This is a genomic window from Nostocoides veronense (assembly GCF_039531185.1).
Classification (GTDB): Bacteria; Actinomycetota; Actinomycetes; order Actinomycetales; family Dermatophilaceae; genus Nostocoides_A; species Nostocoides_A veronense.
On record NZ_BAAAPO010000032.1, the window covers coordinates 53,404 to 111,074 of the forward strand.

Annotated in this window: 47 protein-coding genes and 1 pseudogene; 30 read left to right on the forward strand and 18 right to left on the reverse strand. The window is 68.3% G+C overall.

Translation table 11 applies throughout. The features are described from left to right. Positions 1–61 precede the first annotated feature (61 nt). On the reverse strand, positions 62–1,615 hold the full coding sequence (locus ABD225_RS09875; protein ID WP_344084300.1) for a DEAD/DEAH box helicase: 1,554 nt from the start codon (positions 1,613–1,615) through the stop codon (positions 62–64). Between the two features lie 242 nt (positions 1,616–1,857). On the opposite strand from ABD225_RS09875, the gene ABD225_RS09880 reads away from it, so the two are divergent. Continuing rightward, the gene (locus tag ABD225_RS09880) at positions 1,858–2,538 is read left to right on the forward strand and encodes a ferritin-like fold-containing protein (RefSeq protein ID WP_344084303.1); all 681 of its coding nucleotides are present in this window, start codon (positions 1,858–1,860) and stop codon (positions 2,536–2,538) included. 186 nt (positions 2,539–2,724) lie between these two features. Here the strand turns inward: ABD225_RS09880 and ABD225_RS09885 are convergent, their stop codons facing one another. The 3 genes from ABD225_RS09885 to ABD225_RS09895 form a co-directional block, all read right to left on the reverse strand. Continuing rightward, positions 2,725–2,997, reverse strand: a complete 273-nt coding sequence (locus tag ABD225_RS09885; protein WP_344084306.1) for a GlsB/YeaQ/YmgE family stress response membrane protein — start codon at positions 2,995–2,997, stop codon at positions 2,725–2,727. A 164-nt stretch (positions 2,998–3,161) separates the two neighbouring features. Next, the gene (locus ABD225_RS09890; protein WP_344084309.1) at positions 3,162–3,383 is read right to left on the reverse strand and encodes a DUF3107 domain-containing protein; all 222 of its coding nucleotides are present in this window, start codon (positions 3,381–3,383) and stop codon (positions 3,162–3,164) included. A gap of 116 nt (positions 3,384–3,499) precedes the next feature. Further along, positions 3,500–4,138 (reverse strand): TetR/AcrR family transcriptional regulator, encoded by a 639-nt coding sequence (locus tag ABD225_RS09895; protein WP_344084312.1) that lies wholly within the window; start codon positions 4,136–4,138, stop codon positions 3,500–3,502. A 26-nt stretch (positions 4,139–4,164) separates the two neighbouring features. Between ABD225_RS09895 and moeB the strand changes: the two genes are divergently transcribed. The 5 genes from moeB to ABD225_RS09920 all read left to right on the forward strand — a co-directional run bounded on the left by moeB (position 4,165) and on the right by ABD225_RS09920 (position 15,513). Next, positions 4,165–5,358 carry a molybdopterin-synthase adenylyltransferase MoeB gene (moeB, locus tag ABD225_RS09900; RefSeq protein WP_425564384.1) on the forward strand — a complete coding sequence of 398 codons (1,194 nt, stop codon included), beginning with the start codon at positions 4,165–4,167 and terminating at the stop codon, positions 5,356–5,358. Between the two features lie 74 nt (positions 5,359–5,432). Then, positions 5,433–8,657, forward strand: coding sequence for an ATP-dependent helicase (locus ABD225_RS09905; protein WP_344084317.1), 3,225 nt, complete (start codon positions 5,433–5,435; stop codon positions 8,655–8,657). Continuing rightward, positions 8,654–11,947, forward strand: coding sequence for an ATP-dependent helicase (locus ABD225_RS09910; RefSeq protein ID WP_344084320.1), 3,294 nt, complete (start codon positions 8,654–8,656; stop codon positions 11,945–11,947). Before ABD225_RS09905 ends, ABD225_RS09910 begins: the two co-directional genes overlap by 4 nt. A 50-nt stretch (positions 11,948–11,997) precedes the next feature. Continuing rightward, a complete protein-coding gene (locus ABD225_RS09915) occupies positions 11,998–13,047 on the forward strand; it encodes a phosphotransferase (protein WP_344084322.1) in 1,050 nt (349 codons plus the stop codon). A gap of 9 nt (positions 13,048–13,056) precedes the next feature. Beyond that, positions 13,057–15,513 (forward strand): GcvT family protein, encoded by a 2,457-nt coding sequence (locus ABD225_RS09920; RefSeq protein ID WP_344084324.1) that lies wholly within the window; start codon positions 13,057–13,059, stop codon positions 15,511–15,513. Between the two features lie 241 nt (positions 15,514–15,754). On the opposite strand, the gene aqpZ is transcribed toward ABD225_RS09920, so the two are convergent. The 3 genes from aqpZ to ccrA form a co-directional block, all read right to left on the reverse strand. Continuing rightward, positions 15,755–16,435 (reverse strand): aquaporin Z, encoded by a 681-nt coding sequence (aqpZ, locus tag ABD225_RS09925; RefSeq protein WP_344084472.1) that lies wholly within the window; start codon positions 16,433–16,435, stop codon positions 15,755–15,757. Continuing rightward, positions 16,432–17,649 carry an AI-2E family transporter gene (locus tag ABD225_RS09930; RefSeq protein ID WP_344084326.1) on the reverse strand — a complete coding sequence of 406 codons (1,218 nt, stop codon included), beginning with the start codon at positions 17,647–17,649 and terminating at the stop codon, positions 16,432–16,434. The genes aqpZ and ABD225_RS09930 overlap by 4 nt, the downstream gene beginning before the upstream one ends. Before the next feature lie 91 nt (positions 17,650–17,740). Then, positions 17,741–19,081: a crotonyl-CoA carboxylase/reductase gene (gene ccrA, locus ABD225_RS09935; protein ID WP_344084475.1), complete on the reverse strand. Its 1,341-nt coding sequence runs from the start codon at positions 19,079–19,081 to the stop codon at positions 17,741–17,743. 181 nt (positions 19,082–19,262) lie between these two features. Between ccrA and ABD225_RS09940 the strand changes: the two genes are divergently transcribed. Further along, the gene (locus ABD225_RS09940) at positions 19,263–19,529 is read left to right on the forward strand and encodes a hypothetical protein (RefSeq protein WP_344084328.1); all 267 of its coding nucleotides are present in this window, start codon (positions 19,263–19,265) and stop codon (positions 19,527–19,529) included. A gap of 50 nt (positions 19,530–19,579) precedes the next feature. Here the strand turns inward: ABD225_RS09940 and ABD225_RS09945 are convergent, their stop codons facing one another. Both ABD225_RS09945 and mce read right to left on the reverse strand, forming a co-directional pair. Next, a complete protein-coding gene (locus tag ABD225_RS09945) occupies positions 19,580–21,430 on the reverse strand; it encodes an HNH endonuclease (protein WP_344084330.1) in 1,851 nt (616 codons plus the stop codon). A 159-nt stretch (positions 21,431–21,589) separates the two neighbouring features. Further along, positions 21,590–22,039: a methylmalonyl-CoA epimerase gene (gene mce, locus ABD225_RS09950; protein WP_344084333.1), complete on the reverse strand. Its 450-nt coding sequence runs from the start codon at positions 22,037–22,039 to the stop codon at positions 21,590–21,592. A 149-nt stretch (positions 22,040–22,188) separates the two neighbouring features. On the opposite strand from mce, the gene ABD225_RS09955 reads away from it, so the two are divergent. The 9 genes from ABD225_RS09955 to ABD225_RS09995 all read left to right on the forward strand — a co-directional run bounded on the left by ABD225_RS09955 (position 22,189) and on the right by ABD225_RS09995 (position 29,988). Continuing rightward, positions 22,189–22,626, forward strand: coding sequence for a hypothetical protein (locus ABD225_RS09955; protein ID WP_344084336.1), 438 nt, complete (start codon positions 22,189–22,191; stop codon positions 22,624–22,626). Positions 22,627–22,630: 4 nt separating this feature from the next. After that, positions 22,631–22,825, forward strand: a complete 195-nt coding sequence (locus ABD225_RS09960) for a helix-turn-helix transcriptional regulator (protein ID WP_344084339.1) — start codon at positions 22,631–22,633, stop codon at positions 22,823–22,825. A 110-nt stretch (positions 22,826–22,935) separates the two neighbouring features. Further along, the gene (locus tag ABD225_RS09965; protein ID WP_344084342.1) at positions 22,936–24,135 is read left to right on the forward strand and encodes an acetyl-CoA C-acetyltransferase; all 1,200 of its coding nucleotides are present in this window, start codon (positions 22,936–22,938) and stop codon (positions 24,133–24,135) included. Positions 24,136–24,176: 41 nt separating this feature from the next. Further along, complete coding sequence (gene meaB, locus ABD225_RS09970; RefSeq protein ID WP_344084344.1) at positions 24,177–25,112, forward strand: methylmalonyl Co-A mutase-associated GTPase MeaB; 936 nt, start codon at positions 24,177–24,179, stop codon at positions 25,110–25,112. 131 nt (positions 25,113–25,243) lie between these two features. Next, positions 25,244–25,894, forward strand: coding sequence for a hypothetical protein (locus ABD225_RS09975; protein WP_344084348.1), 651 nt, complete (start codon positions 25,244–25,246; stop codon positions 25,892–25,894). Beyond that, entirely contained in the window at positions 25,891–26,898 is a 1,008-nt protein-coding gene (locus ABD225_RS09980) for a DUF8094 domain-containing protein (RefSeq protein WP_344084351.1), read from the forward strand. Before ABD225_RS09975 ends, ABD225_RS09980 begins: the two co-directional genes overlap by 4 nt. 42 nt (positions 26,899–26,940) lie before the next feature. Further along, entirely contained in the window at positions 26,941–27,852 is a 912-nt protein-coding gene (locus tag ABD225_RS09985; protein ID WP_344084354.1) for a tetratricopeptide repeat protein, read from the forward strand. 108 nt (positions 27,853–27,960) lie between these two features. Continuing rightward, on the forward strand, positions 27,961–28,707 hold the full coding sequence (locus ABD225_RS09990; RefSeq protein WP_344084357.1) for an esterase family protein: 747 nt from the start codon (positions 27,961–27,963) through the stop codon (positions 28,705–28,707). Between the two features lie 33 nt (positions 28,708–28,740). Further along, entirely contained in the window at positions 28,741–29,988 is a 1,248-nt protein-coding gene (locus tag ABD225_RS09995) for an ATP-grasp domain-containing protein (RefSeq protein ID WP_344084360.1), read from the forward strand. 25 nt (positions 29,989–30,013) lie between these two features. Here ABD225_RS09995 and ABD225_RS10000 read toward each other — a convergent pair whose 3' ends face one another. After that, a complete protein-coding gene (locus ABD225_RS10000; RefSeq protein WP_344084363.1) occupies positions 30,014–31,186 on the reverse strand; it encodes a trans-sulfuration enzyme family protein in 1,173 nt (390 codons plus the stop codon). A 110-nt stretch (positions 31,187–31,296) separates the two neighbouring features. Between ABD225_RS10000 and ABD225_RS10005 the strand changes: the two genes are divergently transcribed. Continuing rightward, positions 31,297–31,782 carry an Lrp/AsnC family transcriptional regulator gene (locus tag ABD225_RS10005; RefSeq protein ID WP_344084366.1) on the forward strand — a complete coding sequence of 162 codons (486 nt, stop codon included), beginning with the start codon at positions 31,297–31,299 and terminating at the stop codon, positions 31,780–31,782. 139 nt (positions 31,783–31,921) lie between these two features. On the opposite strand, the gene pgm is transcribed toward ABD225_RS10005, so the two are convergent. The 5 genes from pgm to glgX are packed head-to-tail and all read right to left on the reverse strand — an operon-like array spanning position 31,922 to position 41,390. Beyond that, positions 31,922–33,583, reverse strand: coding sequence for a phosphoglucomutase (alpha-D-glucose-1,6-bisphosphate-dependent) (gene pgm, locus ABD225_RS10010; protein ID WP_344084369.1), 1,662 nt, complete (start codon positions 33,581–33,583; stop codon positions 31,922–31,924). Between the two features lies 1 nt (position 33,584). Continuing rightward, positions 33,585–35,798: a 1,4-alpha-glucan branching protein GlgB gene (gene glgB / locus ABD225_RS10015; protein WP_344084372.1), complete on the reverse strand. Its 2,214-nt coding sequence runs from the start codon at positions 35,796–35,798 to the stop codon at positions 33,585–33,587. A gap of 2 nt (positions 35,799–35,800) precedes the next feature. Further along, entirely contained in the window at positions 35,801–37,231 is a 1,431-nt protein-coding gene (locus tag ABD225_RS10020) for a maltokinase N-terminal cap-like domain-containing protein (RefSeq protein WP_344084375.1), read from the reverse strand. 7 nt (positions 37,232–37,238) lie between these two features. After that, positions 37,239–39,305, reverse strand: coding sequence for an alpha-1,4-glucan--maltose-1-phosphate maltosyltransferase (locus tag ABD225_RS10025; protein WP_344084377.1), 2,067 nt, complete (start codon positions 39,303–39,305; stop codon positions 37,239–37,241). 60 nt (positions 39,306–39,365) lie between these two features. After that, complete coding sequence (gene glgX / locus ABD225_RS10030) at positions 39,366–41,390, reverse strand: glycogen debranching protein GlgX (protein ID WP_344084380.1); 2,025 nt, start codon at positions 41,388–41,390, stop codon at positions 39,366–39,368. 34 nt (positions 41,391–41,424) lie between these two features. Between glgX and ABD225_RS10035 the strand changes: the two genes are divergently transcribed. The 7 genes from ABD225_RS10035 (at position 41,425) to ABD225_RS10065 (ending at position 48,457) form a co-directional block, all read left to right on the forward strand. After that, positions 41,425–41,979 (forward strand): T3SS (YopN, CesT) and YbjN peptide-binding chaperone 1, encoded by a 555-nt coding sequence (locus ABD225_RS10035; protein ID WP_344084383.1) that lies wholly within the window; start codon positions 41,425–41,427, stop codon positions 41,977–41,979. A gap of 1 nt (position 41,980) precedes the next feature. Beyond that, the gene (locus ABD225_RS10040; RefSeq protein WP_344084386.1) at positions 41,981–42,760 is read left to right on the forward strand and encodes an enoyl-CoA hydratase/isomerase family protein; all 780 of its coding nucleotides are present in this window, start codon (positions 41,981–41,983) and stop codon (positions 42,758–42,760) included. Between the two features lie 150 nt (positions 42,761–42,910). Further along, positions 42,911–43,693 carry an electron transfer flavoprotein subunit beta/FixA family protein gene (locus ABD225_RS10045; RefSeq protein WP_344084390.1) on the forward strand — a complete coding sequence of 261 codons (783 nt, stop codon included), beginning with the start codon at positions 42,911–42,913 and terminating at the stop codon, positions 43,691–43,693. A 35-nt stretch (positions 43,694–43,728) separates the two neighbouring features. Then, a complete protein-coding gene (locus ABD225_RS10050) occupies positions 43,729–44,685 on the forward strand; it encodes an electron transfer flavoprotein subunit alpha/FixB family protein (RefSeq protein WP_344084393.1) in 957 nt (318 codons plus the stop codon). Positions 44,686–44,853: 168 nt separating this feature from the next. Further along, positions 44,854–46,038: a cysteine desulfurase family protein gene (locus ABD225_RS10055; RefSeq protein ID WP_344084396.1), complete on the forward strand. Its 1,185-nt coding sequence runs from the start codon at positions 44,854–44,856 to the stop codon at positions 46,036–46,038. Continuing rightward, positions 46,038–47,135, forward strand: a complete 1,098-nt coding sequence (gene mnmA, locus ABD225_RS10060) for a tRNA 2-thiouridine(34) synthase MnmA (protein ID WP_344084399.1) — start codon at positions 46,038–46,040, stop codon at positions 47,133–47,135. The genes ABD225_RS10055 and mnmA overlap by 1 nt, the downstream gene beginning before the upstream one ends. Beyond that, positions 47,132–48,457 carry an MFS transporter gene (locus ABD225_RS10065; protein WP_344084402.1) on the forward strand — a complete coding sequence of 442 codons (1,326 nt, stop codon included), beginning with the start codon at positions 47,132–47,134 and terminating at the stop codon, positions 48,455–48,457. The genes mnmA and ABD225_RS10065 overlap by 4 nt, the downstream gene beginning before the upstream one ends. A gap of 12 nt (positions 48,458–48,469) precedes the next feature. Here ABD225_RS10065 and ABD225_RS10070 read toward each other — a convergent pair. Next, positions 48,470–48,652, reverse strand: a pseudogene (locus tag ABD225_RS10070) (RidA family protein); the annotation flags it as partial. Here ABD225_RS10070 and ABD225_RS10075 point away from each other — a divergent pair. The 4 genes from ABD225_RS10075 to ABD225_RS10090 all read left to right on the forward strand — a co-directional run bounded on the left by ABD225_RS10075 (position 48,633) and on the right by ABD225_RS10090 (position 52,092). Then, entirely contained in the window at positions 48,633–49,379 is a 747-nt protein-coding gene (locus ABD225_RS10075; RefSeq protein WP_344084404.1) for a helix-turn-helix transcriptional regulator, read from the forward strand. The pseudogene ABD225_RS10070 and the gene ABD225_RS10075 sit on opposite strands and share 20 nt — an antisense overlap. Positions 49,380–49,452: 73 nt before the next feature. Further along, complete coding sequence (locus tag ABD225_RS10080; protein ID WP_344084407.1) at positions 49,453–50,115, forward strand: pyridoxamine 5'-phosphate oxidase family protein; 663 nt, start codon at positions 49,453–49,455, stop codon at positions 50,113–50,115. Positions 50,116–50,155: 40 nt separating this feature from the next. Next, entirely contained in the window at positions 50,156–51,145 is a 990-nt protein-coding gene (locus tag ABD225_RS10085; RefSeq protein ID WP_344084410.1) for a uroporphyrinogen decarboxylase/cobalamine-independent methonine synthase family protein, read from the forward strand. After that, complete coding sequence (locus ABD225_RS10090) at positions 51,142–52,092, forward strand: DMT family transporter (RefSeq protein WP_344084413.1); 951 nt, start codon at positions 51,142–51,144, stop codon at positions 52,090–52,092. The genes ABD225_RS10085 and ABD225_RS10090 overlap by 4 nt, the downstream gene beginning before the upstream one ends. 110 nt (positions 52,093–52,202) lie before the next feature. Here the strand turns inward: ABD225_RS10090 and ABD225_RS10095 are convergent, their stop codons facing one another. After that, a complete protein-coding gene (locus ABD225_RS10095) occupies positions 52,203–53,699 on the reverse strand; it encodes a long-chain-fatty-acid--CoA ligase (RefSeq protein WP_344084416.1) in 1,497 nt (498 codons plus the stop codon). Between the two features lie 92 nt (positions 53,700–53,791). Here ABD225_RS10095 and ABD225_RS10100 point away from each other — a divergent pair, with 92 nt between their 5' ends. Then, positions 53,792–54,826, forward strand: a complete 1,035-nt coding sequence (locus tag ABD225_RS10100) for a GNAT family N-acetyltransferase (RefSeq protein ID WP_344084419.1) — start codon at positions 53,792–53,794, stop codon at positions 54,824–54,826. On the opposite strand, the gene ABD225_RS10105 is transcribed toward ABD225_RS10100, so the two are convergent. Further along, entirely contained in the window at positions 54,801–55,379 is a 579-nt protein-coding gene (locus ABD225_RS10105) for a DJ-1/PfpI family protein (RefSeq protein WP_344084422.1), read from the reverse strand. The two genes, ABD225_RS10100 and ABD225_RS10105, sit on opposite strands and share 26 nt — an antisense overlap. Positions 55,380–55,411: 32 nt before the next feature. Here ABD225_RS10105 and ligA point away from each other — a divergent pair, with 32 nt between their 5' ends. Continuing rightward, a complete protein-coding gene (ligA, locus tag ABD225_RS10110) occupies positions 55,412–57,535 on the forward strand; it encodes an NAD-dependent DNA ligase LigA (protein ID WP_344084425.1) in 2,124 nt (707 codons plus the stop codon). Positions 57,536–57,671 lie beyond the last annotated feature (136 nt).

Consider the following 57,671-nt stretch of genomic DNA (forward strand, 5'->3'; position numbering starts at 1 on the left):
CGACGAAACGGACGAGTTGTGTCCGAATGTGGGAGTCAGAGGAGCGGGGGAGTCAGACGACCTACTCGGCGGCGGCCTGACCTGAGCGGGTGCGGCGGCGATTGCGGTTGCGGCGCGGCCGGTTGGCTCCGGCTTCGGACGACTCCCCGCCGCCCGCCGGGCCGGCACCCTCGCGGCCGGAGTCGTTGCCCTCGCCACGCGAGCGAGCGCCCCGACCGTCACGGCTGCGGCCATCCCCGCCACGACCCTCGCCGCCGCGTCCACCCTGGCCCCGTCCAGCGCTGCGGCCCTCGCCGGAGCGGCCGCCGCGACCACGGCTGCCGGACTTGGCCGGGCCTTCGATGTCCTCGATCTCCTCGGCCGCGAGGCCGGCGCGCGTCTGCTGCGCCTTGGGCAGCTTGCCCTTCGCGTCGCGGGGGATGTCGAGATCGGCATACAGGTGATCGGAGGAGGAGTAGGTCTCCACCGGCTCGGGGATGCCCAGGTCGAGTGTCTTGTTGATCAGGCCCCAGCGAGGGATGTCGTCCCAGTCGACGAAGGTCACCGCGACGCCGGTGTTGCCGGCGCGGCCGGTGCGGCCGATGCGGTGCAGATAGGTCTTCTCGTCCTCGGGGCACTGGAAGTTCACGACATGCGTGACATTGTCGACGTCGATGCCGCGGGCGGCGACATCGGTGGCGACGAGGATGTCGACCTTGCCGGTGCGGAAGGCCCGCAGCGCCTGCTCGCGCGCTCCCTGCCCGAGGTCACCGTGGATGGAGGCTGCTGCGAAACCGCGCTCGGTCAATTCCTCGGCCACCTTGGCCGCCGTGCGCTTGGTGCGGCTGAAGATCATCGTCAAGCCGCGCCCGCGCGCCTGCAGGATCCGCGACAGCATCTCGGTCTTGTCGAGGGCGTGCGCGCGGTAGACGAACTGCTCGATCGCCTTGACCGTGTGCTGGTTCTCGCCCTCTTCGCTCATCGCGCGAATGTGGGTCGGCTGCGTCATATAGCGGCGAGCCAGCGCGACAACGGCACCCGGCATCGTCGCGGAAAAGAGCATCGTTTGCCGGCCCGCGGGCGTCAGCGCCAACAGCTTTTCGACATCGGGCAGGAAGCCGAGGTCGAGCATCTCGTCGGCCTCGTCGAGCACGACGATGCGCGCGTGCCCGAGGTTGAGGTGCCCCTGCCCCGCAAGGTCGAGGAGGCGGCCAGGGGTGCCGACGACGACATCGACACCCTTGCGCAGCGCCTCGACCTGCGGCTCGTAGGCGCGACCGCCATAGACCGTCAGGACGCGCACCCCGCGCTGGGCACCCGCGCGCTCGAGGTCCTTGGCCACCTGGACCGCGAGTTCGCGGGTCGGGGCCACCGCGAGGGCCTGCGGCTTGCCGGGGGCGGGGAGAGCGTCATACGCGGCGCCGTCCTTGGGGGTGACGACCCGCTGCAGCATGGGGATGCCGAATCCCAGGGTCTTGCCCGTGCCCGTCTTGGCCTGGCCGATGATGTCGTGCCCGCTCAGGGCGACCGGGAGGGTCATGGCCTGGATCGGGAAGGGGGTGATGATCTCGTGCGCGGCGAGGGCCGCGACGATGTCGTCGTGAACGCCGAAGTCGGCGAAAGTCTGCTCGGACATGGATATGTCGTCTCTCGATCGGGACCGCCGCCGGGAGGGGCGGTCGGAGGAGGAGCCGATCGGAGGTCTTCGTCGCGAGGAGTTCGCGGTGGGGGCCGGCCCGTGCCGGCGCAGTGATTCGTGCCGACCGGGCACCAACTGCTGTTGTGCTGAGCAGTTTAGCCGTATGCCGTCCGCTCCCGGACGATTCGTTCGCGGCGCGCGCCAGCCCGGCTTTCGGCTGGCGTGGCTAGAGTGCGCCCGTGCCGGATTCCGTGGAGACCTCGCCCGCCTATGCCGCCGCGGTCGCCGACCTGCTGGGGATGCTCGCGTATGCCGAGCTGGCCGCCTGCGCGCGGCTCGCCGCGGACTCGGATTTGGCACCCACCGTTTCGGCGCGGGTGGCCCTGGCCCGGATGGCGGGCGCTGAACTGGCGCACCACGACCTGCTCGCCGCCCGGATCGTCGAGCTGGGGGCTGATCCCGAGGAGGTGATGGCGCCCTATGCCGAGGCCTTCGCCGCCTTCCATGACCGCACTCGGCCAAGCACCTGGCTCGAAGCCGTGGTCAAGGCGTATGTCGGCGATGGCATCGCCGAGGACTTCGGCCGCGAGATTGCCGCCTTTGCGGATCCGCGCAGCCGGGAGGTCATTGAGGGATCGTTGAGTGATGAGGCGCGCAATGCCGTGCTCGTCGAACTTGCGCGCGCCGGGATGACGGCCGACCCGCAGGCGGTCGGGCGGCTCGCACTGTGGGGGCGACGCCTGCACGGTGAGGCCATTTCCTCGGCGCAGGCCGCGGCGGCCGAGCGCGACGGGCTCACGGCGCTCTTGACCGGACAGTTTGGTGGTGATGGGCTTGATCTCGCGCGCCTCGGCGAGCTCTTCGCGCGACTGGCGACGCGGCATACGGACCGGATGGCTGCCCTCGGCCTGGACGCCTGAGCCAACCCAGTTTGACCGCGCGGCCCTCCCGTCGAGTTCGGGAGACACGCCGAGCGGCGGCCCGGTTCGTCGGCGTGCTTCCCGAACGCGACCGCCGGCACAACCCTCCGGGTCAGGACGATCGACCAAATGACAGCGGGCCCGACGACCACTTGGTCGTCGGGCCCGCTGGCGCTATGGCGAGATTCAGCGAATCTGCTTGCGGCCCGCCATATTTCCGTAGAGCACGATCAGGCCCGCGGCAACCGCGATGCCCGCGAGGAACGGGATGAACTGGAAGCCACCGTTCTCGTTGCTGTAGCCCAGCTGGTAGACGATGAAGGACGCGATCAGGGACCCGAGGATGCCGATGATGATGGTCAGCGGCAGGGAGATGCCCTGCTTGCCCGGGAGGGCGAGGCGGGCGAGCCCGCCGATGATGGCGCCACCAATGATGGCCCCGATGATGGTTCCGATCACGGAACCGCTCCTTTCCGAAGAGCCCAGGATCGGGCCGAGGGTGCCCGGGGGTGTCCGAGCCGTTCACACCAATGCTTGCACGCTCAAATACCTTCCCGGGGGATTGGCGTCCCATGAGTTGGGGAGCGTTATTTCCTTGTGATGACAGGCAATCTGCCGAGCGGTCAGGCGCCGAAACCGACGCGACCCTTGTGCGACTCGCCGATATCGACATACCCAATGGCCGCGGCCGGAACGATGACCACGCGGCCCTTCTCATCTTCGAGGCGCAAGGGCGTGCCATCGGCGACGGCGGTGCGCACGAGTTCTTCGACCCTCAGGGCCGTCTCTTCGGGCTCGATGCTGACCTCGCGGGCGATATTCGCGATTCCGATCTTGACTTCCACGATCCACTCCTTGAAAACAGGGGATGACGATGTTGTTGTGGGGGAGTCAAACACACGGCGCCGACAGACCCTTCCCCGCCCCTCTGGACCCCTGCTGTGGCAGAGCCCGCGAAGCCTTAGCCCTCGCTCGCGGCGGGGCGGGCCGGCTGGCCCCCGACGCCTCGCCACGCCAGCCGACCAATCACCGTGACGGCGACGTCCAGGGGCAATGTCTGGTCGCGTAGCCAGGCGCGGGCCGAGACCTGGGACATCCCGACGAGACCCTGCGCGACGAGCCGGGCGATCGGCTGCGGCAGCTCGGTGTCCAGCATGATCCGGCGCGAGATCGCCTCGACGCACTGATCCGTCGACCAGCTGATGCGCTCGCGGACGGCGGCCACTTCGTTCAGGTCAGATTCGAAGACGATCCGGTAGGCGCTGTCGTCGCGGGCGACGAAATCGAAGAAGGCCCGGATGCTCGCGTGCGTGCGGTCCTTGTGGTTTTCGGTGCTCTGGAGCGCGCTTTCCACCAGTTCGACCAGGCTCGCGGTGTGCTTGTCGACGAGCGCGAGATAAAGCTCCAACTTGCCTGGAAAGTGTTGGTAGAGAACGGGCTTCGACACACCCGCTCGCTCGGCGATATCTTCCATGCCCGCCGCGTGGTAGCCCTTTTCGACGAAGACCGCCTGGGCGGCTTCCAACAATTGGGCTCGCCGCTGCATACGCGGGAGCCGCTGCCCGCGAACCGCGTCAGGGGCGGTGCCTTCGAGTGCCATTCCGGCACCCCCTTTACGCCAACACAATGAGTCGCGGTCATCCTAATGAGTACGCTCGCGAGGTGCAGGAACCTTTGACAGAGCGGGTCGGGCTCGATGCGGCCGCCCGGCGCAGGTATGCCCGCCACCTCCTGCTCCCCGAGGTCGGGGTTGCCGGCCAGGAGCGACTGATGGCCGCCCGGGTCTTGATCGTTGGTGCCGGTGGCCTCGGAGCCGTCACCGCGACCTACCTTGCCGCCGCCGGGGTTGGGGTGATCGGGATTGTCGACGACGATCTCGTGGATGAGTCGAACCTGCAGCGGCAAGTCATTCACGACACCGCATCGGTGGGTATGCCGAAGGTCGCCTCCGCGGCCGCCCGCCTCGCCGCGATCAACCCCTTGGTGCAGGTGGAGACTCATCAGGTCCGGCTGACGGCCGACAACGCGATGGACCTCTTCAGCGGATACGACATCGTCGTCGACGGCGCCGACAACTTCGCGACGAGGTATGTCGTCGCGGACGCGTGCGCCCTGCTCGGCCGCCCGCATGTCTGGGGATCCATCCTGCGCTTCGACGGGCAGGTCAGCGTCTGGGCACCCCCGGTCGGCCCGTGCTATCGCTGCGTTTTTCCGGCGCCGCCGGCGCCCGGCAGCGTGGCCTCCTGCTCGGAGGCGGGGGTGCTCGGGTCGCTGTGTGCATCCGTGGGGTCGGTGCAGTCGACCGAGGCCATCAAGCTCATCACCGGGATCGGCCGGCCGTTGATCGGGCGCCTCATGGTTCATGACGCGCTCGCCGGCACCTGGGGCGAGATTGCTGTTCGCGCCAATCCCGCCTGCCGGCTGTGCGGGCCGAACGCGCAGATCACTGCCCCACAGGACCCCGAGGAGGTATGCCGGGTGCCCGGCACCCCCCCGGACGTGCCCGCGGGTGGCGGCGAGCGGCATACGGCCGAATCCCTCGCGCAGGCGCTCGCCGAGGACGATTCCTTGGTGCTCGTCGATGTCCGTGAGCCCGGGGAGTGGGCGAGCGGGGTGATCCCTGGGGCGCTCTTGCATTCGGTGGGACGTATGGAGGAATTGGCCGTCCCGACGACGGCTCGGGTCGTGCTCTATTGCGCGGCGGGTGGGCGGTCAGCAGCGGGCGCCGCGCGCTTGCGGGCCGCCGGCTTCACGGATGTGTCCGATCTCGAGGGGGGAATCACGGCCTGGCCGGGTCCGCTCGACGTGCCCCGCTCCTGAGGTCGCTGGACGACACGCCGGGGCCGAACGCCCAGGTGAGCGGGGTTGTCAGTGCCGGGTGATGACATAGGTCCATGACGTCGACCGCGCTGCACCGAGACACCGTGGAGGTGGGCCTCGATCCCGCCTGGGCAGCCGCACTCGCCTTCCGCGGACCGCTGCTGCGGGTCCTCGGCGGCCCGGGGACGGGCAAGACGCACCTGGCCGTCGAGATCATCGCGGAGCGAGTCCGGGCCGGCGAGACCGAGGCGCAGAACTGCCTGCTCATTGCTCCCACCCGCCGGGCCGCGGCCAGCGTGCGTGACCAGGTCACCCGAGCCGTCGGCGCGACGACGCGCGAGCCACTGGCCCGCACGATGGCCTCTTTTGCCTTCGGCATTGTGCGGATGGCGGCCATTCGCGAGGACCTTCCGACACCCTTCCTGCTCAGCGGCGCCGAGCAAGACGCGGTCTTGCGCGAGCTGTTGGACGGGCATGCCGCGGATCAAAGCTCCGGGCCGTTCTGGCCGGAGCATCTGCAGGAAGCCCTCACCACTCGCGGCTTCCGCGCCGAGCTGCGTGACCTGCTCATGCGCGCCGTCGAGCACGGACTCGATGCCGAGACTCTGACCCGACTCGGCCGCGAGACCGGACGCGAGGAATGGGTTGCCGCCGGGGCGATCCTGGATGAATATGACCAAGTCACGGCCCTCTCGCGCCCTGGTGCCTATGACCCGGCCTGGCTTGTGACCGGCGCTTGCGACGCCTTGGAGCTGGATCCGGATCTACTCGGAGAGCTGCGCGCCATGGTGCGCCTGATCGTGGTCGATGATGCGCAGGAACTCGGCGCTCCCGGTGCCCGGCTGCTGCGCGGGCTGGCCCAAGCCGGCATCGAGGTGGTGCTCATCGGCGACCCCGACGCGGCCGTGCAGACTTTCCGCGGGGCTGACCCGCGCTTGTTCGTCGACGATGCCTCGATCCGTCCCGCGACGGCGAGCGTGGTGCTGACCCGCGGATTCCGGCTGAACTCGTCCGTCGCCGCGGCCGATGCCCGCATCACGGCGCTGATCGGGGCCATCGGCGGCGGGCGCCAGCGGGCTGCTGCCGCCTCATTGGTGGCCGATGACGGCGACCAGGCTGCTGATTCTGTGCAGGTCCACGTCTTTCGGTCGGCCGCACAAGAGGCGACGCATATCGCCGATTCCCTGCGTCGTGCCCACCTCCTGGATGGCATTCCCTGGCGAGATCTGGCAGTCATCGTGCGCGGTCAGGGCCGAGCTGATGTCGTGCGGCGGGTGCTGGCGGCGGCGCACGTCCCCGTCGCGGAAGCCGATAGCGATCTGCCGCTCGCGGATGAGGATGCCGTTCGCCCCCTCTTGGCCCTGATGCGCGCCGCGGCCGATCGGGTGGCCCACTGCCTGGCCGCCAGCGCCGATGCGCTCGCCGAGGACCCCGACGCTGGCTGGTTCCTGGCGCCCGAGGTTGCCCTCGACCTGCTCACCTCGCCCTATGCCAGCGCGGACGCCGTCACCTTGCGCCGCCTGCGCCGGGGCTTGCGTCGGCCCGCGCTCGCCGAGGGGTCGGCGGCACCGGCGGATCTGCTCCTCGCCCGGGCCCTGGCCCGGCCCGCCGACCTGACCGAACTCGGTCCGGAGGCGGCGGGCGCGCGGCGCATCGCCCGGATGCTGGCCGCCGCGACCGAGGCGCTGTCCGGCGGGGCGTCCGGCGCAGGCGGAGTGCCTGGCTCGGGTGGATCGGCACGCCGGGCCGTCGCCGCCGAAGACGTCCTGTGGGCTACCTGGGAGGCCGCTGGCGTCGCCGATCGCTGGCGGGCTGAAGCGCTGGCCGGCGGACGCGCCGGCGCGCGAGCCGATCGCGACCTCGACGCGGTGATCGCGCTGCTGGCCGCCGCCGGGGACTTCGCGGACCGGCTTCCGGGGATCGGCCCGGTCGCCTTCGCCGATCACCTCGCTGGACAGGATGTCGCGGCAGACACCATCGTCGTGCGCGGCGCCGACCACGATCGAGTTGAGGTGCTGACGCCGCACGCGGCCGCGGGTCGGTCCTGGCGCCGGGTGCACATTGCAGGCGTCCAGGAGGGTTCCTGGCCCGATGTCCGGGTGCGTGGCTCGTTGCTCGGCTCCTCGGACCTCGTCGATGTGCTGGCCGGTCGCGAACGCTCGATGCGCGCCGCCCAGACGGCTATCCGGCACGACGAGGCGCGCCTGTTCCATGTGGCGCTGACCCGGGCAGCCGAACGGGTCCAGATCAGCGCAGTGCGGGATGCGGACGACCAGCCCTCGCCCTATCTCGACATCCTCGACCCAGGCCTGGCCGACCGCGGCTTCACGGTCCCCGACGCACCCCTAACCCTCGTCGGTATGGTGTCCGCCCTGCGCCGCACAGTCGCAACACCCGCGCCCTCGCCGAGCGCCCGAGCCGCACGCGCGCTGGCGGCTGCCACCTTGGCTCGCCTGGCCGAAGCCGGGGTGCGGGGCGCCGATCCGCGCAGCTGGTGGGCGCTGCGAGAGGTCTCGGACCAACGACCGCGGGTCGATCCGGACGAGGTGGTGCCAGTGTCGCCATCGGCCTTGCAGACTTTCGAACAATGCCGGCTGCGCTGGTTGCTGACGTCTGCCGGCGGCGAGGGACCTTCGGTCGGCTCGGCAGCCCTCGGCACTCTGGTGCACGACGTCCTCGCCGAGAGCGGTGACGTGGATGCCGCAACGCTCGCGGCGCGCGTCGAGCAGTGGTGGCCTCGCCTTGGCCTGCCCGCGGGCTGGACCGAACGTGCCGAGCGAGCCAAGGCGCAGGCCATGGTCGAGCGTGCCGCCGAGTATTTCGACCTCTCCGCCGCGCAGGGCTGGCACCGACTCGGTGCTGAGGTCCAGTTCACCGCGAGCTTCGGGCGCGCCCAACTCGGCGGTGTCGTCGACCGGATAGAACAGCACGACGACGGCCGGGTCCGCGTCACCGACTACAAAACCGGATCAGCCAAAGTGCCCGTCGCCGATCTCGCCCGCCATCCGCAACTCGGGGCCTATCAAGCGGCCGTCGAGGCTGGCGCTTTCGAGGGGGCAGACACCAGCGCTGGCGCGGCCCTCGTGCAAATCGGCAAAGGCGGGATGACCGGAAAGTGGGTGCAGGAGCAAAGCGCGCTCGCGGCCGACCCCGAGCCCGGCTGGGCCCGAGACCTGATCGAGAGTTCAGCCGAGGGCATGGCCGGAGCCGATTTCCCCGCGACCCGCAACACCGGATGCGACCGGTGCCCGGTCCGCACGTCCTGCCCCGCCCGCGCCGAAGGCTCGGGGGTCGTATGACGAGTCCAGGCCTCAGCGCCCTCGACATCGCCCGCGCACTCGGGCAACCCCGCCCGACATCCCAACAGCAGCAGATCATCGAGCATCCGCCGACCCCCCTTCTCGTGGTGGCTGGGGCCGGCTCCGGCAAAACCGAGACGATGTCGGCCCGGGTCGTGTGGCTCGTCGCCAACGGCCACGCCCAACCCGAGGAAGTCCTCGGCTTGACCTTCACCCGCAAGGCCGCCGCCGAACTCGCCGGGCGGGTCACGGCGCGCTTGCGCAGCCTCGCCGACGCCGGGCTCTGGCGACCCGATGAGGCCACCGACCTGCTCAGTGCCCCGCCGACGGTCTCGACCTATCACGCCTATGCCGCCCGGCTGGTCCGCGATCACGCGCTCCGGCTCGGGCGGGAGCCGGACGCGCGCCTGCTCTCGGAGGCCGCCGCCTGGCAACTCGCGCAGGAGGTCGTCACCCAGTTCGACGGGCCTTTAGAAGACCTCGGAAAGGCCGAGAGCACGATGACGGCGGCCGTGGTCGACCTGGCAGGGGAGATGTCGGAACACCTGGTCACCGCCGAGCAGCTGGAGGCCTGGCTCGTGGGCATCCGGGCGCATCTCGAGGGTTTAGCCGCTGGCGCCGGGCTGCAAGCCGCCGGGAAGGCACTGCACGAGGCCATGGCGGGCAAACTCGCGCTGCTGCCCGTCGTCCGACGCTATGCCGAGACCAAACGCGACCGCGGTGCTATGGATTTCTCCGACCAGATGGCGCTCGCCGCAACGCTGGCGGGCCGTTTCCCGGAGGTCGGCCGACTCGAACGCGAGCGTTACCGCGCGGTCCTGCTCGATGAGTTCCAAGACACCTCGCACGCCCAACTCGAATTGCTGTCCGCCCTGTTCGCCACCGGCGATGGGCCCCACTGCGTCACCGCCGTCGGCGATCCGAATCAATCGATCTACGCCTGGCGCGGTGCCAGTGCCGCAACACTCGCGCTCTTCCCGAAAGCTTTTGGGCGGAAGGGCTCGCCTGATCCCGGGAGCTTCGACCTACCACCGGTTCCCGTTCTGCCGTTATCCGTCACCTGGCGCAACGCCCAGAACATCCTCGACCTCGCCAATGCGGTGGCCGAGCCGCTGCGGCGTCATGCCGCGGTGCCCGTCGAGCCTCTTGCCGCTGCTCCAGATGCGCCGCAGGGGAGAATCGACATCGCGCGCGTGCCGACAACGGCGGATGAAGCCACGCTTGTCGCGCGGTGGATCGCGCAGCGCCGCGCCGAGGGGGCACAGTCCGCCGCCGTCCTGGCCCGGAAGCGTTCCCAATTCGATGTCATCGTCGCCGCGCTGGAAGCCGAGGGGCTGCCGGTCGAAGTCGTCGGCCTTGGTGGATTGCTCGTCACCCCCGAAGTCGGAGATGTCGTCGCGCTCCTGAGCGTCGCGCACGATGCCGCCCGCGGCGATCGGCTGATGCGCTTGCTCACCGGTCCCGTATGCCGACTCGGAGCGGCGGATCTGACCGCCCTCCATGCCTGGGCCCGCCGACTCCAACATCCGGCGAGCCGCAGAGGGCCGGGATCGCGCGGCAGCGATCTCTCGGATGCCGCGGCCGATCGCGTCTCGCTCGTGGAGGCCGTGACCGACCTGCCACGCCTGAACGCCAGTGAACGCCTTACGACCGGGATCAGCCCCACGGGGCTGGACCGGCTCGGGTCCCTGGCCGTAGCCCTGTCTACCCTGCGCAGCGTGTCCGGTGGCGGCTTGGTGGATATCGTCGCCGAAGCGGAGCGGGCTCTCGGCCTCGATATCGAGGTCCTCTCGCGGACGGGCTATCCGCCGGGGGTCGCCCGGGCCCACCTGGACGCCTTCGAAGACGTCGCGGCGCAGTTCGCCCTGTCGGGGGACCGCCCGACGCTCGGGGGCTTCCTGGCGTGGCTCGACGCGGCCCTGCAGGAGGAGCGCGGCCTCGACAAGGGCATCCTCGATATCGCGCCGGGGGCGGTGCACGTCCTGACCGTGCACGCGGCCAAGGGACTCGAATGGGATGCCGTCGCCATCCCCGGATTGATCGAGTCCACCTTCCCCGCGCATTCCGGATCGGTCTCGAGCCTGGACAAAGACACCGGTCGGTGGAAGGTCAACGAGCCGAACGACTCGGCGTGGACGGTGGGGCTCGGCACACTGCCATACGACTTGCGCGGCGACCGCGCCTCCCTGACCGCCCTGGCCTGGCGCTCGGCCACCGATGGCAAGGATCTGGAGAAGCGACTGAGGGAGTTCAAGGCCGCGGCCGGCCAGGCGGGCATCGCCGAGGAACGCCGCCTGGCCTATGTTGCCTTCACTCGCGCCCGGCATTCAATGCTCCTGACCGCTCCCGTGTGGGGCAGCGCCAAGACGCCCCGCGTGCCCTCGCGCTTCCTGCGCGAAGTCCGCGAGGTCCGTCCCGACCTGCTGACGGTGCTGCAATGGGAGGATGATCCTGCGGTCGACGCCCCTAATCCGCTGCTGGCCGAGCCCGTCACGGCGCCATGGCCCCTGCCGTCCGTGGGCGATCCCGGAGTGCGCGTGGGGGCGGCCTTCGTCGACGACGCCCTCGCGGCACCCGAACGCCAGGATGCCCTCGACCCGGCCGTCGAAGTGCTGCTCGCGGAGCGCGCCGCTCGGGCGTCCGGCGCCGAGACCTTCGCGGCGCGATCGGGCTCGGCGGGTAGTTGGCGGGTGCTCGACGCGCTCGGAGGCCACGTGAGCACCTCTCAGTTGGTGGCGCTGGCGCAGGATCCGGAGGTCTTCGCCGAGAACATTCGCCGCCCGATGCCGACCCGGCCATCACCCGCGACCCGACGCGGCACCGCCTTCCACGCCTGGATCGAGCGGCATTACCGCCGGGCCTCGCTGCTGGAGCCGGACGACTTGCCGGGTAGCGCCGATGATCCCCTCGACGCGGGCGGTGACCTCGCCGAGCTCACGGCGCGCTTCCTCGCCTCCGAGTGGGCCTCGCAGGAGCCGGTCGAGGTCGAGGTCATGGTGGAGACGGTGATTGCGGGCGCTGCCGTGCGCGGCCGGATCGACGCAGTCTTCCCCACGCCGGAGGGCGTCGTGATCGTGGACTGGAAGTCCGGACACCCGCCATCGGGCGAGGCCGCGCACGCGGCGGCCGTCCAGTTGGCGGCCTACCGCATCGCCTACGCCCGGCTCCGAGGCCTGGATGTGCGAAATGTCGACGCCGTCTTTTATTACGCCGCTACCGGCCAGACTCGCAAGCCAGCGCTGCGGGACGAGGCAGAATTGAGCGCGCTCGTCGCGACACTTCAGCCGTGAGCGCGCGAGCCGACGGGGTGCGGGGACGTCATACGGCATAGCGTGGACCCGTGACGCGTACCCCCTTCCAGTTGGCTGCCCTGGCGAGCGCGGCCGTCCCCGGCCTCGATCCGGTGGCCGCCGGGCCGTTTCCGCTCGACCCCGGCCATGCGATCGATGTCGCGAGTGTCGAGGACGGACAAGGCCGGTCCTGGATCGTGCGCTGCTCGGCTTCGCCGGCCGCTGCCGTCGCGCTCGATGCGGGGGCCGCCGCGGCCGCACTGGTCGCGCGGCGCCTCGGGGTGTCGGTCCCGCTCTCCCGCGGCACCTTGACCCTCCCGGAAGGCGGACGCGTCCACGTGCACGTCGCCATTCCCGGGCAAGGACTGCGGCTGTCAGCCCTGGAGCCACAGTTCGCGATCGCGTCAGCCCTGGGCAAACTCATCGCCGGCCTGCACAATCTCGAACCCGAGGTCTTCGAGGACGCCGGATTGGAGACCTACACCAGCGATGAATACCGCCAGCGACGATTGACCGATCTGGACCGGGCTGCCTCGACGGGGCGCGTGCCAGCGGCGCTCCTGACCCGCTGGGAGGAGGCGCTGGAAAATGTCGCGATTTGGCAGTTTGTGCCGGTCCCGATCCACGGCGCCCTGGCGGGCCGCCATGTGCTCGTCAGCCTGGGCGACGACGGCGAGGCCGTGATCCGCGGCGTCGTCGGGTGGCGGCGGGCCAAGGTCGCCGATCCGGCCGATGACTTCGCGGCCCTCGTGCGGGAGGCCGACCCGCCCGCCGTGATCGAGGTGGCACGCACCTATGCCCGCTCGCGGACCACCCGCCCAGACCGGCATCTGTTGACCCGCGCCAAACTCGTGAGCGAACTTGCCTTTGTGACAGACCTTTTCGACGCTCTCGCGGCGGGCTATCCCGAGGCAGTCGACTATGCAACACACACCTTGCAGCAGCTCGCGGACCAGGTCGAGGGAACCGACCTGATCCCGGCCCCGCCGACCCGGCCGGTGCCGGTCGCGGAGCCCTCCGAGCCAGCGCCGGAAACTGAGGAGCAGAGCACCCAGCCGGTCCCGACGACCGAGGCCGAGGACGCCGAACCCACTCGGTAGGCTCGGCCGGTGCCGATCGACCTGCCCGCCCGCGCCCGCGTCGTCATCATCGGAGGCGGGGTGATCGGGTCCTCGATCGCCTATCACCTCGCGCACGCCGGGTGGACCGATGTCGTGGTCCTGGAGCGCGACCGCCTGACCAGCGGAACGACCTGGCACGCCGCCGGGCTGATGACCACCTTCGGCAGCACGAGCGAGACCTCGACCGACATTCGGCTCTACGGCCGCGATCTCTACGCCCGCCTCGAGGCCGAGACCGGGGTCGCGACCGGCTTCAAAGCGGTGGGGCTCATTGAGGCCGCGGCCGACGCCGATCGGCTCGAGGAGTACCGCCGCGTCGCGGCCTTCCAGCGCCGCCTGGATCTAGAGATCCACGAGATCGGGCCGCGCGAGATGAGCGAGCTCTTCCCGCTCGCGAAGACCGACGACCTGCTCGCCGGCTTCTATGTCCCGGGCGACGGCCGGGTCAATCCCGTCGACCTGACGATGTCGCTGGCGCGGGGGGCCCGGAATCTGGGCGTGCGCATCATCGAAGGGGTCAGCGCCGAGAAGGTGCTCACCCGTCCTGGGGTGGGTGGTCAGCAGGTCGTCGGCGTCGCCACGAGCGCGGGGGACATTGAGGCGGAGTATGTCGTCAACTGCGCCGGCATGTGGGCGCGCGAGGTGGCGGCGCGCAATGGGGTCATCGTCCCCAACCAGGCCGCGGAGCACTACTACCTGATCACCGAGCCGATCGCCGGCATGAGCCCCGACGCGCCGGTCTTCGAAGATCCAGCCGCCTATGGCTACTACCGCGAGGAGGGCGGCGGCATGATGGTCGGCCTCTTCGAGCCGCGGGCAGCCGCGTGGGCGGTGGACGGCATACCCCGCGACTTCTCCTTCGGCACCCTCCCGCCGGACTGGGAGCGGATGGGGCCCTTCGTCGAGCGGGCGATGGCCCGCGTCCCGGCCACGCTCGATGTCGGCATTCGCACCTTCTTCTGCGGACCGGAGTCCTTCACCCCGGATCTCCTTCCGGCGGTGGGGGAGGCGCCCGGGGTGCGCGGCTATTTCGTCTGTGCCGGAATGAATTCCGTCGGCATCCTGTCCTCCGGCGGTTGGGGCAAGGTGATGGCGCACTGGATCACGACCGGTGCTCCCGATGTCGACATCACGGCCGTTAATGTCGATCGCTTCCGCGACTATCAACTCGATCCCGCCTACCGCGAGCAGCGCACCGCCGAGATCCTGGGCACGGTGTATGCCGCCCACACCCCCGGCATTCAACTCACCACCGGGCGAGGCATTAACCGGTCCCCGGTCCACGACCGGCTCGTGGCGGCCGGTGCCTACTTGCGCGATGTCAGTGGTTGGGAGAGCGCGGATTGGTATGCCGGACAGGGTCTTTCGCCGTCAGCCGAGCCAGGATGGGGGCACCAGCCGTGGTTCGCGCAGTGGCGAGCGGAGCATACGGCGGTTCGCGAGCGGGTCGGCCTGATCGATATGTCGTTCATGGCCAAGTGGCGCGTGACCGGGCCCGACGCCAGCGCCGTTCTCGACTGGCTGAGCGCCGGAGCGGTCGCCGAACGCGACGGCCGCATCACCTACACCCAGTGGCTCGACGATGACGCCCGGCTGCAGGCTGACCTCACGGTCACGCGCCTGAGTGAGCAGGACTTTCTCGTCGTCGCCTCTGACACGGCCTATGGGCACGTGGAGAACCTGCTCCACCAGGCGGCAGCTGGCCGGGACGTGGCGCTTGAGGATGTCACGACAACCCTGGCTCAGTTCGCGCTGCAGGGCCCGAACTCGCGCGCTACGCTCGCCGGCCTCACCGAAGCCGATCTGAGCAATGACATCTTCCCGTTCCGCACCGCAGCCCGCCTCACGTTGGCTGGTCGAGACGTGATCCTCGCGCGCATCACATATGCGGGGGAGCTCGGCTACGAAATCTACGTGCCGAACGCCGAGGCCCTCGCCGTGTGGGACGCGATCATGGAAGCCGGTGCACCCCACGGTCTTTCGCTCTACGGACTGAAGGCGCTCGCCAGTTTGCGGATGGAAAAGGGCTACCGCGACTATGGCCATGACATCGACAACACCGATGGTGTGTATGAAGCGGGCCTGGGTTTCGCCGTCGCCCTCGACAAGGGTGACTTCCGGGGCCGGGAGGTGGCGGCGCAGGCGCGGACCGCACCTGCGCGCCGGCGCATCGTCTCGGTGCTCTTGCGCGACCCCGCATCGCTGCTCTTCCACGCCGAACCCGTGCTGCGCGATGGGGAGTTCGTCGGCTATCTCCGCGCCGCGTCATACGGCTGGACACTCGGCGGTGCGGTGGGTTTGGCGATGGTCGAGGCGCCGGAGGCAGTCACTACCGACTGGCTCGACACCGGCACCTGGGAGGTCGACGTGGCAGGCCGCTGCGTGCCCGCGATGGTGTCGTTGCGCCCGCTTTACGACGCGCGAAGCGAGCGAATCCGGAGCTGACGTGAATGTGACCCAGGTCACATTTATCGGACGCAACCTCTTTGCCGCATGCGGCGTCTTTTAACTGTGACGGCACCGCTGGGGGGCGGGCCGTTTCGGCGGTGGGTCTCGTGGGGACGCGAGACCCACCGCCCATGTCTTCGGGAAACTGTGCCGAAGCAGGGAGCGGCGAAGGCCCTCGGTGAGAACACTCACCGAGGGCCTTCGTCGTATGCCAGCCACGTCAGACCGGCGTGCTGGTTCAGCGGGCTGCCGCGACCTTCTCGCGCACCTCGCCGGAGATGTCCGGCTCGTTGGCGCCGGTGATGACCGCATAGGTCGCGCCGACGATCAGGGCACCGAGGATCGGGGCCACCCAGAAGAGCCACACCTGCGCGGGCGCGCCATCGCCATTGAAGAAGGCGACGGCCGTCGAGCGGGCCGGGTTGACCGAGGTGTTGCTGATCGGGATGGAGATCAGGTGGATCAGGGTCAGCGCGAAGCCGATCGCGATCGGCGCGAAGCCGACCGGGGCGCGGCCGTCGGTCGCGCCGAGGATGACGTAGAGGAAGATCGCGGTCAGCAGGGCCTCAGCAACGAAAACCGCCGTCAACGTGTAGCCGCCGGGGGAGTGGGCTCCATATCCATTCGCCGCCATGGACCCGATGCGGTCGAAGCCATCCTTGCCGGAAGCGATGACGAAGAGCGCGGTGCCAGCGACCAGGCCGGCGACGACCTGCGTCACGACATAGGCCGGGACATCGCGCCACTCGAAGCGCTTCGCGGTGGCGAGGCCGATGGTGACGGCCGGGTTGAAGTGGCCACCGGAAACGTGCCCGACGGCATACGCCATCGTCAGCACGGTCAGTCCGAAGGCGAGAGCGACACCGGCGAAGCCGATGCCCATCTGAACCGGCGTCGTCGCCGGCGCGGCGACGATCAGGCGCGCTGCTGGCGCGGGACGAGCACCTCTTCATACAGCAGCAGCAGACCGGCGGCGACGGGGATCGCGAGCAGCGCCCCGATCACACCGAGCAGAGTCCCCCCAGCGAGCGCGGCGACGACCGTGACGGCGCCGGGGACCGAGACCGTGCGCGCCATGATCTTCGGCGCGATGACGTAATTCTCCAACTGCTGATAGATCAGGTAGTAGACGCCGACGATGATCGCGCTGCGCGGGGAATCGAAGAACGCGACGAGGCACACGAGCACCGCACCGACCGTCGCGCCAACCATCGGGATCAGCCCGAGGAAGCCGACGAGCACGGCCAGCACCGCGGCATACGGCACCCCAACGATCCGCATCATGATGTAGGAGCAGATGGCGTTGATCGTCGCGACCGTCACCTGCCCGATCGCATAGGCGCCCGTGCGGCGCATGATCTCCTCCGACAGGGGCTCGACGCGCGGGCGACGGGTCGCCGGGACCATCGCGTAGGCCGCCCGCTTGACCGTGGGAAGAGAGGCGAGGAAGTACAGCGTGAGGATCAGGATGGTGAAGACCTGGAAGAAGCCATTGGCGAGCGCCTTGCCGGCACCCAGCACGCCGCCGAAGACGCGGGAGAGGAAATCGCTATCCGTGAGCCGGGAGTTGATCTCGCTCTGGAGCTTGTCGACGATGTCGTAGTTCTCATCGAGCCGCCGCACCCAGGCCGAGTTGAGGATCGCATCGACATAATCCGGGGCGTTGGTGAGCAGTTGGCTGCCCTCCGAGATGACCGGGGGTATGACGAGGCCCCCGAGCAGCCCGAAGACGACGAGCACGCCGGCGAAGACGACCGCGACGGCGCGGGAGCGCTTCAGGTTCTTTCCCTGCAGCCACTCCACGAGCGGGTTCAGCGCAAGGGTGAGGAAGAAGGCGACCAACAGGATGGTCAGGGTCGACGTCAGCCGTCCGAGGGCATGCCACAGGCCGATCGCCAGCAGGGCCCCGATGGCGCCGACGAAACCGATGTAGAGGGGTGAGTACCTATTGATCGGCTGCCCGGCCGGGCCGAATCGGCTTGCGCCGGAGGGTGTTTCCCCGCCGGGATGCAGGCCGTCTTCAGTCGCTGCCGGGGTATCGCCGGCCTGCGCGTGGCGATGTTGGGAGTCGCGCAGGGCGGCGCGCTGGCGTCGCTGGAACTCTCGATAGCGTTCGAGCCGGATGTCCTTCACGAACGCTTTCCTCCCCTGACGACATCGGACCGTCGGTGGCCCGAGAGCCAACCGACGGTCCGAGAGTAGTCGCGAGCCCGGCTCGGAAGCGTCAGGCGTCGCGGAAGCGGTTGATCCCGTCCTCAAAGCGGGCCCGCTTGTCGGGGTCCGTCACGCCCAGGCTCGCCTCCGGCGCCAAGGTGAGAACGCCGACCTTGCCCTGGTGGGCATTGCGGTGCACATCGAGCGCGGCCTGCCCGACCTCATCGAGCGCATAGGTCTTGGACAGGGTCGGGTGGATCAGCCCGCGGTTGATCAACTCGTTGGCCTCCCACGCCTCGCGGTAGTTCGCGAAGTGGCTGGAGATGATCCGCTTGAGGTTCATCCACAGGTAGCGGTTGTCGTATTCGTGCATATATCCCGAGGTCGAGGCACAGGTCGTGATCGTCCCGCCCTTGCGGGTGACATAGACCGACGCGCCGAAGGTCTCGCGGCCCGGGTGCTCGAAGACGATATCGACGTCATACCCTCCGGTGAGCTCGCGGATCTTCTTGCCGAATCGCTGCCACTCCTTGGGATCCTGCGCGGTGCCTTCGTCATTCCAGAAGCGGTAGCCCTCGGCGCTGCGATCGATGATCAGCTCGGCCCCCATGCGGCGGCAGATCTCGGCCTTTTCCGGCGAGGACACCACGCAGATCGGGGTCGCCCCACCGGCGAGCGCCATCTGCGTCGCATAGGACCCGAGTCCGCCGGAGGCACCCCAGATCAGGACCCGGTCGCCGAGCTTCATCCCCGCGCCATTCTTGGAGATGAGCTGGCGGTATGCCGTGGAGTTGACCAGCCCGGGGGAGGCCGCCTCCTCCCAGCTCAGGTGGGTCGGCTTGGGCATCAGCTGGTTGGCCTTGACGATGGCGAGCTCGGCGAGCCCGCCGAAGTTGGTCTCGAAACCCCAGATCCGCTGCTGCGGGTCCATCATCGTGTCGTTGTGGCCGTCGGCGTCCTCCAACTCCACCGAGAGGCAGTGCGCGACGACCTCGTTGCCCGGCTGCCATTTGGTCACGCCCGGCCCGACGCGCAGGATGACGCCCGCGAGGTCTGATCCGACCACGTGATAGGGCAAGTCGTGGCGCTTGGCGAACTCGCTCGTGCGGCCATACCGCTCCAGGAAGCCGAAGGTCGGCACCGGCTCGAAGATGCTCGTCCACACGGTGTTGTAGTTGATCGCGCTCGCCATCACGGCGACGAGGGCCTCGCCCGGCGCCAACTCCGGCACCGCTACCTGCTCGACGTGCAGGCTCTTGCGCGGGTCCTTCTCCTTGGTCGACATTCCCTCGAACATGCCGACCTCGTCCTTGTGGACGGTCGCGGCGCGGTAGCTCTCCGGGACGGCGAGGGCGGCATAGGCCGCGCTGCTCCGCTCGCCGGAAGTGATCGCGTCGAGGATCGATTGAATGCTCACGGGGGTCTGGCTCCTTGGCATCGTGGGCCCGAACGGGCTGGTCGTGACCGAACCTAGGTGAGCGCGGGGTACCGATGGTGCTAATGAGATTGCGGTCACCCGTGAACTGGGTCACGCGCGGCGTCGGCGCGAAATCGCTGCGGCGCAAGGGCGACGCTGTGCCATCCTGGTCGGCGTGAGCTACATCGCAGGGCACCCGCCGAAGGTTGAGCGGTCGTACTGGCCGCCTGCCCTGCAGTTTGCCTTGGCGGTTGGTTTGCTGGGGCTGGGCCGGTGGGCGGATCTGCATGCGCCGCACGCGCGCGCCACGGATCAGTGGGCCTTCAACAGCCTGGCCCTGTGCTGTTATCTCCTCGGTCTGCTCTTCTTGCCGTTCGCCCTCGCGGCGCTGGTGAAGGTGATCCGCAACCGCCGCAAGGACTTCGAGATCGTCCGCCGCTGAGGCGTCGGTAGACGTCGGCAGAACCGTCGCGCGATGCCCTGGGGCGAGCGTCAGTCGAGTAGTGGGGGCGCGACGGAAAGGTACCTGTGGCCAGTTGGCGTGGTCACCTCGGTCACATGCGTATGCGGGCCGGCTCCGTGCTCTTGCTGCGGCTCAAGCATCCGGGTGGTGAAGCCGGGGAGTTCTTTTGTGTAGTTGCAGCGGGCGCAGAGTCCTTGCCCGTTGTGCATGGACGTGGGTCCGCCGTCGGCGGCTGGCTGGATGTGGTCGGCGTGGCGGATGGTGGCGTCGCAGTATGGCGTGCGGCACCTGTCGTCGCGCAAGATCAGCGCGGCGCGGAGCCGGGGCGGGAACAGCCGCGCGGTGGCGTCGAGCGCAAGGAGGTCGCGGCCGTCGGGGCTGGTGTAGACCCGGGTGAGGTAGAGCTGCGCCGGTTCGGCGATTGGGGTGCCAGGCGTGTTCGCTGCCCTTGGCGGCGAATCGTGTTGGGGTGGCGCGGTTTCCGCGGCGCCTGGTGGTTCGCAGCCGTGGAGCAGCAGGCGTCGGGCGAGTGCGGCCGGGAGTATGCCGTGGCCCGGGATTCGGGCGGGTGTCTCGGCGCTCCGCGGCCCGCCCTGGGTGCCATGTGTTGGCGTTCGGTGGAGTTTCTCACGGTCTGCCGGGTGGGTCAGGGCTCGCGTGCCGCTCGTGCTCTGGTCGGCGCTGGTCTCGTCGGGATGGCTTGCGGTGAAGGCGTTAGCGGTCGCCCCCGAGTTACTGCGCGCTGGCTCAGTGCCGGTCGCGTCCGTGGCGAAGAGGCTTTCGGCGGGCATGACGAGGTTGAGGGCGACGGGGCAGGCCTGGCCGGGTGTGAGACCGGCGAGCCAGCGCAGCGCGGCGTCGGCCATGACCTGGGCGTGGGTCCGCTCAGCGAGCGGGTCGGCTGGGGTGTCATCGTTGTCGGTTTCGTGGTGGCCGGCGACGACGGCGGTGGCGTGTCGGTGCAGGGAGGCGTAGGCGCTGACGATTCCGGTCAATGGCCCGAAGATCGACAGGTAGGCCATCCCGTCGGGTGCGGGGCGGGTCCACACACCCCGTTCGGAGAGGGCTCTTTCGTGTTTCGCGACGACGGCGGCGGGGTCGAGTTCCGCGGCGTACCGGGCGGCAGCACCAGCGAGTTGTTTCACACTCGAGGTCGCCAGCCGTGGAGCGAGCAGTTCATCGACCCTGCCGCGTTGTTCAGGGTTGAGGACGTTGGTTTCGCGGACGATCGCGGCGGCGGACCGTTCGTCGATGACTCCGGCGGTCAATGCGGCCTGCGTGTGCGGCATCCCGGGTAGCGCGCGGGCGAGTCCGAGGTGCCGGTCCGCGGTGGCGGGTGAGCAGCGGCGGGCGAGCGCGATCTGCGGTGCGATGGAGGATCGCGCTTTGGGGAGCGAGGTCCTGTTCGCGAGCGCCTCCCGCACCGTCGCGCGTCCGAACTGCGCGGTCGCGCGGGCCTGGGTCGCGGCGATCGCGCCTTTGATGTGTTCGAGCCCGGCGATGAGGTCGATTAACTCCGCGAGGCTGGGTTGGTCGGCGGGTGTCTCGATGGCATCGGCTGCATGATTCGGCACGAGCCCAGCGAGCCAACCGATCAGGTCCCGGACCTCCGCGACGGGTGAGGCATGGCCGGCCGGCTGGTCGCACCAGCGGGGTTCAGTCGCGGCGAGCGCCCACGAGTCCCGCTCGTCGGCCTCGTCCACGTCATCCCAGCCGAGCTCGTCCTGCCACGCCTCGAAATCGGCGACCAACTCTTCGACATCCAGTGGCGGCCACCACGCGTCATCGAGCGGAGTCAACCCCTCACGCCCACCCGCGGGGCGCAACCCGCCAACGGGCCCGTGGGGCCCGTCTGTGGGGTGTTGCGCCATCGCCGTCATCCTCAAATGGTACACCAGTTCGATAATGAGTGCAATAGCTGGATCAATGAAATTTATTGCTGGACAAGCGAATTGACTGATGCCGGCCCCCGCCCCTGCCCCATCTGCCGAGGTCGTCAGTTTCGGTCGAGGTCGTCACATGAGACTGACGAGTGCGGCTCAGTGGCCGCCGTCGGCGGCGGGCTCGACGAGCTCGACCAGGATCCCGCCCGCATCCTTGGGGTGGATGAAGTTGACCCGGCTGTTGCTCGTGCCGCGCTTGGGGACGTCATACAGCAGGCGCAGCCCGCGCTCGCGCAGGGTCGCCCCCACCGCATCGATGTCCGCGACCCGATAGGCCATCTGCTGAATCCCGGGCCCGCTCCGGTCGAGGAACTTGGCGATCGTGCTCTCAGGGGAGAGCGGGGCGAGCAGCTGGATGCACGAGCCGGAATCGCCGACCGCCATCATCGCCTCGCGAACGCCCTGCTCCTCATTGGTCTCCTCGTGCAGCATCCGCATGCCGTACTTCTCCGAATAGAACGCGATCGCCGCGTCGAGGTCGGGCACGGCGACGCCGACGTGGTCGATCATCGTGAACAGGTCCGTGGGCAGGCTCGTCGCACTCATGATCTGAGCGTATGCCGCAGGCCCGCCCCCGCGCCCCGCGCGTGGCCCGACTCACGTAGTCAAGTGCACTGACAACCCGGTCCGCGGGATGTAAAGCTCCCTTTACGTAAAGCAAGCTTGACTCTCACTTAAGGGCAGGGGACATCGACATGACACTCACGACCTCCACCATCATGACCGCGCTGCGCAAGTGGCTTCCGGCGATCGCGTGCAGCCTCCCGCTCGCGCTCGCCATGGGGGCCCTCTTCGCATGGCGCAACCCCGAGCACCCGACCAGCGTGGCCGTTGCCGCTATGGCCGTGTGCTCCTGGCCGATCATCGCCACGGCGCTGCAGGTGTTGTGGTTCGATCGCAACGCCACGAATGCCGCGCTCGAATCCGGCCGCGGCGATGTCGAGACCGCCTGGTTCCAAGAGGCAGCGGCCACAGCTTTCTGGGCCACGATGGGCGGCCTGCTCTTTCTGGACGGCATCGGTTCCGCCCTCCACCTTGACTGGCTAGCGCCAATCGGGCTAGCGCACGCGCTGGTCTTGGGGGTCGGCTCCTTCGCGCTGAGCTACCTGTGGCTGCGCCGTCGGGACCGGTGACGGGGTGGAGAACCGACTCGCCGAATTGCGCTCGGCGCACGGGCTGTCCCAGGCGGCCCTGGCCGAGGCGCTCGGCACTTCCCGCCAGACGATCATTTCCATCGAGCGCGGTCGATTCGATCCGTCCCTACCCCTTGCCTTCAAGATCGCCTACTACTTCGACACCACCATCGAGCAGATCTTCACCCCAGACACCTAACCCCGCGGTCGCGCGGGTGGTGAGGGTCACCGTCTCGGGGAGGTGGGCCTGTCGGATGCGCTCGCTAGAGTCGACGGCATACGCCATCGCAAGAACGAAGAGGTTTGGCCATGTCGAACGACCCCACCGTCATCGTCGCCGGAGCCCGGACGCCCATGGGGCGGATGAGCGGCTCGCTGAAAGGCTTCAGCGGCTCCGACCTCGGCGGCTTCGCCATCAAGGGCGCCCTGGAGAAGTCTGGGGTCAAGCCGGAAGACGTGGACTACGTCATCATGGGGCAGGTGCTGTATGCCGGGGAGGGCCAGATCCCGGCCCGCCAGGCCGCCGTCAAGGCCGGCATCCCCATGTCCGTGCCCGCCCTCTCCCTCAACAAGGTCTGCCTCTCGGGCATTGACGCCATCGCCCTTGCCGACCAGCTGATCCGCGCCGGTGAGTTCGAGATCGTCGTCGCCGGTGGTCAGGAGTCCATGACCAACGCCCCGCACCTGCTGGAGAAGAGCCGCGACGGCTTTAAGTACGGCAATGTCACCCTGCGCGACCACATGGACTTCGACGCGCTCTCCGATGTCTTCACCATGCAGGGCATGGGTGGCCTGACCGAGTCCGCCAACACGGGGGAGCGGGCCGTCACCCGCGAAGATCAGGACGCCTTCGCCGCGCGCAGCCACCAGAACGCCGCCAAGGCGTGGAAGGACGGCTTCTTCGACGACGAGGTCGTGGCCGTGCAGATTCCGCAGCGCAAGGGCGAACCGATCGAATTCAAGACCGACGAGGGCATCCGCGCCGATACGACGACGGAGTCGCTCTCCGGCTTGCGCCCGGCCTTCGCCAAGGACGGCACGATCACGGCTGGCTCGGCGTCGCAGATTTCCGATGGCGCGTGCGCCGTCGTCGTGATGAAGAAGTCGAAGGCGGACGAGCTGGGCCTGACCTACCTGGCGGAGATCGGCGCCCATGGCGTCGTCGCCGGCCCTGACTCGACCCTGCAGAGCCAGCCGGCCGAGGCCATCAAGGCCGCCTGCGCCAAGGAGGGCATCACTCCGGCCGATCTCGACCTCGTCGAGATCAACGAGGCCTTTGCCGCCGTCGGCCTGGTCTCGGCCCGCGAACTCGGCCTGGAGGAGGACAAGGTCAACCCGAATGGCGGAGCCATCGCGATGGGCCACCCGCTGGGTATGTCGGGTGCTCGCATCACCTTGACCCTCGCCCAGGAGTTGAAGCGGCGCGGCGGCGGTGTCGGTGCCGCGGCCCTGTGCGGTGGCGGTGGCCAGGGTGACGCGCTGATCATCCGGGTCCCTGCGGCGGGCTGACCGGCGTCACCCGACACCATCCACACACGGATCCGGCGCTCGTGCCCCGATCCCTCGACATCGACGCCCTGGCCGCCGGGGTGGCGCAGCGCGCCCCCCGGCCGCTAGCGCGCGCCATCTCGCTCACCGAGTCCGGCCACCCCGATGCGCGTGCCGTGCTCGCGGCCCTGCCGGCTGGGCGCGAGGCGCATATCGTCGGACTGACCGGCCCGCCCGGGGTGGGCAAGTCCACGACGACGAGCGCGCTCGTCACGACGCTGCGCGCGGCGGGCCGTACGGTCGCGGTCCTCGCGGTCGATCCGTCCTCACCCTTCACCGGCGGCGCCCTTCTCGGTGACCGGGTGCGCATGGGTGAGCACGCCACCGACTCCGGCGTCTTCATCCGCTCAATGGCGGCTAGGGGCCATCTCGGCGGGCTGGCCGCAGCCGTCCCACAGGCCGTCCGCCTCCTCGAAGCGGCTGGCTTTGACCTCGTCCTCATCGAAACTGTAGGCGTCGGCCAGTCCGAGGTCGAGATCGCCCGGCGTGCCGACACCTGCGTTGTCCTGCTGGCCCCGGGACTCGGAGACGGCATCCAAGCGGCCAAGGCCGGCATTCTCGAGATCGCCGACATCTTCGGGGTCAACAAGGCCGACCGCGAGGGCTCGGAGCACACCGTCTCCGACCTGCGGACGGGCATCCGGCTTACGGCTCGCCCGACCGGCGCCTGGCGCCCCACGGTGATCTCCCTCTCAGCACAGACGGGCCAGGGAATCGCAGAGTTGCTTGCCGCGATCGAGGAGCACCGCGCCCACGCCCAGCGCACCGGCACCTGGCAGCGGCGCCGCGCCGAGCGGGCGGCAGCCGAGGTGGAGGCGCTCGTTCTTGCCGCGATCACCGGCAAGGTTCACCATCAGGTCGCCGCCCGCCTGGCGACGGGCGACGGAGCGGCGAGCGATCCGCATACTCTCGCGGAGCAGATCCTCACCCACTGGTGAGCGGCGCTCACCACCGCCTTGCGTGCGGGGTGTCAGCGGCCGAGTCGATCCAGATGGCGTCGACAGTCGCGACGATTCACGACTCTGGAACGGCCGTGACGATTTTGTTATCTGCCGTGCCATAGGTCATCGTGGACGGCGTGTCCCTGCTCAAAAGACTCCTCGGAGTGCTCCTCGCGCTCGCCGGTCTGGTCCCGCTGATCGCGGGCAGTTGGCTCGCGATCCGCCTCGGGCCGTCCGGTACGGCGCGCTTCACACTGCCCGATCCGGGCAGCGTTCCTGTGCTCGTCTCGCCATCGGTTCTCAACCGGACCGACCTCGATGTCCGCATCGCCGTCGAGGCTCCGGATGCCGTCATCGGCGTGGGCACCCCGTCCGATGTCGCCTCCGTCCTGCGCTCCGCCGAGCACCGCGCGGTGACGGGCGTGCAGCTTCCCGGCTGGGATCTCGCGACCCGCACCGAGGGCAGCGGGCCGGCCTCGCGCCTCGGCGATATCGAGCTCTGGCGCGACCGTCAGCAGATCGCGGGGTCCGGCGAGCTGACGATCACCCAGGCGACCGCTCCCGAGTCGGTGCTCATCGTGCCGGGCGCCTCCCCGCTCAAATCGGTGACGATGAGTTGGGCGCATGACACCTGGTTCTACCAAGCCCTCGTGCTCGCCGCCGCCGGTGGCCTGCTGACCACGGTCGGCTGGTTGCTCGCGCGCCCGGCTCGCCGGCCCCGGCCCGCCGCCTCTCAATCCATCACCGTCTCTGGATCCACCACCGAGGAGGAGCGATGAGTAGGCCCGCCCCTCGTCATACCCCTGCCTGGCTGAGCCGGCGTGCCGTCACGAACGGCTTGGTCGCGGTGCTCGGCCTCAGCCTGACTGGCTGCGGCCTGCCCGATCGCGTCGTCGGCCTGCACGACGCACCGGTCGAGAAGACCTCCGGCGCCGCCTATTCGGAGGCCGCGGCGCTGAGCATCGTCACCCGGGTCCTCACCGCGGCCGATGCGGCCTTCGCGAGCTCGGACGCGGCCCGCAAGACGCGACGCACTGTCTTGACCGGACCCGCGCTGCGCAGTGCCGAGGTGGAGAACCGCTTCGAAGATCGCTCGGCATCCCTGCGCACCCGCGGCAAGCCCACGGTCCTCGGGATCTCCGCGGGCCGGGACTGGCCGCGCCACATCTTGGCGACGACCCTGGTCGACGGCGTCCAGGAATTGCATGTCCTGCGGGCCAACAGCCCGACCTCCCCATACAAGCTGTGGATCACCGCGCCGATGTTGCCGGGCGCGAGCCTGCCCACGCTGCCGCCGCTCGCCGAGGGCATCACCGTCGTCGCGGGCGACAAGGGCCTCGCGGCGTCCCCAACCGAGGTCTTGACGGCATACGGGCAGCTGCTGAATGTCCCGACGAAGACCAAAACGTCCAAGATCGTCACGACCAAGGATGCGTATGCCGCCGCCGTCGCCCAGGCGACCGCGGCCCAGCAGAAGGCGCTCGGCACGCTGGGGACCTTCACGCGCACGAACAAACCGGCCACCGAAACCTTGTCTTTCCGGCTGGCCGACGGCGGGGCACTCGTCTTCGGCCAGCTCGCCCGCACCGACCAGCTGGCGCCGACGTCCAAGGCCAAGCGGCTCGATCTGCCCTCCAACTTGGCCAAGCTTGCGAAGACCAAGTCCGTCACCGAGAGTCTGCGTTTGAACTGGCTGATGAGCGCGATCGCGGTCGTGCCGACTTCCGGCGCGGCCACCGTGATCGGGGTCGGGGAGCAGTTGCGCGGCATCGAAGCCGACTGAGCACTGGATCGTCGCAACTCAAGGGAATGGGATGATGACCCCATGACTCAGCCCGCTGTGCCCGGCAGCGCCACCCGTGGCGCCGTCGACCTAACCGGCCTGTCCACCGCCCCCGCCGCCTCGGCGAGCGGCGCCGCCCCGGGCGGCTCGGATCAGGTCCACGTCAAGGTCACCGACGAGAACTTCACCGAGATCCTCAACCGCACCGTCCGGGTCCCGGCCGTCATGGTTGTCGTCTCAAGTCGCCTGCCGGAATCGGTGGTTTACCTCGGCGAAGTCGTCGAGGTGGCCAAGACAATGCAGGGACGCCTGCAAGTGGTCTCGGTCGATGTCGACACCAACCCCGGCATTCTGCGGGCCCTGCAGGTGCAATCGGTTCCCGTCACCGTCGGCCTGATCCAGGCCCAGGTGGTCCCGATGTTCGCTGGCGTCGCGCCCAAGGACCAGGTTCGCGAGATCCTGACGCAATTCCTCGACCTGGCCGTCCAGCAGGGCGTGACCGGGCGCATCGAGGTGGCCAGCGCGGCTCCGAGCGATGAGCTGCCTCCGCTGCATCAGGAGGCCTACGACGCAATCGAGCGCGGCGATCTGGCGGCGGCAGCGGCGGCATACGACCAGGCCCTCGTGCAGGATCCGAAGGATGCGGACGCCCTGGCCGGCCGCGCGACGGTCGCGCTGATGCAGCGCACCGAAGGCGCCGACCTGGCCGCGGCGCGCGCTGCCGCGGCAGAGCGCCCGGATGATGTCGCGGCTCAAACCTTGGTCGCCGACCTCGATCTGCTCGGCGGGCATGTCGAGGATGCCTTTGGCCGGCTCATCGATCTCGTGCGGCGCACCTCGGGGGATGAGCGCACGGCGGCCCGGCAGCATCTGACCGAACTTTTCGACCTCGTCGGCAATCAGGACGAGCGAGTCAAGCGGGGCCGCACGGCCCTGATGAGCGCGCTTTTCTGAGCTCAGCGAGCTCCCGCCACCCGGCGTGATGGCTAATCCCGCGGTTCCGGTGAGGACTCGCGGTCGCAAGGTGGCCGTGGACCCCCGAAGTGAGGTTGGATACGGGGCATGGGTGCGCGCGTCGAACTTGCGGTCCCGGGGTCGGATTCGACCTTGGGTGTGATCCGCCATGGCCACTATGGCCGTCCGGTCATCGTCTTCCCGTCGGAGGCGGGACGGGCGGAGGACTTCGCCAACAACGGCATGCTCGAGGCCGTGCAGGACATCGTTGACGCTGGCCGGGTGACCTTCTTCTGCGTCGACTCCCTCGACCGCTTCTCCTGGTCGGCCTATGACCAGCCGACCGAAGAGCGAGCGCGCCGCCACCGGATCTACCACTCCTGGCTGGAACAGGCCGTGCTGCCGCATATCGCCTTCGAGATGGGCGGCTGGCAAAGCGACATCATCACCTTCGGCGTGTCCCTTGGTGCCTTTCACGCGGCGCATTTCACGCTGCAGCGCGCCGATGTGGCGCCCCTCTCGATCTCGCTATCTGGCAGTTATGACCCGACGAGCTGGCGGCCCTGGGGCGAGATCGGTGATGCGACCTATTTCGCCAACCCCCCGGCATACGTCTCGGGCGCGCAGGGCGACCACTTGCGGTGGCTGCAGTCGCGCGCGAATCTGCTCCTTGTCGTCGGGCAGGGGCCTTTCGAGTGGGAGCCAACCAAGTCCTATCCCTCCACCCTGGCCTTCGCAGAGGTGCTGCGCGAGAAGGGGATTCCCCACGAGCTCGATGTTTGGGGCCACGACAGCGCGCACGACTGGCCCTGGTGGCGCAAGCAGCTCGCGCACCATCTGCCTCGCTTCGTCTGATCCGCATACCCCCACCAAGGAGAAGATCCGTCCATGACGTCTCAGCGTGATCACCTCATCGGCCTGCTGCTCGGCGCGGAGGAGGACTGGCCCACCGCCTTCGAGTCCCTGGTGCGCCGGCTCGGCATTATCCGCACGACCGACGGCACGTCCCACCGGATCACGTCCGAGCGGGTGACGATCGAGCCCTTCAATCTGCGCGACAAGGCGCGCCAGGATCTGTGCATCGACCGGCTCGCGTATTGGTACTACCACCCGCGCGAATGGCTGAAGAAGGCCGCGCTGATGGACGATGTTTATCTGCTCAACAGCCCCTTCACCTTCCAGTCCATGGAAAAGCACTCCGCCTACTGCGCGATGCTTCGGCTGGGCCTGAATGTGCCGAATACCGTTCTCGTGCCGTACAAAAACCCGGTGGACAATGCGCGCTGGGCCTACACCTCGGCGAAGTACAACCAATCCTTCGACCTCGACGCGCTCGCCGACGAGATGGGCTACCCCCTCTACATGAAGCCCTTCGATGGTGGCGGCTGGCGCGGAGTCTCGCGCGTCGACGACCGCGAGGGCCTGCACACCTCATATGACGAGTCCGGCGAGATGCTCATGCACCTGCAGGAGTCGATCGACTATGACGTCTTCGCTCGTGCCCTGACGATCGGGCCCGAGACGATGGTCATGAAGTTCCGCCCCGAAATGCCGATGCACGACCGGTATGAAGTGGCGCACGACTTCCTGTCCGAAAAGGCCGGCACCGAGGCGATCACGATCAGCCAGACCGTCAACGCCTTCTTCCGGTGGGAGTTCAACTCCTGCGAGATGCTCGTCAAGGACGACATCGTCTACCCGATCGACTACGCCAACGCCTGCCCGGATGTTGCGGTGACCTCGCTGCACTACTACTTCCCGTGGGCGATGAAGTCGCTGCTGAAGTGGTCGGCCTTCTGCGTTGCCACCGACCGGGTCGCCAAGACCCAGGTCGACACCGCCCCGTGGTTCGCTGTGGCCGACAACGACGATCTCGACTATGCCGCGAAAATCGTTGCCTACCAACGCCTTGCGGACGACCACTTCGACACCGCCCGCTACCGCGAGTTCTGCGACAGCGCCCTCGGCCATGTCGATGAGTTCGTCTATGAGTATGTGACGTCCCCCGAGTTCCGCTCGATGCTCACCTCGACGATCCAGCAGACCTACCCGACCCACGAGTGGGAGCGCTTTGAGGCGCACTTCGGCGGCCTGATGACGATGTGGGCCACCGACAACGCCCACCTCGCGAGCTGAGGATTCGCCCCCTGAGTGGCGTGGTTTAGCTCAGGGCGCGATCCAGGTCGGCGAGCAGGTCGCCCGGATCTTCCAGACCGACCGAGAGCCGGAGTATGGCGTCGCTCGGCTTCGCGTCGGCCGTCACGGGGCGGTGGGTCAGGCCGGCCGGGTGCTGGATCAGGGTGTCGACCCCGCCGAGGGAGACGGCGTGCGTGATGAGTTGCACGCGCTTGGCGACGGCAGCAGCGGCTTCGTAGCCACCGCGAAGTTCCATGGCCAGCACCGACCCGGGCCCGGACATTTGCCGACCGATCAGCCCCTTGGGATCCTGGCCAGGCAGGGAGGGGTGAAGCACACGGCGCACCGCCGGATGCTCGGCTAGGGCGGCGGAGATGCGCGTTGCACTGCGCTGCTGATGTTCCACGCGCAGCGGGAGGGTGGGCAGGCCGCGGTGCAGTAGATAGGCACCCATCGGATGCAGGATCCCACCAGTGATCGCGCGGATCGGACGCACCATGGTCGCGATCTCGGCATCGCCTACGAGCACCCCACCCATGGCATCGCCATGTCCCCCGAGGAATTTCGTCGCGGAGTGCAGCACAATGCGCGCGCCATGTTCGAGCGGGCGCTGCAAGACGGGCGTCGCGAAAGTGTTGTCGACCAGCACCGGCACCTCACCGGCGGCGTCGGCAACGGCGCGGATGTCGACGAGATCCAGGGTCGGATTGCCGGGGGATTCCAAGATCACCAGTCCGGTCCGATCGGTGATGGCCGCCCCGACCTGGTCGGCATCGGCATAGGTGACCTCGGTGCCCAGGAGCCCGGTGGCCAGCAGGTGATCGGTGCCGCCATAGAGCGGACGCACAGCAACGACATGCGGGGTGCCCTTGGCGGCCAGCGCGGTCAGCAACGCGGAGACCGCGGCCATGCCGGTGGCGAACGCGACCGCCTCTTGCCCGCCTTCGAGGGCCGCGACGCCCTCCTCGAACCGGGCGACCGTCGGATTCCACAGCCGCGCATAGACATTCGAGTCACCCGTGCGAGGACGACCCCCGCCGCAAAGCTGGTCGTATGCCGCCCCGCCGGCCTCGACATCGGCCAGCGGATAGGTCGTGGAGAGATCGATCGGCAGGGCGTGCACGCCGAGCTCGGTCAGGTCGGCGCGGCCGGCGTGGACCGCGGTCGTCGCGAAGTGGGTGGCAGACGTCGTTGTCATGCGGCCAGGTTCGCAGATCCTCCGACAGAACGGCTTCTCGGTCGAATAACTCATCATGACGAGCCTGCTCACCCGCGGGTGCTCTGAACAATCTCGCTAACATCGGCGGCATGTCGAAGGATCTGCGACCGGAATCCGTGCTCGATGCCGTGGATGCGACGCTGCTCGCGGCCCTCGTGGAGGATGCCCGGCTGGCCAACAACCGGCTCGCCGCGCGGGCCGGGGTGGCGGCATCAACCGCCCTGCTGCGGGTGCGTCAGCTCATCGATCGCGGCGTGATCCGCGGATTCCATGCCGATATTGCGCCCGAGGCGATCGGGCGGCCCGTGCAAGCGGTCGTCGCGATCCGCCTGCGGGCACATGACCGACGGCATATCGACGCCTTCACCACGACCGTCCCCCGCCTGCCTGAGGTGCTGCAGAGCTTCCACGTCGCTGGGGACGATGACTACCTCCTGCACGTCGCCGTGCCCTCGGCGGCATACCTGCGGGACTGGATCCTCGATCAGGTGACCACCCACCCCGCCGTCGCGCACAGCCGCACCAGTCTCATCTTCGGCCACGAAACCGGCCACAGCGGCCCGCTGCCGGACTGATCGCCCGGCGGCTCCCTGCGAGCAACCCCTGTTAGCAGAGCTAAACCGAATCCGCGCACCTAGCAAGGTATGCGGATTCGACTAACCTCTGCTAGCAGAAGTTGCTAGACCTTCGCGATCACGCCGGGGGACTGCTCGCTCACGCGCCGAGCGCCGCGCTGACAACCTCGCGCGCCTGCTCCTGGACCTCGGCGAGATGCTCGGGGCCCTTGAAGGACTCCGCGTAGATCTTGTAGACATCCTCGGTGCCGCTCGGGCGCGCCGCGAACCAGGCGTTCTCGGTGACGACCTTGAGCCCACCGATCTTCGCGCCATTGCCCGGGGCCTCGGTGAGCTTGGCTGTGATCGCTTCTCCGGCAAGGCTTTCCGCGCTGACGTCGGCGGGGGAGAGAGCGCCCAACTTGGCCTTCTGCTCCCGGTTGGCGGGCGCGTCGATGCGGGCGTATGCCGGACTGCCGTGCTTGGCGGTCAGCTCGGCATACAGCTGGCTCGGGCTCTTGCCGGTCTTGGCCTGGATCTCCGAGGCGAGCAAGGCGAGCAGGATGCCGTCCTTGTCGGTCGTCCACACCGTGCCGTCCATCCGCAGGAAGGAGGCGCCGGCGGACTCCTCGCCACCGAACGGGCCGGAGCCGTCGAGCAGGCCGGGCACGAACCACTTGAAGCCGACGGGCACCTCCACGAGGCGACGTCCCAGGTCGCCGGCGACCCGGTCGATCATGGAGCTCGACACGAGCGTCTTGCCGACGAAACCGTCCGCGCGCCAACCCGGTCGGGCACCGCCGAAGAGGTACTGGATAGCGACCGAGAGGTAATGGTTGGGGTTCATCAGGCCGCCATCAGGCGTGACGATGCCATGCCGGTCGGAGTCGGCGTCATTGCCGGTCGCGATCTGGAACTGATCGCGCTTGTCGATGAGCGAGGCCATGGCCGAGGGGGAGGAGCAGTCCATCCGGATCTTGCCGTCCCAGTCCAGCGTCATGAACCGCCAGGTCGGATCGACCAGCGGGTTGACGACCGTCAGATCGAGCCCGTGCCGCTCAGCGATCGCGCCCCAGTAATCAACGGCAGCGCCACCAAGCGGGTCGGCACCGATCCGGATGCCCGCCTCGCGGATCGCCGGGATGTCGATGACATTCGGCAGATCGTCGACATAGGTTCCGAGGAAGTCGTATGCCTGCGCGGTCGCCCGGGCGCGCGCGAATGGGATCCGCTTGACCCCGGACAGGCCGGCGCGGATGTAGTCATTGGCTTTCGCCGCGATCCACTTCGTGGCATCGGTGTCGGCGGGACCACCATGGGGCGGGTTGTACTTGAAGCCACCATCGGTCGGCGGATTGTGTGAGGGCGTCACCACGATGCCATCGGCCAGCCCGATGCCCGCCGGCATATCGTCGACGCCGCCGATCTTGCCGCGGTTCGCGGTGAGGATCGCGTGCGAAACCGCGGGCGTGGGAGTGTAACGATCGCTCGAATCCACAAGCACCGTGACGTCATTCGCGACGAGCACTTCCAGCGCGGACGCCCATGCGGGCTCGGACAGGCCATGCGTGTCGCGGCCGATGAAGAGCGGACCGTCGAAGCCCTGCTCGCGCCGGTAGTCCACGATCGCTTGGGTCGTCGCGAGGATGTGGTCTTCATTGAAGGCCGTCTTCAGCGAGGTCCCCCGATGCCCGGAGGTCCCGAAGGCGACTTGCTGGTCGATATTGTCCGGGTCCGGCTTGCCGGTGTAATAGGCCGTGACGAGGTGGGCGATATCGACCAGGTCCGAGGGCAGTGCCACGGTGCCGGCGCGCTCGTGCATGTCAATCCTCCTTGGACGAATCCACCCGGCGGGGCGCGAGGTAGATCGCGGACAGCTTGGGAACCGAAAGGACAGCGGAATAAGGCTGGTTGTCCCATGGGCTGTCCTCCGCCGTGAGGACGACGCCGGCTTGAGATGGCGAGCCATACTCATCGAAGCCGGAGGTGTCGAGGATGACCTCCCACTCCCCGGCATACGGCAGCCCGAAGCGCATGCCATCGCGGGCATTGCCGCCAAAGTTGATGATCGCTGCGACGGCACTGCCGTCGCCCCGGTCCTGACGGCCAAATCGCACATAAGACAACGTATTTCCGGCGTTGTCGTGCGGGTTGAGCCACTCGAAACCGGACGGATTCGAGTCCTGGGCCCACAGCGCGTCGTGCGCCTTGTAGATCGCGTTGAGCTCCTTGACCAGGTTGTGCACGCGATAGTGCGCGGCGTGATCGAGCAGCCACCAGTCGAGGGAACGACCGTCCGCCCATTCGGACGGCTGCGCGAACTCACAGCCCATGAAGAGCAATTGCTTGCCGGGGTGGGACCAGATGTAGGCGAGGTAGGCCCGCAAGGTCGCCAACTGGTCATAGCGGTGCCCGGGGATCTTGCCGAGCAACGAGCCCTTGCCGTGCACGACCTCGTCGTGGCTGATTGGCAGGACGTAGTTCTCGCTATAGGCATACATCAGCGAGAAGGTCAGCAAGTTGTGGTGGTACTGCCGGTGCACCGGATCGCGCTGCAGGTAGCGCAGCGAGTCGTTCATCCAGCCCATATTCCACTTCAGGCCAAATCCCAGACCGCCATTGGCGGTGGCCTTCGTGACGCCGGGCCAGGAGGTCGACTCCTCGGCGATCGTCACGATCCCCGGGGCGTTCTTGTATGCCGTGGCGTTCGTCTCCTGGAGCAGCCCGATCGCCTCGAGATTCTCGCGCCCGCCATATTGGTTGGGCAGCCATTCGCCGCTGCGCCGCGAATAGTCGAGATAGAGCATCGAGGCGACGGCGTCGACGCGGATGCCGTCGGCGTGGAATTCCTGCATCCAGTAGAGCGCATTGGCGACGAGGAAGTTGCGGACTTCCTTGCGGCCGAAGTCGAAAATGTGTGTGCCCCAGTCGGGTTGGTCGCCACGGCGGGGGTCCGCGTGCTCGTAGAGCGCCAAGCCGTCGAAGCGCGCCAGCGCCCATTCATCGCGCGGGAAGTGCGCCGGCACCCAGTCGAGGATGACCCCGATCCCGGCCTGGTGGAGCTTGTCGACGAGGTACTTGAACTCATCCGGCGAGCCGAAACGGGAGGTTGGTGCGTAGTAGCCGGTGACCTGATAGCCCCAGCTCGGGCCGTAGGGGTGCTCCATGACCGGCAGGAACTCGACATGGGTGAAGCCGAGGTCCGCGACATAGTTGACGAGATGCTCGGCGAGTTCGACATAGCTCAGCCCGGCGCGCCAGGAGCCGAGGTGGACTTCGTAGACCGACATCGGACCCGAGTGCGGATTGGTGCCGGCCTTGGCCGTCTGCCAGTCGCCATCGGACCATTCGTAACGCGAATCGTCGACGACCGAACCGGTGCGCGGCGGCACTTCGGTGCGGCGCGCGAGCGGGTCGGCCTTGTCGCGCTCGACATCATCGGCACCGCGGATCCGGAATTTGTAGGTCGAACCCGCGCCGACGCCAGGGACGAAGAGCTCCCAGATGCCCGAATTGCCGAGCAGACGCATCGGGTGACTGCGGTTGTCCCAGCCGTTGAAATCACCTGTGACGACAACGGATTTCGCCCGCGGCGCCCAGACCGCGAAGGAAGTTCCGGTGACCGAACCCATCGGGCCGTCATACGACCGCACGTGCGAGCCGAGGACTTCCCAGAGGCGCTCGTGGCGGCCCTCATTGATGAGGAAGCGGTCGATCTCGCCAACGGTCGGGGCGAAGCGGTAGGGGTCGTCGTGCTCGTGCTCCACGCCATCGCCCCAGGTCGTGAGCACGCGATAGTCGAGCGCATCGCTCGCGCCGGCTCGCACGCCACTCCAAATGCCATCGGACTCGTGCGCGAGGTCGAGGATCTCGTCGTCCTCGAAGCGGACGCGGACGCGGTCGGCGAGCGGGCGCATCACCCGGATCCGCAGCCCGTCATCCTCGACATGCTGGCCGAGTAGGTCGTGCGGCTGCTGGTGTCGGCCGTTGGCGAGGGACCACCGGGCGCCGGGCAGGGCGCTAGGGGGAGTGGGCATGGTCAGTCCTCCTTGGGCGCTGCCGGGGCCGGCAGCAATCGGTGAATGGCGGCGAGGGGAATGTTCATCCAGGTCGGGCGATTTCGGGCTTCGTAGACCACTTCATAGAGCGCTTTGTCCACGATATAAGCCGCCAGCAGCGGTCCCGCATCGCGCGGGTCATGGCCGGCCACGCGGGCATAGCCATCGAGGAAAGCGTCCTGGGCGGCGCTCACCCAGTCGCGGGCGGACACGCCGCGTGTCTGTTGCTCGATCGACCCACCGGCATAGTCAAAGGACCGCAGCATCCCCGCGACATCGCGCAGCGGCTGATCGGTGCGATTGCGCTCCGCCAGCGGCCGCAGCGGCTCGCCCTCGAAGTCGAGCAGCACCCAGCCGCGCTCGGGGACTTCGAGGACCTGGCCGAGGTGGTAGTCGCCGTGCACCCGTTGGAAAGCCGGCCAGTCCGCCTTCGCTGCCGCGGCCAGCGTGGCCTCAATGGTGTGCGTGTGCTCCGCGAGCGCGGGGACCTCCGCGAGCGCCGCCCGGAAGCGCGATCGCATCTCCTCGATCGTCTGGTCGACCCGGGCGGAATCCGCGGGCTCGGTCGGCAAATGCTGCGCGAGTATGCCGTGCACCTCCGCGGTGGCCGCGCCGAGATCCGCTGCGCGAGAGGTGAAGTCGTCGTTCTGTCCAGCCGCGAGAAGAGCCTCTCGCCAGGCGTCCTGGGCCCCGGGGAGGAACTCCTGCGCGAAGGCCAAGTGTCCGTGCGCGAGCTCTTCGCCGTCACCACTCGGCCAGCTCCCGGCGACGGCTCCGAGGCTGGCGGGAACCCGCTCGCAGCCGGCGGCGGCGAGGGCACCCTGGAGGATGACGTCCGGATTGTCACCATCCGCGATCGCACGGAAGACCTTCGTGATCACCGGTCGTTCGGCGCCGGAGTCGTCGACGGCGATCGCGATGATCGAGGTATTGGACTGCTCCCCGGTGAGCACCCGCGACGACGCCAGACGCAGCCCAGCATGCGCGCCCGTTCCGTGAATGCTCTCTTCCGGCGCGTCGGTCACGGTCGACGAGACCGCCTGCGCGGAACCGGTCGCGAGGGCGAAGAGCCGCTCGGCATAGGCCGGGTCGTGGGGGCCGTCATACACATAGCGGGTGCCGAGCACCGAGTGCTCGAGCGTCCCGACCAGTGCGTGGGTAGCGCCTTCCAGCGGCGCGGCCCGATAGGTCAGCGGCACCTGGTAAATGACGGGCGGCGTGGTGGCGTCATCGGCGACGATGAGCGTCTCGATGCCCACCTCGCCATCGGGATCATCCAGCCGCCAGGAGAAGAGGCGGCGCGGCTGCGGGGCGCGGCCCTTCGCGGCATACCAGCGCTGCTCGCCGATCCAGCCGGCGATCAGTTCCTGCTTGGAGGGGACCAGGTTTGCGCCCGTGTGAATAGTCGCCATGCCTGCCTCAGGAGCGACGGACGTGGATGATATGCGCGGGCTCGCTGTCCGGGCCGAGCCGCACGAAATTGCGCTCCCACCAACGCCATTCGGCTCCGGTGATCAGGTCATGAGCAATGAATGAGTCGCCCCAGTCCATGCCAAGAGCAGCCATGTCGAGGTGCACCACCGAGCTGCGGGTGGAATGCGGATCGAGGTTTGCGACGACGATGATCGTGTCTTCCTCTCCGCCCGGCAGCACCCGGCGCTTGGAGAAACACAAGAGGTTCTCGTCCTGGACGCTGTGGAAGGTGATATTCCGCAGCCAGTGCAGCGCCGGGTGTTCGCGCCGAATGGTGTTGAGCATCGTCAGATAGGGCGCGAGGCTCTGGCCCGCCTTGGGGCCACCGGCGTCGTAGTCGGCCCAGCGACGATCCTTGTATTGGTACTTCTCGTTGTCGATCTGCTCCTCGGCGTCGGGGCGCGCGACATGCTCCATCAGTTCATAACCGGCGTAGATGCCATAGGTCGGCACGAGTGTCGCGGCGAGCGCAGCACGCACCTTCCAGGCAGCCTTGCCGCCGAACTGCATATAGGGCGTGAGGATGTCGTGGGTGGTGGGCCAGAAGCTCGGCCGCATATAGGCCGCGGCCTCGCCGGCCAGCTCCTCGACATACTCTCGCAGTTCCCAGGCCTGGTTGCGCCAGGCGTAATAGGTGTAGCTCTGTTGGAAGCCGACCTTCCCGAGCGTGTGCATCATGGCGGGCTTGGTGAAGGCCTCAGCCAGCCAGATGACCTCGGGGTGGTCCGTGGCGACATCGGCGATCAGCCACTGCCAGAACTCGACTGGCTTGGTGTGGGGGTTGTCGACGCGGAAGATCTTGACGCCATGGTCGATCCAGACCTGGATGACGCGGCGCACCTCGGCATAGGCCCCGGCCGGGTCATTGTCGAAGTTCAGAGGGTAGATGTCCTGGTACTTCTTCGGCGGGTTCTCGGCATAGGCGATCGTCCCGTCGGCGCGGGTGGTGAAGAACTCCGGATTGGTCTGCACCCACGGGTGGTCGGGGGAGGCCTGGAGCGCGATATCCATCGCGACTTCCATCCCCAGACGCTCCGCCTCGGCGACGAAGGCGTCGAAGTCATCGAAGGTGCCGAGGTCTGGGTGCAGCGCGTCGTGTCCGCCATCGGGCGAGCCGATGGCATACGGGCTCCCGGGGTCTTTCGGGCCGGCGTCGAGGGTGTTGTTCGGTCCCTTGCGTGCTGTTGTGCCGATCGGGTGGATGGGGGTCAGGTAGACGACATCGAAGCCCATCGCCGCGATCGCCGGCAGTCGCTTGGCTGCCGTGGCGAAGGTGCCGGACACCCAGTCGCCGCTAGCGGCGTCGAGATAGCAGCCCTCCGAGCGCGGGAAGATTTCATACCACGCGCCGAAGAGCGCCAGCTTGCGCTCGACGAGGAGCGGGAAATCCGGTGTGGGACTGACATATTCGCGCAGAGGAGTGGTCGCCATCTCGGCGGCCACTTCCGGACTGGTGCCGGCGTGGAGGCGCACGGTGGCGTCCTTGCCCGAGTCGCGCAAGGTAGTGATGGCGTCATCGAGCAGCAGTCGCCCGGCCCCGCTGCGACCGTCCATCGCCGCCGCGCGCTCGAACAGCAGCGCGCCTTCCGCGAGCATCAACTCGGTGTCAACGCCAGCCGCGACCTTGATCGTTGCGTCGTGATCCCACGTCCCATAGGGGTCGGACCAGCCCTCGACGCGATAGGTCCAGGCGCCCTCAGTGGTCGGTGTCACCTCGGCCACCCACAGATTGAGGCCGGGGTTGATGCAGTCCATCGGAACGGACTGGGTCGACCCATCCGGGCGCGTCAGCACCACGGTCGCATTCACCGCATCGTGGCCCTCGCGGAAGACGGTCGCGGAAACCGTGAAGGTTTCACCGACGACGGCTTTCGCTGGTCGCAGCCCGCCGTCGACAAGGGGGTGCACACCCTGGACAGGGATGCGGCCGATCGGGTGTTGCGGGGCGGAAGTGCGCAGGCTCGGTGCTGCGGACGCGGCGGAGGTGGACGACGCAGAGGTATCTGTGGTCACACCGACCAACCTACCCGTTCTGCGTCTCCGCGGAGGGGTGCGATCGTGTCGCGTGCGGACTCAGTCGAGGCTGGCCCAGACCTGCATAGAGACGGCGGCGGCGCCATATGCCGAACCGCCCTCGCGCACCACGCCATTGGCCTCGTCGAAGGCTTCTTCAGCGCTGTCCCACAGCAGTCGATAGTGTCCAGCATCCGGTCGCCACGGCAAGGTTATCGAGCTGTCGTGGGTTGCTCCGTTGATCGCCACAACGACATCCCGGTCGGACGGAGTCGGCGCGCCCAGCGCCATCACCAGAGTGCGCAGTCCGGGGTCTTCCCAACGTTCCGGAGCCAGCGGCATACCGTCGGCGCGAAACCACGCGACATCCGGGGCTGCACCATCGGTGGGTGGGCTCCCGGTGAAGAAGTGGGCACTGCGTAGCGCGGGATTTTCGCGGCGGATTCGGCTCAGGCTCGCAACGGAGTCGAGCAGTTCAGCCTGCCAAGGCTCCCAATCCCAGCCGAGCCAGCCGATCTCGTTGTCTTGGCAGTAGGCGTTGTTGTTGCCGTGCTGGGAGCGGCCGAACTCATCGCCAGCGTTGATCATCGGCACGCCGGCCGACGTCAGCAGCGTGCCGAGCAGGTTGCGCATATTGCGGCGACGGATCGTGAGCACCGACTGATCGCCGGTCTGTCCCTCGACGGAGTGGTTCCAGGACCGATTGTGCGAAGCGCCGTCGCGGTTGCCCTCACCATTGCCCTCGTTGTGCTTCTCGTTATATGCAGTCAGGTCCGCCGTCGTGAAACCATCATGTGCCGCAACGAAATTGATGGAGGAGAGCGGGCTGCGGCCGACGCCGCCGAAGAGGTCCTGTGAGCCGGCCATGCGAGTGGCGAGGTCCCGCGCGCCGTGTCCAGGCTGCAGGCCGTATGCCGCCCCGAGGTCGGTGAGCCAGAACGTGCGGACGTCATCGCGAAAGCGGTCGTTCCACTCGGCGTAGGGCGCGGGGAACTGCCCAGTGCGCCAGCCGCCCATCCCGACATCCCAGGGCTCGACGATCAGCTTGGTGCGTTGGAGAACGGGATCGTCGCGCAGCGCCGCGAGGAAGGGATGGTCCGGGCTGTAGTCGTGATAGCTGTCCCGGGCCAGTGCGACGGCCAAGTCGAAGCGAAAGCCGTCGACATGCATCTCGTCGACCCAATAGCGCAGGGAGTCCAGGATCAGTTCTCGCACAACCAGATTGCGGGTATCGAGGGTGTTGCCGCAGCCCGTCATATCGATGGTTCGCCCGAAATCGTCCAGGCGGTAATACGACGCATTGTCCAGGCCGCGGAAGGACAAACTGGGCCCGTCATTCCCTTGTTCGGCGGTGTGGTTATAGACGACATCGAGCAGCACCTCGAGACCGGCCTCGTGCAGCGCCCGCACCATCGTCTTGAATTCATCGACCACGCCCTGCGGGTCGCGCGCCGCGGCATAGCGTCCATGGGGGGCGAAGAAGCCCAGGCTGTTGTAGCCCCAGTAGTTGACCAGGCCGCGCTGGAGCAGGGCCGGCTCGCTGACGAAGCTGTGGACGGGGAGCAGTTCGACGCTGGTCACCCCGATGCGGTGCAGGTGTTCGATGACCGCCGGGTGCGCGAGACCGGCATACGTCCCGCGCAGGTGGATCGGCACCTGCGGGTGACGCATCGTCAGCCCGCGGACGTGGGTCTCGTAAATAACCGTTTCGTCCCACGCGATTGCGGGCCGCTGGTCACAGGCCCAGTCGAAGGCGGGGTCGATCACGACCGCATGCCCGGTCGCATCGATGGCGCGGGCATACGGGTCAAGCAGCGGCAGATCCTGCCGGTACAGGTGCCCCGCGTCGGGGGTATGCGGACCGGCCGCGTGCACGGCATACCGCTGCCCGGGGCCGACCCCCGGCAGGTGCGCGGACCACCAGCCGCCGTCCTGCGGTCCGTCCAACTCCACGACTTGACCCGCGCCGTCCCCGACGCTCATCCACACTCGCTCGGCGTGCCCGGCGAAGATCCGAAGGTCGGCGCCGCCGGGCACCAGGTGGATGCCGGGGGCGGCCGTATCGACGCGAGGTGACGCGGACATGGTCCCTAACCCTATGTGTGGGTAGGTTGAGGGAATGACTGATCCCACCGCACTTCCCAACCTGCCCGGCTTCGGCGGCAATCCCGCACCGGCTGGCGACACCGAGCCGCCGGCGGAGGCGCCGCTTGGCGAGCGCCTCGCGGACGCGCTGCGCAGCCTCGAGCTCGAGCCCACCCTGGACTCCGACGGCGACCTGTCCTTCCAGGTCGAGCAGCAGCAGTTGTTCATCCGCTTCTCCGAAGAGGACGCCCAGGTGTTGCGACTGTTCGGTCAGTGGCAGCTGGCGGACCCGGTGCCGACCGACCAGGTCGAGCGGCTCGAAGCCTGCAATGACGTCAATATCGCCTTCAACATGATCAAGACGGGTTTGGCGAACGACACCCTCCTTGTCACCTCCGAGCACATGCTGCCGCGCGGTGCCGACGTGCGCAGCCTCTTGATGGTCGCGATTCCGCTTGTGCTGCAAGGTGTTTCGCTTTGGCACCAGCGCGCGATCGGCGAGGAGAAGTTGGCCGCCATGCAGGGTGAGCAGCAGCCCGAGGGCCCCGGCGCCTCGTTCGGCCTCAATGGCACGGGGCAGCAGGGCTGACGTGGGCGAATTCGTCAGCCTCGAGGTCGAGGACGGCATCGGCACGATCCGGCTGAACCGGCCACCGATGAATGCCCTGAACCAGCAGGTGCAGACCGAGCTGGGGGAGGCGTCGAAGGCTGCTGCCGCCGATCCGGAGGTCTTCGGGGTCATCGTCTATGGCGGCGAGAAGGTCTTCGCCGCTGGCGCTGACATCAAGCAGATGCAGGCCATGGGCTACACCGACATGGTGCGCGCCGCGCAAGGGCTGCAGGAGTTCACCCGGGCGCTCGCGGCCATCCCGAAGCCCACCGTGGCCGCCATCACCGGCTATGCGCTGGGCGGCGGCTGCGAGGTGGCGCTGGCCTGTGACTTCCGCATCGCCGCCGACAACGCCAAACTCGGTCAGCCGGAAATCCTGCTCGGAATCATCCCCGGCGCCGGCGGCACCCAGCGGCTCGCGCGCCTTGTCGGGCCGTCCCGGGCCAAGGAACTCATCTTCAGCGGTCGGTTCGTGGATGCCGCCGAGGCACTCGCGATCGGCCTCGTGGATGAGGTCGTGCCCGCCGAGGAGGTGTATGCCGCGGCGCGCCGCAGCATGGCCCGCTTCCGTGGTGGGCCCGCTCTCGCGATGGCTGCGGCGAAGGAGGCTATCGACCGCGGGTTGGATGTCGACTTGCAGACGGGGCTGGAGGTTGAGCGCATGCTCTTCACCGGCCTATTCGCCACCGACGACCGACAGATCGGCATGGACTCGTTCGTGGCCAACGGTCCAGGCAAGGCGAGCTTCACCGGCCGCTGATCACAGCTGTTCATCGATCGGCCCCGGCTCATGGCGTGTTGACAATCACGCTCCGGCTGGGGCCGATCGGTCATTTCGGCTGAGAAACTTGCGGGAGTGCCAGCGCCCGGCCACCGGGCGATCCCTAGCCCGTGAAGGATTTCAGCGACCATGAATATCGTCGTGTGTGTCAAGTACGTTCCGGACGCTCAGGCTGATCGCGGCTTCGATGAGTCCGACCTGACCACGAACCGCGAAAGCGTCGACGGCCTGTTGTCCGAGCTCGATGAGTATGCCGTTGAGGAGGCGCTGAAGATCGCCGAGGCCGGCGAGGGTGAGGTCACCGTCGTCACCATCGGCCCCGACAAGGCCGCCGATGCCGTCAAGAAGGCACTGCAGATGGGCGCCGACAAGGGCGTGCACATCAGCGACGAGGCGATCCGCGGTTCTGACGCGTTCGCGACCTCGCTGCTGCTCGCCAAGGCGATCGAAAAGATCGGTGCGCCCGACCTGGTCATCACCGGCATGGCGTCGACGGACGGCACGATGGGCGTGGTTCCGGCGATGCTCGCCGAGCGCCTCGGCCTGCCGCAGGTCACCTTCGCGTCCGAGTTGACGGTGGACGGGGATGGCGTGACGATCCGCCGCGATGGCGACACCGCCAGCGAGACGATCATCGCCAAGCTGCCCGCGCTGGTGTCGGTCACCGACCAGATCAACGAGCCGCGATATCCCTCCTTCAAGGGGATCATGGCCGCCAAGAAGAAGCCGGTCGAAACCTGGTCGCTGGCCGACTTGGGTGTTGACGCCGGTGCCGTGGGTGCTGCGGGCGCCTACACGAAGGTGCTGTCGGTGACCAAGCGGCCGCCGCGCGAGCAGGGCCAGATCGTCACCGATGAGGGCGATGGCGGCAGCAAACTCGCCGACTTCCTCGCCTCCCGCAAGTTCATCTGATCGCCCACGACGGCTTGACATTTCAAGGAGTAACCATGGCTGAGATCTTCGTCCTCGTGGACCACGCCAACGGCCAGGTCCGCAAGACCACCGCCGAACTGCTGACCATCGCCGCCCGTCTCGGCGAGCCGTCCGCCATCTTCCTTGGCGCCGGCGCGCAGGAGGCCCAGGCCACCCTCGCGAAGTTCGGCGCGAACCGGGTGTATGCCATGGACAGCGCCGATCTGACGGGCTACCTCGTCGCCCCGCAGGCCGAGTTCCTCGCCGCTCTGGTCGGCAAGCTCAAGCCCGCCGCGCTGCTCGTGCCCTCCAACCCGGCAGGCAAGGAAATCGCCGCGCGCGTCGCGATCCGCACCGACTCGGGCCTGATCACCGATGCCGTCGATGTCCAGGCGGGCGATGGTGGCATCGAGACGACGCAGTCGGTCTTCGCCGGCTCCTATACCGTCACCTCGACGGTGACCAAGGGCACGCCGATCATCTGCGTGAAGCCGAACTCCGCTGCGCCGCAAGAGAAGCCGGCAGCTGGACAGGTCGTCCCCGTCAACCTCACGATCTCCGAGGCCGCCAAGGCCGCCCAGATCACCGAGGCCAAGGAGAAGAAGGCGTCCGGCCGTCCCGAGCTGACCGAGGCAGCGATCGTCGTCTCCGGCGGACGGGGCACCGGTGGCGACTTCAGCCCGGTCGAGGAGTTCGCGGACTCCCTCGGCGCGGCCGTCGGCGCCTCCCGCGCCGCGGTCGACGCGGGGTGGTATCCGCATACCTCCCAGGTCGGGCAAACGGGCAAGCAGGTCAGCCCTCAGTTGTATGTCGCGTGCGGCATCTCCGGTGCCATCCAGCACCGCGCTGGCATGCAGACCTCCAAGACGATCATCGCGGTCAACAAGGACGCGGAAGCGCCGATCTTCGAGCTGGTCGACTTCGGCGTCGTCGGCGACCTGTTCGCTGTCTTGCCCCAGGCCACCTCCGCAGTCCAGGCATCGAAGGCCTGACCGCGGCACTTAGGCTTCAGCTAACGCGCCGCTCAGCTAACGCCCGGGCTACCGCCTGGTATTGGTCGTGATCACAGCCGGTACCAGTGGGTAGCCCGGGCGTTAGGTTTCCTGGCGGGGCGGACTATGCCGCTGGGGGGCGTGTCTGCGTCCCCGTAAACTTGGTCGGTGCCCGCTCACTATCTCGATCACGCCGCGACGACGCCGGTCCTTGCCGTGGCGCGCGAAGCCCTGATCGAGCACCTCGGGCAGACCGGCAATCCGTCGGCGCTCAATTCCGCTGGGCGCGCGATGCGGCGCGTTGTCGAGGAGTCACGCGAACGACTCGCGGGCGCCCTGGGCGCCCAGCCCAGTGAGGTCATCTTCACCTCCGGCGGCACCGAGGCCGACAATCTCGCCATCAAGGGTGCGTATGCCGCCCGTCAGGCGGCGGACCCCGCCCGCCGAGGGATCGTGCTGAGCGGCATCGAGCACCACGCCGTGCTGGATCCGGTCGAGTTCCTCGTCGAATCCTTGGGCGCCGCAGCGCTTTTCGCCGAACCCGACGACCGAGGCGTGGTCACCGTCGATGCCCTGCGGGATGCCGTGCGCGACCCGAGCTCCATTGCGCTGATCTCGATCATGTGGGCCAACAACGAGATCGGCACCATTCAGCCGATCGGCGAGTTGGCCGCGGTGGCCCGGGAACACGGCATACCCATCCACAGCGACGCGGTCCAGGCGGTGGGGCACGTTCCGGTCGATTTCGCGGCGAGCGGTCTGGACTTGCTCTCGCTGACCGGTCACAAGCTCGGCGGGCCGGTCGGCACCGGCGCTCTCCTGGCGAGACGGGACGCCAAGCTCACCCCGCAATTGCATGGCGGGGGGCAGGAGCGCCTGGTGCGTTCCGGCACGGTCGATGCCGCGGGAGCCGCCGCGCTGGCAGCCGCGGTTGAGGCAGCTGTGGGCATGCTGGCCGTCGAGTCCGCGCGATTGATTACCTTGCGCGACAACCTGATCCAGGGCGCGCTCGATCTCGACCTCGGCATCGAGGTCACGGGCGCCTGGACCCCGGGCAGTGCAATGGACCGGCTCCCCGGCAATGTGCATCTGCGGGTCCCGGGGACGGACGGGGACTCCTTGCTCTTCCTGCTCGACGCGGCCGGCATCTGCTGCGCCACCGGCTCGGCCTGCACGGCCGGCGTCCCGCGGGCCAGCCATGTGCTCCTGGCCATGGGGATCCCCGAGGAGGACGCGCGGGGGGCGATCCGCTTGAGCCTCGGGCATACGTCCACCCAGGCAGACGTCGCCGCGGTGCTCGCGGCGCTCCCGGAGGCGGTCGCCCGGGCGCGCCGAGCAAGAGGTGCTGCCTGATGCGGGTCGTCGCCGCGATGAGCGGTGGCGTCGACTCCGCGGTCGCCGCGGCGCGCATGCTGGACGCCGGCCATGAGGTCGTCGGCGTCCACCTCGCCCTCTCCCGATCGGCCGCCACGCTGCGCGAATCCGCCCGTGGCTGTTGCACATTGGAGGACGCCGGCGATGCCCGACGGGTGGCCGACATGCTCGGCATACCGTTTTATGTCTGGGATCTGGCCGACCGTTTCCAGCGCGATGTCATGGACGACTTCGTTGCGGAGTATGCCGCGGGCCGCACCCCGAATCCTTGCCTGCGGTGCAACGAGAAGATCAAGTTCAGCGCCCTCCTCGACAAGGCGCTCGCCCTCGGTTTCGATGCCGTGGCGACGGGGCACTACGCGCAGATCGTCGACGGGCCGGCCGGCCGGGAACTCCACCGAGCGGTCGACGCCGCGAAGGACCAGTCCTATGTCCTCGGCGTCCTGACCGCCGAGCAACTGGCCCAGGCCTTCTTCCCGCTCGGCGACACGACCAAGCCGATGGTCCGCGAGGAGGCGGCGGCGCGCGGCTTCTATGTCGCCAAGAAGCCGGACTCCTATGACATCTGCTTCATCCCCGACGGCGACACCCGCGGCTGGCTGACCAAGCGGCTGGGGGAGCAGCCGGGCAAGATTCTCGATGCCGACGGGTCGGTGGTCGGTCACCATGAGGGGGCCTACGGCTTTACGATCGGCCAGCGCAAGGGTCTCGGGCTCGACCGCAGCGCGATGGACGGTCAGGCGCGTTATGTCGTGGGGATCGACCGGGCCGCCAACACCGTGACCATCGGGACGGCGGATCTGCTCGGCGTCGATGAGATTGTCGGCATGCGGGCGCTGTGGTGCGGTCCCGCGCCGACCGGGCCGAGCCAGTTGGGCGCACAGGTGCGCGCCCACGGGGAGGAAGTGCCGGCCACCGTTGAGCCGGACGGCACCCGGGTGCGCGTCCTGCTCGACCGTCGCATCCGCGGCATCGCCCCCGGCCAGTCCGTGGTTCTGTATGACGGCACCCGCGTCGTCGGGTCGGCGACCATCGAGACGGCAGGGCGCGGGCGGCCTACCGAGCCCGCGTCGTGAGCCTGCGCTCCCGGATCGCCGCCCTCCGCCTCGACCTGACGCCCGCTCGGGAGTCGCGCGACTTCCGGCTGCTGCTCATCGCCGGCAGCGTCTTTTATCTCGGGCACATGGTGTCCTATGTCGCGCTGCCCTTCTTGATCTATCGCGAGACCGGCTCGAACGCGATGGTCGGCCTGATGGGCGCTGTCCAACTCGTGCCCCTCGTGGTCTTCGGCCTCTGGGGCGGGGCGCTCGCGGACCATGTCGATCGGAAGCGGCTGCTGGTCCTGTGCGGCAGCGCCCAGGTTGTGCTCATGGGGGTGCTGGCGGGCAACGCGTTCCACGACAACCCGAGCATTCCGCTGATTTTCGTCGTCGGCGCGTTGCTGACCTGCGTTGGCGCCTTGCAGCGACCGTCGCGAGAGTCGTTATTGCCCAGGACAGTTCGGCACGACCAATTGACGCAAGCCAATGCCCTGGCCTCCTTCGGCCTGCATGCCGGGCTCTTCCTGGGCCCTACCCTCGCCGGGCTGCTCATCGCCAAGGTGGGGATCGGCTGGTGCTTCGTCGTCGATGTGCTCGGGATGCTCGTGGCCACCGCGATGTATGCCGCGATGCGCCCCTATCCGCATCGCGAGGAGACCACGCCCCCATCGCTGCGGGGCATCGCCGAGGGCTGGACGTATGCCGTGCGCCGCCGCGATTTGCTCGCGACCTATCTCATCGATATCGCCGCGATGTTCCTCGCGATGCCGATCGTGCTCTTCCCGGCCTTCGCCGAGGAAGTCTTTGGCCGGCCGGAGCTGGTTGGCATGCTGTATTCGGCTGAGACGGTCGGCGCCCTCATCGCCACGACGCTTTCCGGGTGGATGCCGCGGGTGCATCACCACGGCCGGGCGATCACGATCGCTGCCGCGGCATACGGCCTGGCCATCGCCCTCGTCGGGCTCGCGCCGTCGATCTGGCTGGCGATGGGTGCCCTCGCCCTCGCGGGCGCCGCGGACAATATCTCCGCCGTCTTCCGCGGCACGGTGTGGAACCAGACCATCCCGGAGCGGATGCGGGGTCGACTCGCGGGGATCGAGATGCTGTCCTATTCGGTCGGTCCGCTCGGCGGGCAGATGCGCGCCGGCCTGGTCGCCGACGCGTGGAATGTGCGCGGCGCCATCACCAGCGGCGGCCTCGCTTGCATCGCCGGCGTCGGCCTGACCGCCGCCTGGCTGCGCGACTTCTGGCGGTATGACGCCCGCACCGACCCACACGCCGTCACCGAGCGCCTCGCGCGCCAAGCCCTCGCCGACGCGCCGTCGTCTCCCGCCGACGGGCCGCGCGACGCAGCCTGAACTCCTGGAGGACTAGGCGACGGCGGTCCCGTCGAGTTCGATGAGTTGGCCGGGGATGGCCAACCGCGCGACGCAGAGCATCGTGGTGGTTGGCGCGACCCCGGCGGCCGCGAGTCGCCCCGCGATAACGCCATAGTGCGGGAACAGCGCATCAACATCGGTGGTGTAGACGCCGATGCGGACCACATTCGCGAGTGGTGGCGGGCACCTCTTCGGGCTCGATGGCGCACTGGCATCGGCGCTGCGCAAGGTCGTCGATGCCCTGCCCGAATCGAACCAGAGCGGGCTCGGTGCTGCCGCGCAACGTTTGCTGGCCGAGCCGGCGACAGACCTGCTGTCTCGTCGGACCGAGGGGGAAGACATCCCATCGGCACTCTTGCGTCCCGTACGTGAGGCCGTGCTTGCCGGCAAGCGCCTGCAGATCGAGTATGCGGCTCCCGCCGCGCCCGCGGCCTCGCGGACAGTGGACCCCATCGGCTTGGTCACGGTGCGGGGTCGGACCTATCTTCTGGCGACGCGAGATGGGGCCGAGCGCACCTACCGGCTCTCTCGGATCCTGAGCGCCGAACGACTGCCCGAGTCGGCCCAGCGACCCGCGAGGGTCGACCTCGACCAACTGTGGGCGAGGCGCTGTGCTCAGTTCCTCGCGGATCATGACTTCCCTGTGGTCCTTCGCGTTCGGCGTCCGCGCCTGTCGGAACTGCTCGACATGGCACGAGCCGTGCGCGCCGAGGAGTCCGAGCTGGATCATTGGGTTCGCCTCGAGGTTTCCTTCGAGGATGAGCGGCATGCCGTGTGGGCCATCTGGCAGCTCGGCGATGACGCCGACGTCCTTTCTCCCGTATCGGTTCGCGACATTCTCCGCCAGCGCGCGGCGCGCCTCGTGACGCGGTACGCCGGTCCGGCGGACCGCGCGGAGTGACACGACCCGCGACGCTCCCGCGCCTCGTCGGAATGCCCGGCGCGGTGGGTGTCGACTGTGATGTGATGCGCGGATGAGCTCCCTCCGCGCCGCCGACGACCGCCTCTCCCGCCTGACCCGCAAGCCCGATCGGGGTCTTGGCACCCGCGAGCAGCTTGACGCCCTGCTCGACAGCCAACTCGTCGGCACGCTCTCGACTGTCCTGGACGGCCAGCCCTGGGTCGTGCCCATGCTGTATGCCCGCGACGGCGACCGGATTCTGCTCCACGGCTCGTCGGGGGCGGGCGCCTTGCGGCAGGTTGCGGCGGGCGCCCCCGCGGCCTTTTGTGTCGTCGTGATGGATGGCCTCGTGGTCGCCGAGACGACCTTCGAGTCCTCAGCCAACTATCGCTCCGTGGTGATCCGCGGGCACCTGGAGACTCTTTCGCAAGACGCGAAATCCACTGCGCTGGAGACGATCTCGGAGCACATCATCCCGGGACGTCATGCCGAAGTGCCGCCGTCGACCAAGAAGGAAGAGGCTGCGACGGCGGGCCTGGCCCTGGCCATCGGCGACGACAACTGGATCATGAAGCAGCGCGATGGCGACCCCGCCGAGCCGCCCGGCCCCGTCGATGTCTGGTGTGGCGTCATACCCCTGCGCACAGTTGCCGGTGCGCCGGTCCCAGCCCCGTGGTCGGTCGGCCCGATCCCGGAATCCGTCGAGCGTTTCATCGCCGCCCGCCCCGCCCCGTGAGCGATTCGCGCGCCGTCCCGGACTCCGGGATGATGTCGCGGTGACGCGCGCAACCGGCATCGGCTCCTGGCCCGGCACCGACGTTCGCGAGGCCATCGTCACCACGCGGGACCTGCTCCTCGACGCGGACGGGCTCGGGCTGCCATACCTGCCCGAAACCCCGGCCCGGGGGCCGGGGGCCGACCTCATCGGCCGGGGCGCCGGCCTGTTGGTCGACCTGCACGTCGACCTCCAACCGAGCGGTTGGCGCTTCGTCGACCGGCCCGGCAAGGATGCCGCCCGCACGGCCGCCCTGATCCGTCAGGATCTCGATGAACTCGCCGAGGCCTACGACGGCTACACGGGGCCACTGAAGGTCCAGGTGGCTGGCCCATGGACCCTCGCCGCCTCCGTCGAACTCAACCGCGGCGAGCGCTCGGTCAGCGACCCCGGAGCCACCCGCGATCTGCTCGCCTCACTGAGCGAGGGCATTAGCCGGTATGCCGCGGACGCCCGCCGCCTGATTCCTGGCGCCGACCTGGTGATCCAACTCGATGAGCCGTCCCTGCCCGCCGTCTTGCAAGGCCTGCTCCCGAATGCCAGTGGCTACGGCCGGGTGCGCGCCGTCGACCCGCAGGTCGTGGGGACCGGGCTGCGCGCCCTGGTCGAGGCGCAGTCGGCCCCCGTCGTCATCCACTGCTGCCACCCGAGCGCGCCAATCCCGTTGCTGCGCAACACCGCAGCGGCGGCCTTGGCCCTCGACGTCACTGACGCGACCCCTGCGCGCTGGGAGTCGCTGGCTGCGACCATCGAGTCTGGGATCGGGCTCTATGCCGGCGCTCTCCCCACCGACGGCACGGCCTCCGTCGAACGCGGCAAGCGCCTCGTCCTGGACGCCTTCGAGACTGTCGGGCTCGCCGCGGAACATCTCGACGCGTTGACCCTCACACCCGCGTGCGGTCTGGCGTCTTCCACGGTGGCGGGCGCACGGCATACGCAGCGCACCGCCATCGATCTCGCCCGCGAACTGACGGAGGGAGCCACTCGATGAGCACCGACCAACGCATTCCATGGCAAGCGAAATTCCTTGCCCTGGCGCTGATTTGGGGTTCGAGCTTCCTCTTCATGAAGGTTTCCCTCGCCGCGCTGCATCCGATCCAGATCGCGACCGCGCGTATCCTGGCGGCGGCGCTCATCCTCGTACTGCTCCTGCGTATGACGGGTGGTCGCCTCCCGCGCGAGCGCCGGGTCTGGGGGCACCTGGCCGTGTCCTCGGTCTTTCTGACAGCGCTGCCCTTCACCGGGTTCGTCGTGGGGGAGACCCGGGTCGCCTCCGCCATCGCGGGGATCGGCAATGCGACGACACCCATCGCCGCGGTGCTTTTTGCCATCGTCTTGCTGCCCGCCGAGCGGCTCACCGGCGCCAACCTCGCCGCGGTGCTCATCGGTTTCCTGGGCGTCATCATCATCGCGGAGCCGTGGAATACCGCAGGACGTCCCGACCCGCTGGGCTTCCTGATCGTCGTGTTGTCGGGTGCGTGTTACGGCCTGGGCTGGACCTACAACCGGCGGTATTTGGCGCACGCTGACCTCGGCGGACTGTCGCAGCCCGCGGCGCTCCTGCTCTGCGGCTCGGCGCTGATGGTGCCTGTCATCCTGATCTGGTGGCTGTCCAGTGATGTCGCGACGCCATGGTCGCTCGTCCCGCACGAAGGGCACACGCAGTACCCGATCTGGCTCGGCCTGGTCTGCGTCGCTCTGCTGGGCTTTGTTGGCACGGGAATTGCGTACATGCTGCAATTCGATGTCGTCCGCGCGGCCGGTGCTGTCGCCTCGACCACCGTCACCTATCTGATTCCGGTGGTCTCGGTCGTGCTCGGTGTCTTCGTCCTCGGCGAGCACCTCGGCGCGGCTCAGCTCCTTGGCTTCGCCGTCGTCCTGGCCTGCGCCTATGTCATTAACGCCAAACCGCGAAAACCGAAGGCCGCCATGGCGTGACGCTCCGAAGTCAGCGCAGGTTAGTCGAATCCGCATACCGTGCAAGGTCTGCGGATTCGACTAACTTCGGCTAGCAGAGGTTAGGAGACCACCGCCCGGGCACGAACCGGTCAGGCGGAGGGGGCGTGCACCTCGCGGCGCAGGATCTTGCCGGTCGGGCCCTTGGGGAGTTCCTCGACCTGCCACACGGTGCGGGGGCACTTGTAGGCCGCGATCCGCTCCTTGGTCCAGGCCTGGATGTCCTCGACGCTCGCGGTCGCGCCGGGGCGCAGCGCGATGGCGGCGCCGACATTCTCACCGAGCAGCTCGTCGGGAACCGCCACGACGGCGACTTCCAAGACGTCAGGGTGGGCGTAGATGACTTCCTCGACCTCTCGCGGATACACATTCATGCCGCCGCGCAGGATCATATCCTTCTTGCGATCCACGATCGTGTAGTAGCCCTCGTCGTCCACCGTCGCCATGTCGCCGGTGCGGAACCAACCATCCGGGATCGCCTCAGCGGTGGCCTCCGGATTTTGCCAGTAGCCCTTCATGACGTTGTCGCCGCGGATGGCGATCTCGCCGACGCCGCCGGGTCCGACATCCTTGCCGTCCTCGTCGATCAGCTTCATCTCGCAACCGGGGATCGCGACGCCGATCGTGCCCGACTTCGTCGGCTGCCCCGGCATATTGAAGGAGGCCACCGGCGAGGTCTCGGACAGGCCGTAGCCCTCAAGGATCTGGCAGTTGAACTTCTCCTCGAACGCCCGCTGCACCTCGTGCGGCATGGCCGAGCCACCCGAGCAGCAGGTGCGCAGGCTGGAGGCGTCGAGACTGTCGCCATCGGGGTGGTTGAGGATCGCGGCATACATCGTCGGCACCCCGAGCATCACGCTGACCTTCTCGTTGGCGATCGTCTTGATCGCATCCGCCGGGTCAAAGCGCGGAATCAGGGCCAGCGCCGCGCCCGCGATCACGGCCGCCTGCAACCCGACGACCAGGCCGAAGACGTGGAAGAGCGGCAGGCAGCCCATTACCACGTCGTCACGGGTGATCTGCGCGATGTCATTCGCGCAGCGCGTGGCGTTGAGGTGGATATTGGCGTGCGTCAACTCGGCACCCTTGGGCCGGCCTGTCGTGCCCGAGGTATACAGAATGATCGCCGTGTCGTCATCGGCACGCTCGACGGGCGCGGTGATCGGCTCGCCGGCCGTCAACAGATCCCCGACTGGACCCATCGGGTCGCACGGCACGACCAGGGTTCCGGAGTTGGCCGCGCCCTTGGTGACCTCATCGACGAAGTCGGGCCACACGAAGGCGATCTTGGCCCCGGAGTTGGTGAAGAAGAAGTCGATCTCACCTGCCTTGAGCAGCGGGTTCATCGGGACCACGGTGCCGCCGGCATACAACGTGGCGAAGAAGGCCACCGGGAAGGCCGGCACATTGGGCAGGATCAGCGCTACCCGGTCGCCGGGCTCGATGCCGGAGGCTTTGAGGTCGCCGGCGAGCTTCGCGGCGAGCTGGTGCATCACGGCATACGACAGGTGCTTGCCGCCCATCGCGATCATCGTGTTGTCGGGGTGCTGCTCGGCGGTCGTGACGAGATTCGTCGCGAGGTTGGTCATAGTCGACCCTCCTGGAGTTGGTCCGCGGCCGGCGGAATGGGTTGTGGGCGCCATTGTGCATGCTCGGAGGGACGGATGCGAGGATCGGCGCCATGCGTCCCCGCCTGCCGGTGCTCCATCTCACCACCGGCCTGCCTGGCACCGGCAAGACGACCCTCGCCCGGCAGATCGAGCACCGCGACAACGCCATCCGCCTCACCCCGGATGAGTGGATGCAACCGCTCTTCGGTGAGTCCGATGCCGGAGGACGCCGCGACATCCTCGAGGGCCGGCTCGTCTGGGTCGCCTATCGCGCCCTGCTCTCGGCGAGCGACGCGATCCTCGACTTCGGCTGCTGGTCCCCCGATGAGCGGTATGCGGTGCGCGCCATCGCGGCGCTGGCCGGCGGCACCTTCGCACTCCACTACCTGACCCTGGAGGAGCGGGAGCGCCGCCGCCGGGCCGAGCACCGGTGGCGCACCGTCCCGCACGAGACCTTCGAGATGAGCGAGGCGGACCACGACCGGTTCCTCGCGGCATACCAAGTCCCCACCGAGCACGAGATGTCGTATGCCGCGCTGCCGCCCCCGCCCGCGCCATTCGGGAGCTGGACGGCCTGGGCGGCGGACCGGTGGCCGACGCTTCCGGACCTCGGCGAGCCGGCGCCCACGGCAACCGGGATCAGCCGGGCCGACCTGAGTGACCCGGCCCTGCGCACCTTCCTCCAGGCGCACCTGGACGAGCTGGAACCGACGGCGCCACCGGAGAGCCGACACGCGCTCGACGTGGAAAGACTTGGGGGAGAAGGGATTCGGCTCTTCGTATGCCGCGTGGCTGGCGAGATCGTCGCGACCGGGGCGCTTGCTCGCCTCGGAGCCGGGCACGAAGAGATCAAGAGTATGCGGGTCGCTCCCGCCGCTCGCGGGCGCGGCCACGGGCGATCAATGCTCGCCTTCCTGCTCGCCGACGCCGACAACCGTGGCGTCGAGCGGCTATCGCTTGAAACCGGGAGTATGGACTTCTTCGCGCCCGCGCGTCGGTTGTATGTCGCGGCCGGCTTCACGCCGACGGGCCCGTTTGCCTCCTATGTGGCGGATCCGAATAGTTGCTTCCTGACGCGCCTCACCGCGCGTCCGGCACGCCCTTGAACAAGGCATACCAGGTGTCGATGCCGGCTTGATCGTCGAGGTCCAGCGCCATGAAGACGGCCCGGCTGAACTCCAAGGGCGCCTCGCCAATGGCGGTGATCAGCGGCCCATCGTGGGCGATCGAGGCGTGCACGCGGGCGGCGCTGCCGGGGTAGTCGGGCTCGTCGGCATCCGCGTTGACGACATGCGCGCGATGCTCCATCAACCCCGCCCTGGCGAGGGCGCGAGTGGCACCGCAGATGCCGGCTACCTGGCGATCGGAGTCGAGCAACCTGCTGGCGAGGGCGAGCGCCGAACTGTGGTCCCCGTCGAGCCACGTGTTGCCACCCGGCAGGAGGAGCAGGTCGATATCGCTCACGTCGAGGTCGCCCAGCGTTGTCTCTGGGAGCACCCGCAGGCCACCCAGCGTGGTCACCGGCTCGCCGGCCGCGCCGGCGACCACAAGGCGATAGCGATCGTCCCCGCCGCGCGCCGCCATCTGCAGCACAGTGGTGACATAGGCGTACTCCCAGTCCGCCATGGTGTCGAAGGCATAGAGCACGACTTGTCCCATGCCCCAGACCCTATGTGCGGCAGGATGAGCGGGTGCCAGAGAGCCATGAGATCCCCGAAAGTGCTCGTCACGAATGGACGTCCCTGGCTGAGCAAGCCACGGCGGCGCAGTTCGCCTATCACGTCAAGGATGCGCCGACAATCAGCGATGGGGAGTACGACGCCCTGATTCGTCGGCTACAGGAACTCGAGGAGGCACACCCGTCCCTCCGCACGCCCGACAGCCCCACGCAGACCGTTGGCGGGGCGATCTTCAGCACCGACTTCCAGGCGATCGATCACCTCGAACGCATGATGAGCCTGGACAACGTCTTCGCCCCGGACGAACTAGCCACCTGGGCCGCGCGTGTCGAGCGCGAGGCCGGCGGGGCCTCATACCACTTTCTCTGCGAGCTGAAGATCGACGGCCTCGCGATCAACCTGCTGTATGAGCAGGGCCGGCTGACCCGGGCCCTGACCCGCGGCGACGGGCGGACCGGCGAGGACGTCACGCTCAACGTCCGCACCATTGACGGGGTGCCGACGCAGTTGTTCGGCAACGATATTCCCGCGCTGGTGGAGATCCGCGGCGAAGTCTTCTTCCCGATCGAGGCCTTCGCGGGCCTCAACGCCAGCCTCGTCGAGGCCGGTCGGGCACCCTTCGCCAATCCCCGCAATGCCGCCGCCGGATCGCTACGTCAAAAGGACCCCAAGGTCACCGCCACCCGGCCGCTGCGCATGCTCGTCCACGGCATCGGCGCAAGGCGAGGGCTGGACATCGAGCGGCAGTCCACGGCATACGAGCTCATGCGCGGTTGGGGACTGCCGGTCAGCAGCCACTTCCGCGTGCTCGACGACATCGAGCAGGTCCAGGAGTTCATAGTCCGGTTCGGCGAGCAACGACACAGCGTCGAGCATGAGATCGACGGCGTTGTCGTCAAGGTCGACGAGATCGCCGTCCAGCGTCAACTGGGCTCCACCAGCCGCGCGCCGCGCTGGGCCATCGCCTACAAGTACCCGCCCGAGGAGGTCAACACCAAGCTTCTCGACATCCTTGTCAATGTGGGTCGCACCGGACGGGTCACGCCATATGGCGTCATGGAACCAGTCGTCGTGGCGGGCTCCACCGTCACGAATGCCACGCTGCACAACGCTTTTGAGGTGCAGCGCAAGGGCGTGCTGATCGGCGACACCGTCGTGCTGCGCAAGGCCGGAGACGTTATTCCGGAAATCCTCGGGCCGGTCGTTGACTTGCGCGACGGCAGCGAGCGGGCCTTCGTTATGCCGACGAACTGTCCGGCCTGCGGCAGCGAGCTGGCGCCGGAGAAGGAGGGCGATAAGGACATTCGCTGCCCGAACGCCCGCTCGTGCCCCAGCCAGTTGCGCGAGCGGCTTTTCGGTCTCGCCGGACGAGGTGCCTTCGACATCGAGGCGCTCGGCTGGGAGGGCGCGGTGGCGCTGCTGGATTCCGGCGTGCTGATCGATCCTTCCCTGGGCGGTGCGAGTGAGTCGATGCTCTTTTCCTTGGGGGAGAAGGAGATTGCCCGCGTGCCCCTGTACACGCGAGCGGCGAAGAAGACCGACCCGGAAGGCAAGATCGTCGATGGACGGGTGGTGTCGGCCAATGGTCAGCGGCTCGTCGACAATCTCGTCAGCGCCAAGGAGCAGCCGCTGTGGCGGGTCCTCGTGGCCCTATCCATCCGGCATGTCGGTCCCACCGCAGCCAGGGCATTGGCGCGTCACTTTGGGTCGATGGCGGCCATCCGGTCAGCATCGGTGGCGGAACTCTCCGGTGTCGAAGGCGTCGGCGGGGTCATCGCCGAATCGGTTCGGGACTGGTTCGACCGGCCGGGCAACGAATGGCACGGGCGCATCGTCGATCAATGGGCCGCTGAAGGCGTGCGGATGGTGGACGAACGTGACGAGGATGTCGAGCAAACGTTGGCGGGTAAGACCGTGGTCGTGACGGGATCACTGGAGGGCTTCAGCCGGGACTCGGCGAAGGAGGCGATCCTCGCGCGCGGGGGCAAGGCGTCCGGCTCGGTGTCCAAGAAGACCGACTGGGTGGTGGTCGGTCCTGGCGCCGGATCGAAGGAGACCACGGCGCGCGAGCTGGGGTTGACGATCCTCGACGAGGCCGGCTTCGTCCGATTGCTCGAGACCGGTTCAGCCGACTGAGCAAACACGACGAGGTCCCGGTGCCGTGGCACCGGGACCTCGTCCATGCTGTGTCGCGCTCTGCGCGCTGGCGTGATCAGGCGCGCGCCATGATCCACATAAGTAGGGCGATGATGAGCAGCACACCGACGATCGT

Coding starts and splice junctions, on each gene's coding strand:
- ABD225_RS09875 (WP_344084300.1), bottom strand. CDS start 1,615: ATGTCCGAGCAGACTTTCGCCGACTTCGGCGTTCACGACGACATCGTC.
- ABD225_RS09895 (WP_344084312.1), bottom strand. CDS start 4,138: ATGGCACTCGAAGGCACCGCCCCTGACGCGGTTCGCGGGCAGCGGCTC.
- ABD225_RS09945 (WP_344084330.1), bottom strand. CDS start 21,430: ATGACGGCGATGGCGCAACACCCCACAGACGGGCCCCACGGGCCCGTT.
- mnmA (WP_344084399.1), top strand. CDS start 46,038: ATGCGGGTCGTCGCCGCGATGAGCGGTGGCGTCGACTCCGCGGTCGCC.
- ABD225_RS10095 (WP_344084416.1), bottom strand. CDS start 53,699: ATGACCAACCTCGCGACGAATCTCGTCACGACCGCCGAGCAGCACCCC.
- ABD225_RS10035 (WP_344084383.1), top strand. CDS start 41,425: ATGACTGATCCCACCGCACTTCCCAACCTGCCCGGCTTCGGCGGCAAT.
- glgB (WP_344084372.1), bottom strand. CDS start 35,798: ATGCCCACTCCCCCTAGCGCCCTGCCCGGCGCCCGGTGGTCCCTCGCC.
- ABD225_RS09905 (WP_344084317.1), top strand. CDS start 5,433: ATGACGTCGACCGCGCTGCACCGAGACACCGTGGAGGTGGGCCTCGAT.
- ABD225_RS10020 (WP_344084375.1), bottom strand. CDS start 37,231: ATGGCGACTATTCACACGGGCGCAAACCTGGTCCCCTCCAAGCAGGAA.
- pgm (WP_344084369.1), bottom strand. CDS start 33,583: ATGCACGAGCGCGCCGGCACCGTGGCACTGCCCTCGGACCTGGTCGAT.
- mce (WP_344084333.1), bottom strand. CDS start 22,039: ATGAGTGCGACGAGCCTGCCCACGGACCTGTTCACGATGATCGACCAC.
- ABD225_RS10105 (WP_344084422.1), bottom strand. CDS start 55,379: ATGGGACAAGTCGTGCTCTATGCCTTCGACACCATGGCGGACTGGGAG.
- ABD225_RS09990 (WP_344084357.1), top strand. CDS start 27,961: ATGGGTGCGCGCGTCGAACTTGCGGTCCCGGGGTCGGATTCGACCTTG.
- moeB (WP_425564384.1), top strand. CDS start 4,165: ATGAGTCGCGGTCATCCTAATGAGTACGCTCGCGAGGTGCAGGAACCT.
- ABD225_RS09910 (WP_344084320.1), top strand. CDS start 8,654: ATGACGAGTCCAGGCCTCAGCGCCCTCGACATCGCCCGCGCACTCGGG.
- ABD225_RS10090 (WP_344084413.1), top strand. CDS start 51,142: ATGAGCACCGACCAACGCATTCCATGGCAAGCGAAATTCCTTGCCCTG.
- glgX (WP_344084380.1), bottom strand. CDS start 41,390: ATGTCCGCGTCACCTCGCGTCGATACGGCCGCCCCCGGCATCCACCTG.
- ABD225_RS10050 (WP_344084393.1), top strand. CDS start 43,729: ATGGCTGAGATCTTCGTCCTCGTGGACCACGCCAACGGCCAGGTCCGC.
- ABD225_RS09985 (WP_344084354.1), top strand. CDS start 26,941: ATGACTCAGCCCGCTGTGCCCGGCAGCGCCACCCGTGGCGCCGTCGAC.
- ABD225_RS10075 (WP_344084404.1), top strand. CDS start 48,633: ATGCGGACCACATTCGCGAGTGGTGGCGGGCACCTCTTCGGGCTCGAT.
- ABD225_RS09965 (WP_344084342.1), top strand. CDS start 22,936: ATGTCGAACGACCCCACCGTCATCGTCGCCGGAGCCCGGACGCCCATG.
- ABD225_RS10000 (WP_344084363.1), bottom strand. CDS start 31,186: ATGACAACGACGTCTGCCACCCACTTCGCGACGACCGCGGTCCACGCC.
- ABD225_RS10045 (WP_344084390.1), top strand. CDS start 42,911: ATGAATATCGTCGTGTGTGTCAAGTACGTTCCGGACGCTCAGGCTGAT.
- ABD225_RS09995 (WP_344084360.1), top strand. CDS start 28,741: ATGACGTCTCAGCGTGATCACCTCATCGGCCTGCTGCTCGGCGCGGAG.
- ABD225_RS09955 (WP_344084336.1), top strand. CDS start 22,189: ATGACACTCACGACCTCCACCATCATGACCGCGCTGCGCAAGTGGCTT.
- ABD225_RS10100 (WP_344084419.1), top strand. CDS start 53,792: ATGCGTCCCCGCCTGCCGGTGCTCCATCTCACCACCGGCCTGCCTGGC.
- ABD225_RS10005 (WP_344084366.1), top strand. CDS start 31,297: ATGTCGAAGGATCTGCGACCGGAATCCGTGCTCGATGCCGTGGATGCG.
- ABD225_RS10080 (WP_344084407.1), top strand. CDS start 49,453: ATGAGCTCCCTCCGCGCCGCCGACGACCGCCTCTCCCGCCTGACCCGC.
- ABD225_RS09980 (WP_344084351.1), top strand. CDS start 25,891: ATGAGTAGGCCCGCCCCTCGTCATACCCCTGCCTGGCTGAGCCGGCGT.